Annotated in this window: 52 protein-coding genes (2 of these 52 running past the window's edge); 14 read left to right on the top strand and 38 right to left on the bottom strand. The window is 57.5% G+C overall.

Annotation, left to right across the window (positions count from 1 at the left end; all coding sequences use genetic code 11):
• Positions 1–1,210, top strand: the 3' portion of a protein-coding gene (locus tag XX99_RS03015; RefSeq protein WP_050057866.1) for a hypothetical protein. 824 nt of this gene lie to the left of the window's left edge; 1,210 of the gene's 2,034 nt are visible here — the last part of the coding sequence; the start codon falls outside the window, past its left edge; the stop codon is at positions 1,208–1,210.
• 11 nt (positions 1,211–1,221) lie between these two features.
• On the opposite strand, the gene XX99_RS03010 is transcribed toward XX99_RS03015, so the two are convergent.
• The 3 genes from XX99_RS03010 to XX99_RS03000 form a co-directional block, all read right to left on the bottom strand.
• Complete coding sequence (locus XX99_RS03010) at positions 1,222–1,650, bottom strand: MGMT family protein (RefSeq protein ID WP_050057865.1); 429 nt, start codon at positions 1,648–1,650, stop codon at positions 1,222–1,224.
• Between the two features lie 39 nt (positions 1,651–1,689).
• The gene (locus tag XX99_RS03005; protein WP_231581122.1) at positions 1,690–2,634 is read right to left on the bottom strand and encodes an AraC family transcriptional regulator; all 945 of its coding nucleotides are present in this window, start codon (positions 2,632–2,634) and stop codon (positions 1,690–1,692) included.
• A gap of 74 nt (positions 2,635–2,708) precedes the next feature.
• A complete protein-coding gene (locus XX99_RS03000) occupies positions 2,709–3,767 on the bottom strand; it encodes an NAD(P)-dependent alcohol dehydrogenase (protein WP_050057863.1) in 1,059 nt (352 codons plus the stop codon).
• A 196-nt stretch (positions 3,768–3,963) separates the two neighbouring features.
• Between XX99_RS03000 and XX99_RS02995 the strand changes: the two genes are divergently transcribed.
• Both XX99_RS02995 and XX99_RS02990 read left to right on the top strand, forming a co-directional pair.
• A complete protein-coding gene (locus XX99_RS02995) occupies positions 3,964–4,563 on the top strand; it encodes an ECF-type sigma factor (protein ID WP_050057862.1) in 600 nt (199 codons plus the stop codon).
• A gap of 112 nt (positions 4,564–4,675) precedes the next feature.
• A complete protein-coding gene (locus XX99_RS02990; RefSeq protein WP_050057861.1) occupies positions 4,676–5,131 on the top strand; it encodes a hypothetical protein in 456 nt (151 codons plus the stop codon).
• A 230-nt stretch (positions 5,132–5,361) separates the two neighbouring features.
• Here the strand turns inward: XX99_RS02990 and XX99_RS27060 are convergent, their stop codons facing one another.
• From XX99_RS27060 to XX99_RS02965, 5 genes are all read right to left on the bottom strand, one after another.
• A complete protein-coding gene (locus XX99_RS27060; RefSeq protein WP_156185759.1) occupies positions 5,362–5,709 on the bottom strand; it encodes a hypothetical protein in 348 nt (115 codons plus the stop codon).
• A 171-nt stretch (positions 5,710–5,880) separates the two neighbouring features.
• Positions 5,881–8,724: a protein kinase domain-containing protein gene (locus tag XX99_RS02980; protein ID WP_050057859.1), complete on the bottom strand. Its 2,844-nt coding sequence runs from the start codon at positions 8,722–8,724 to the stop codon at positions 5,881–5,883.
• A 298-nt stretch (positions 8,725–9,022) separates the two neighbouring features.
• A complete protein-coding gene (locus tag XX99_RS02975; protein WP_050057858.1) occupies positions 9,023–9,439 on the bottom strand; it encodes a hypothetical protein in 417 nt (138 codons plus the stop codon).
• A gap of 355 nt (positions 9,440–9,794) precedes the next feature.
• Positions 9,795–10,586 (bottom strand): alpha/beta fold hydrolase, encoded by a 792-nt coding sequence (locus XX99_RS02970; protein WP_082125201.1) that lies wholly within the window; start codon positions 10,584–10,586, stop codon positions 9,795–9,797.
• Between the two features lie 330 nt (positions 10,587–10,916).
• Entirely contained in the window at positions 10,917–11,294 is a 378-nt protein-coding gene (locus XX99_RS02965; protein WP_197081817.1) for a darcynin family protein, read from the bottom strand.
• A gap of 147 nt (positions 11,295–11,441) precedes the next feature.
• Here XX99_RS02965 and XX99_RS02960 point away from each other — a divergent pair, with 147 nt between their 5' ends.
• The gene (locus tag XX99_RS02960; protein WP_197081816.1) at positions 11,442–12,002 is read left to right on the top strand and encodes a TetR/AcrR family transcriptional regulator; all 561 of its coding nucleotides are present in this window, start codon (positions 11,442–11,444) and stop codon (positions 12,000–12,002) included.
• A 412-nt stretch (positions 12,003–12,414) separates the two neighbouring features.
• On the opposite strand, the gene XX99_RS02955 is transcribed toward XX99_RS02960, so the two are convergent.
• Positions 12,415–12,699 (bottom strand): toxin-antitoxin system HicB family antitoxin, encoded by a 285-nt coding sequence (locus XX99_RS02955; RefSeq protein ID WP_050057856.1) that lies wholly within the window; start codon positions 12,697–12,699, stop codon positions 12,415–12,417.
• Positions 12,700–12,751: 52 nt separating this feature from the next.
• Positions 12,752–13,117 (bottom strand): hypothetical protein, encoded by a 366-nt coding sequence (locus tag XX99_RS02950; protein WP_050057855.1) that lies wholly within the window; start codon positions 13,115–13,117, stop codon positions 12,752–12,754.
• Positions 13,118–13,560: 443 nt separating this feature from the next.
• Here XX99_RS02950 and XX99_RS02940 point away from each other — a divergent pair, with 443 nt between their 5' ends.
• The gene (locus XX99_RS02940) at positions 13,561–13,788 is read left to right on the top strand and encodes a toxin-antitoxin system HicB family antitoxin (RefSeq protein ID WP_050057853.1); all 228 of its coding nucleotides are present in this window, start codon (positions 13,561–13,563) and stop codon (positions 13,786–13,788) included.
• Positions 13,789–13,834: 46 nt separating this feature from the next.
• Here XX99_RS02940 and XX99_RS02935 read toward each other — a convergent pair whose 3' ends face one another.
• The 12 genes from XX99_RS02935 to XX99_RS02880 all read right to left on the bottom strand — a co-directional run bounded on the left by XX99_RS02935 (position 13,835) and on the right by XX99_RS02880 (position 24,543).
• Positions 13,835–14,374 carry a TadE/TadG family type IV pilus assembly protein gene (locus tag XX99_RS02935; protein WP_050057852.1) on the bottom strand — a complete coding sequence of 180 codons (540 nt, stop codon included), beginning with the start codon at positions 14,372–14,374 and terminating at the stop codon, positions 13,835–13,837.
• A gap of 1 nt (position 14,375) precedes the next feature.
• The gene (locus XX99_RS02930; protein WP_184084518.1) at positions 14,376–14,828 is read right to left on the bottom strand and encodes a TadE/TadG family type IV pilus assembly protein; all 453 of its coding nucleotides are present in this window, start codon (positions 14,826–14,828) and stop codon (positions 14,376–14,378) included.
• A gap of 23 nt (positions 14,829–14,851) precedes the next feature.
• Positions 14,852–16,258 carry a pilus assembly protein TadG-related protein gene (locus XX99_RS02925; protein ID WP_050057850.1) on the bottom strand — a complete coding sequence of 469 codons (1,407 nt, stop codon included), beginning with the start codon at positions 16,256–16,258 and terminating at the stop codon, positions 14,852–14,854.
• Between the two features lie 9 nt (positions 16,259–16,267).
• Complete coding sequence (locus XX99_RS02920) at positions 16,268–16,627, bottom strand: DUF192 domain-containing protein (RefSeq protein WP_050057849.1); 360 nt, start codon at positions 16,625–16,627, stop codon at positions 16,268–16,270.
• Positions 16,628–16,816: 189 nt separating this feature from the next.
• Positions 16,817–17,725, bottom strand: coding sequence for a type II secretion system F family protein (locus XX99_RS02915; protein ID WP_050057848.1), 909 nt, complete (start codon positions 17,723–17,725; stop codon positions 16,817–16,819).
• A 3-nt stretch (positions 17,726–17,728) separates the two neighbouring features.
• Positions 17,729–18,715: a type II secretion system F family protein gene (locus XX99_RS02910; protein ID WP_050057847.1), complete on the bottom strand. Its 987-nt coding sequence runs from the start codon at positions 18,713–18,715 to the stop codon at positions 17,729–17,731.
• 1 nt (position 18,716) lies between these two features.
• Positions 18,717–20,063 carry a CpaF family protein gene (locus tag XX99_RS02905; RefSeq protein WP_082125199.1) on the bottom strand — a complete coding sequence of 449 codons (1,347 nt, stop codon included), beginning with the start codon at positions 20,061–20,063 and terminating at the stop codon, positions 18,717–18,719.
• A 54-nt stretch (positions 20,064–20,117) separates the two neighbouring features.
• Positions 20,118–21,344, bottom strand: coding sequence for an AAA family ATPase (locus XX99_RS02900; protein WP_221302299.1), 1,227 nt, complete (start codon positions 21,342–21,344; stop codon positions 20,118–20,120).
• Positions 21,345–21,377: 33 nt separating this feature from the next.
• Positions 21,378–22,817 (bottom strand): type II and III secretion system protein family protein, encoded by a 1,440-nt coding sequence (locus XX99_RS02895; protein ID WP_050057845.1) that lies wholly within the window; start codon positions 22,815–22,817, stop codon positions 21,378–21,380.
• Positions 22,817–23,632: a Flp pilus assembly protein CpaB gene (gene cpaB, locus XX99_RS02890; RefSeq protein ID WP_050057844.1), complete on the bottom strand. Its 816-nt coding sequence runs from the start codon at positions 23,630–23,632 to the stop codon at positions 22,817–22,819. The genes XX99_RS02895 and cpaB overlap by 1 nt, the downstream gene beginning before the upstream one ends.
• A 3-nt stretch (positions 23,633–23,635) precedes the next feature.
• A complete protein-coding gene (locus XX99_RS02885; protein WP_050057843.1) occupies positions 23,636–24,172 on the bottom strand; it encodes an A24 family peptidase in 537 nt (178 codons plus the stop codon).
• Positions 24,173–24,363: 191 nt separating this feature from the next.
• On the bottom strand, positions 24,364–24,543 hold the full coding sequence (locus tag XX99_RS02880; RefSeq protein ID WP_050057842.1) for a Flp family type IVb pilin: 180 nt from the start codon (positions 24,541–24,543) through the stop codon (positions 24,364–24,366).
• Between the two features lie 468 nt (positions 24,544–25,011).
• On the opposite strand from XX99_RS02880, the gene XX99_RS02875 reads away from it, so the two are divergent.
• Complete coding sequence (locus XX99_RS02875) at positions 25,012–26,766, top strand: putative bifunctional diguanylate cyclase/phosphodiesterase (RefSeq protein WP_156185758.1); 1,755 nt, start codon at positions 25,012–25,014, stop codon at positions 26,764–26,766.
• Positions 26,767–27,016: 250 nt separating this feature from the next.
• On the opposite strand, the gene XX99_RS02870 is transcribed toward XX99_RS02875, so the two are convergent.
• Together XX99_RS02870 and XX99_RS02865 are read right to left on the bottom strand one after the other, a co-directional pair.
• A complete protein-coding gene (locus tag XX99_RS02870; protein ID WP_050057840.1) occupies positions 27,017–28,345 on the bottom strand; it encodes an OmpA family protein in 1,329 nt (442 codons plus the stop codon).
• A 51-nt stretch (positions 28,346–28,396) separates the two neighbouring features.
• Positions 28,397–32,614: a beta strand repeat-containing protein gene (locus XX99_RS02865; RefSeq protein WP_050057839.1), complete on the bottom strand. Its 4,218-nt coding sequence runs from the start codon at positions 32,612–32,614 to the stop codon at positions 28,397–28,399.
• Between the two features lie 636 nt (positions 32,615–33,250).
• On the opposite strand from XX99_RS02865, the gene XX99_RS28515 reads away from it, so the two are divergent.
• Both XX99_RS28515 and XX99_RS02850 read left to right on the top strand, forming a co-directional pair.
• The gene (locus XX99_RS28515; RefSeq protein WP_156185757.1) at positions 33,251–33,601 is read left to right on the top strand and encodes a toxin-antitoxin system HicB family antitoxin; all 351 of its coding nucleotides are present in this window, start codon (positions 33,251–33,253) and stop codon (positions 33,599–33,601) included.
• Between the two features lie 333 nt (positions 33,602–33,934).
• Complete coding sequence (locus tag XX99_RS02850) at positions 33,935–35,554, top strand: methyl-accepting chemotaxis protein (RefSeq protein ID WP_050057836.1); 1,620 nt, start codon at positions 33,935–33,937, stop codon at positions 35,552–35,554.
• A 108-nt stretch (positions 35,555–35,662) separates the two neighbouring features.
• Here XX99_RS02850 and XX99_RS02845 read toward each other — a convergent pair whose 3' ends face one another.
• Both XX99_RS02845 and XX99_RS02840 read right to left on the bottom strand, forming a co-directional pair.
• On the bottom strand, positions 35,663–36,103 hold the full coding sequence (locus XX99_RS02845; protein ID WP_050057835.1) for a VOC family protein: 441 nt from the start codon (positions 36,101–36,103) through the stop codon (positions 35,663–35,665).
• Positions 36,096–36,440: a VOC family protein gene (locus XX99_RS02840; RefSeq protein WP_050058090.1), complete on the bottom strand. Its 345-nt coding sequence runs from the start codon at positions 36,438–36,440 to the stop codon at positions 36,096–36,098. The genes XX99_RS02845 and XX99_RS02840 overlap by 8 nt, the downstream gene beginning before the upstream one ends.
• Before the next feature lie 243 nt (positions 36,441–36,683).
• Between XX99_RS02840 and XX99_RS02835 the strand changes: the two genes are divergently transcribed.
• Positions 36,684–36,953 carry a hypothetical protein gene (locus tag XX99_RS02835; protein ID WP_050057834.1) on the top strand — a complete coding sequence of 90 codons (270 nt, stop codon included), beginning with the start codon at positions 36,684–36,686 and terminating at the stop codon, positions 36,951–36,953.
• Between the two features lie 58 nt (positions 36,954–37,011).
• Here the strand turns inward: XX99_RS02835 and XX99_RS02830 are convergent, their stop codons facing one another.
• Positions 37,012–37,767, bottom strand: a complete 756-nt coding sequence (locus tag XX99_RS02830) for a class I SAM-dependent methyltransferase (RefSeq protein ID WP_050057833.1) — start codon at positions 37,765–37,767, stop codon at positions 37,012–37,014.
• A 96-nt stretch (positions 37,768–37,863) separates the two neighbouring features.
• Between XX99_RS02830 and XX99_RS02825 the strand changes: the two genes are divergently transcribed.
• Positions 37,864–38,637 (top strand): helix-turn-helix transcriptional regulator, encoded by a 774-nt coding sequence (locus XX99_RS02825; RefSeq protein ID WP_050057832.1) that lies wholly within the window; start codon positions 37,864–37,866, stop codon positions 38,635–38,637.
• A gap of 83 nt (positions 38,638–38,720) precedes the next feature.
• Here the strand turns inward: XX99_RS02825 and chrA are convergent, their stop codons facing one another.
• The gene (gene chrA / locus XX99_RS02820) at positions 38,721–40,037 is read right to left on the bottom strand and encodes a chromate efflux transporter (RefSeq protein ID WP_050057831.1); all 1,317 of its coding nucleotides are present in this window, start codon (positions 40,035–40,037) and stop codon (positions 38,721–38,723) included.
• Positions 40,038–40,118: 81 nt separating this feature from the next.
• Here chrA and XX99_RS02815 point away from each other — a divergent pair, with 81 nt between their 5' ends.
• Complete coding sequence (locus XX99_RS02815; RefSeq protein ID WP_184084514.1) at positions 40,119–40,613, top strand: DoxX family protein; 495 nt, start codon at positions 40,119–40,121, stop codon at positions 40,611–40,613.
• On the opposite strand, the gene XX99_RS02810 is transcribed toward XX99_RS02815, so the two are convergent.
• The 10 genes from XX99_RS02810 to XX99_RS02765 form a co-directional block, all read right to left on the bottom strand.
• A complete protein-coding gene (locus tag XX99_RS02810) occupies positions 40,571–41,344 on the bottom strand; it encodes a GntR family transcriptional regulator (protein WP_050057830.1) in 774 nt (257 codons plus the stop codon). The genes XX99_RS02815 and XX99_RS02810 overlap by 43 nt on opposite strands.
• 127 nt (positions 41,345–41,471) lie before the next feature.
• A complete protein-coding gene (locus XX99_RS02805) occupies positions 41,472–42,290 on the bottom strand; it encodes a response regulator transcription factor (protein WP_231581120.1) in 819 nt (272 codons plus the stop codon).
• A 49-nt stretch (positions 42,291–42,339) separates the two neighbouring features.
• The gene (locus XX99_RS02800; RefSeq protein ID WP_050057828.1) at positions 42,340–44,178 is read right to left on the bottom strand and encodes a S8 family peptidase; all 1,839 of its coding nucleotides are present in this window, start codon (positions 44,176–44,178) and stop codon (positions 42,340–42,342) included.
• A gap of 188 nt (positions 44,179–44,366) precedes the next feature.
• Complete coding sequence (locus XX99_RS02795) at positions 44,367–45,212, bottom strand: ATP-binding cassette domain-containing protein (RefSeq protein WP_050057827.1); 846 nt, start codon at positions 45,210–45,212, stop codon at positions 44,367–44,369.
• Positions 45,209–46,795, bottom strand: coding sequence for an ABC transporter substrate-binding protein (locus tag XX99_RS02790; protein ID WP_050057826.1), 1,587 nt, complete (start codon positions 46,793–46,795; stop codon positions 45,209–45,211). Before XX99_RS02790 ends, XX99_RS02795 begins: the two co-directional genes overlap by 4 nt.
• A gap of 51 nt (positions 46,796–46,846) precedes the next feature.
• The gene (locus XX99_RS02785) at positions 46,847–47,635 is read right to left on the bottom strand and encodes an ABC transporter permease subunit (protein WP_050057825.1); all 789 of its coding nucleotides are present in this window, start codon (positions 47,633–47,635) and stop codon (positions 46,847–46,849) included.
• Positions 47,632–48,489, bottom strand: coding sequence for an ABC transporter permease subunit (locus XX99_RS02780; RefSeq protein ID WP_050057824.1), 858 nt, complete (start codon positions 48,487–48,489; stop codon positions 47,632–47,634). Before XX99_RS02780 ends, XX99_RS02785 begins: the two co-directional genes overlap by 4 nt.
• Complete coding sequence (locus XX99_RS02775) at positions 48,486–50,801, bottom strand: HD domain-containing phosphohydrolase (RefSeq protein ID WP_050057823.1); 2,316 nt, start codon at positions 50,799–50,801, stop codon at positions 48,486–48,488. Before XX99_RS02775 ends, XX99_RS02780 begins: the two co-directional genes overlap by 4 nt.
• A gap of 437 nt (positions 50,802–51,238) precedes the next feature.
• Complete coding sequence (locus tag XX99_RS02770) at positions 51,239–52,144, bottom strand: SCO family protein (RefSeq protein ID WP_050057822.1); 906 nt, start codon at positions 52,142–52,144, stop codon at positions 51,239–51,241.
• On the bottom strand, positions 52,141–54,717 hold the full coding sequence (locus XX99_RS02765) for an FG-GAP-like repeat-containing protein (RefSeq protein WP_050057821.1): 2,577 nt from the start codon (positions 54,715–54,717) through the stop codon (positions 52,141–52,143). The genes XX99_RS02770 and XX99_RS02765 overlap by 4 nt, the downstream gene beginning before the upstream one ends.
• A 436-nt stretch (positions 54,718–55,153) precedes the next feature.
• On the opposite strand from XX99_RS02765, the gene XX99_RS02755 reads away from it, so the two are divergent.
• The 3 genes from XX99_RS02755 to XX99_RS02745 form a co-directional block, all read left to right on the top strand.
• Entirely contained in the window at positions 55,154–55,699 is a 546-nt protein-coding gene (locus tag XX99_RS02755) for a hypothetical protein (protein ID WP_050057819.1), read from the top strand.
• Positions 55,696–56,670, top strand: coding sequence for an HTTM domain-containing protein (locus XX99_RS02750; RefSeq protein WP_082125192.1), 975 nt, complete (start codon positions 55,696–55,698; stop codon positions 56,668–56,670). The genes XX99_RS02755 and XX99_RS02750 overlap by 4 nt, the downstream gene beginning before the upstream one ends.
• Positions 56,671–56,867: 197 nt before the next feature.
• On the top strand, positions 56,868–57,671 hold the 5' portion of the coding sequence (locus tag XX99_RS02745; RefSeq protein ID WP_446444259.1) for a methyltransferase. Its footprint extends 204 nt past the window's final position; 804 of the gene's 1,008 nt are visible here — the first part of the coding sequence; it begins with the start codon at positions 56,868–56,870; its stop codon lies off the right edge, out of view.

The raw sequence follows: 57,671 nt of genomic DNA, 5'->3' as shown, positions 1-57,671 counted from the left end.
CGCATCCTCGGCTGGTCCTCAGCTCGGAACAACACCGTCTTCTCACATGCGGGCGGATCCCGCCATGACTGCGGCTCTCTCCAACTTTGCCTTTCGCACCTCGCAGATAATGCAGACCGCCGCCGCAACTTTCGGCGGCTTCGCCAACTCCCTGAACGATCTTGCCCGCCAGATTCACCGCGACCTTGATGGGAGCTACGCACTCGACTTCGACATGACGCCCGAAGATCAGGATCACGGCTCTCCCGAAGTCGTAGTGCATCTGACTCGCCCGGACCTACGCGTCACCATCCTCGACGTCATCCCGGTGGGTGTTTCAACCGACATCGAGCGTGAGATGGATCAGAAGCAGATCTCCGCGCTATTGAAGAAAGCTGCAGCCACACTGATTCCGTCACCCGAATACCGCGTCACCCAGCGCGTCGATTTTTTTCCCCTCCACGGCGGTCTCAGGCCGGTGCTTCCCATGAGCGCGGCGATTCAGTGGATCGGCCACGGCCGCGGACCGGTATCGCTATCTGTGGCCGAGCGGGTTGAGGAGCAGAGTCTGTCCAGTATCGTCCTCGAACGCGAGATCCGTGTTCACTGGGATGGTCGGAGCCTCTCCTGGGAGCGCGATGGCCAACTCCATCCCGGCCATTACCTCTGGAGCATCGCGGTCCACGACGGCCGCGGAATCATCTATTCCTACAGCCAACGAAAGATTGACATTGAATTTCCGCGCCCCGGCGTAGCCATCAGCAGCCTCGTCGTCGGCAAAGCCTGCCGTACTGACGACATCTATACCAACGGACTTCAGCATCGGCCGCCGCTCACTGCTCAGGAGCAGCCGCACCTCCTGATCGATCCCATGCGTGCCGGCAACTGCCGCGTCGAGCCCGATGCTCTCGGCAGCTTCTCCCCGGCCGACACCGTGCATGCCTTCGTGCGAATCTATCCGCCGGAAAAGCTCGACAAAAGCAAGCCCGAACGCTGGACAGCAAAGTTCGTCCTGCGCTCTCAGGCTGGCGTCGTTGAAGCCGTGCGGCAAGCTCCTTTTACTATTGATTCCGGTTCGGGCTATCTGGCGTCCGTCCAGTTGCCGCTGAACATTTCGGATGTCATTCCGGGATCTCACACTCTCGACGTCGAACTACGCGGTCCGGGCATCCATAAAGATCTCAAGGAATCTCGCGCTATCTCGATCGCTGTTGCACCCGCAACTCCCTGATAGCTGCGCAATTATCGATATAACTCCCAGGGCTTGAGCGAGTGCTCAAACTTGCCCATATCGACTCGTTTCCCGCTGAATTGCACACCCTCCAACTTCAGGCGTGCCCGCTGTTCGCGCGCCGCAGCGCCACGCAGCTTGATCTCGCCGCCTGCGCCCAAGACACGATGCCACGGCAGCTGATCGACAGGATCCGTGCGTAAGAGTCGAGCAACGGCTCGATGATAGCGGGGATAACCTGCGGCTGCAGCAACGCCGCCGTAAGTGCTCACCTTGCCCGCCGGAATCGAAAGTATCATGCGGCGAAAGGCAAGATCGCGCTGCTCGTTCGGCCGTGACGCATCCCGCAGCAGGCTCCGTTTGGCTCGTTCAACCGAAAGCTGATCGAACGCGAGGTTTTTCCGGGAAGGTCTCTGTTTCGACTTGGGTTCAGGGCTCATCTGTTTCTCTTGTTATTTCGCTCCTACAAGCATCCGAGACTACACCATGACCTTCTCTCGCTGAGCTTCGCGCCAGTGCGCGGGAGGCACGCCCTCCCAGCTCCGGAAAGCTCGGACGAAGGAGTTCGCGTCTTCGTAACCGAGGAGATAAGCTGTCTCGTTCAACTCGAGCAATGAATTGTTGAGATAGTGCCGCGCAAGCTGGTGGCGAGCCTGCTCCAACACCTGCTGAAAGCTATAGCCTTCATCCTGCAAATGGCGCTGCAGTGTCCGCGAACTGATGTGAAGTTCGCGCGCGATGTCCTGCATCCTGGGGCGCTGTCCTGCAAGCTTTCTCTGAATGATGGCGCGAACTCGCTCGGGAAAAGTCTCTTGGCCTTTGTGATGCTTCAGTTCTTCATCGAGCTGCGGCGCGAGCATGGATAAGAGTTCCGCGTTGCGAGTGACAAAGGGCAAGTCCACATCGGAGCTGCGGAAAACGATGGCGTTCCGTGCGGCTCCAAAAGCGATGGGACAACCGAAATGGCGCTCCAGTGTCTTGGCATACGCACGTGGCCGCACAAGTTCAACCCGCAGCGGAGAGATACGGGTGCCGGTTCCATGCCGTGCGATACAGAGCACCCAGGCGAAGCAAAGATCGGTGAGAACTTCCGGTTCGGCATCATTGGCGAGAAGCCATCGAAAATGAATGCTCCATTCGTCGCCATCGGTCTGATGGATGATCTCTTCGGGGCAGGAGAGCTGTTTGTAGCTGGCCATTTGGCGCATCGCTTCGCCGAAGCTGGCCGTCGAAAGAGCGGCGAGAGCAATCGGGTCGAAGTGCTCCCGCTTGGTCTCTGTGCCTAGCTCAAGCCCAATTGCAGGATTGGTGCTGGCCTGTCCAATTCCCCGCCACAGGCCAAATAACTCTTCCGTGGTTACCAGGATTCGAGTTTGATCGAGAAGTCCGGGCGGTAGTCCTGCGTTCTGAAGCAGCGCAGACACACGGATTCCCGACTCTTGCAACCGTATCGGAAGCCGGCCGGGAATCCGGAAGTGTTTGCTCATGATTTATGCGGTTATGCGGATTTGAGTGACGCCATATCGATGGAGAAGCGATATTTCACATCGGATTTAAGAAGACGCTCGTACGCTTCGTTCACTTTCTGAATCGGGATAACTTCTACGTCGGCGGTGATGTTGTGTTTGCCGCAGAAGTCGAGCATCTCCTGGGTTTCGGCGATGCCGCCAATCGGAGATCCAGAAAGGCTGCGGCGTCCGAAGAGCAGCCCAAAGGCCGCGATGGAGAGTGGCTTTTCGGGCGCACCGACGAGGCAGAGGTTGCCGTCGCGACGCAGCAGGCCCAGAAGCGCATTCATGTCGTGTTCGGCGGAGACGCAGTCGAGGATGAAGTCGAAGCTGCCCGCGTGCTTGGCCATCTCATCGGCGTTCTTCGAGATGACGACTTCATCAGCGCCAAGACGAAGAGCATCTTCCTTCTTGTTCGGCGAAGTCGTGAAGAGGACAACGTGAGCTCCCAGGGCGTGGGCAAACTTTACCCCCATGTGACCGAGACCTCCAAGTCCGACGATGCCGACCTTCTTGCCCTTGGTGACTCCCCAGTGATGGAGGGGTGAAAAGGTAGTGATGCCGGCGCAAAGCAGCGGTGCAACTCCGGCGAGATCGAGATTTGTAGGGACCCTCAGAACAAAGCGCTCGTCGACGACGACTGAGTCGGAATAGCCGCCATAGGTGACGCCTCCGGTGTGCTTGTCGGGGAAATTATAGGTGAGGGTGAGATTCGGGCAAAACTGTTCGAGGCCATCTTTGCACTCGGGGCAGGTGCCATCGGAGTCGACCATGCAGCCAACGGCAGCGAGGTCTCCGGTTTTGAATTTCGTTACGGCTGAACCGATCTTGGTGACACGGCCCACGATTTCGTGGCCTGGAACGCAGGGGTAAACGGTGGGCATGGCACCGCTCCATTCGTTGCGTGCCTGATGGAGGTCGGAGTGACAGATGCCGCAGAAGAGGATCTCCATCTGCACATCGGTGTCGGTTGGATCGCGCCGCACGATCGTGGTGGAGGCGAGCGGCGATGTCGCACTGGCAGCAGAGAATGCTTTCGCGTTGTACATAGGACAACTCTAAACCGGCGGAAGAATTCACGGCATGCAAAATACGCCAATCTATATGCGAAGTACGCCACGCATCGGACGAGCCGAATTGCTCACCGCTAAAACTCCAAAGCTTTTCCGGCAGACGGCAGCAATAGTTTCTGCGGCTCCTGAGGGTAATTTTCGAAGTAGTATGGAGACACCAGGAGGACAAGTAATGGCTTCCGGCTCCGGCGACGTAACCCAGCTCCTGAAGGCGATGCACGCAGGCGATACGGCCGCTGCTGACAATCTGCTGCCTCTCATCTACTCCGAGTTGCACACCCTCGCCAAAGCCTATATGAGGCGCGAACGCCCGGAACACACGCTTCAAGCCACAGCCCTTATCAATGAGGCCTACCTCCGTCTGGCCGGGGAGGACATCGACTGGAATAGCCGCGCCCACTTCATTGGACTCGCGGCACACTTGATGCGCCAGATCCTCGTCGATCACGCACGCGCTCACGCCGCCCAGCGGAGAGCCGGCGGCTTCCACCGAGTGGAGATGAAAGACGACCTGGCCATCTCGCCGGAGCGGCTCGAGGAAGTCGCGTTCGTCGATGAAGCGCTCACTCGGCTGGCGGCCATCAACCCTCGTCACGCTCAGGTCGTTGAGATGCGCTACTTCGGCGGTCTCTCCGTGGAGCAGATCGCCCACGTACTCGGAATCGCTCCGCGTTCCGTCAAGCGCGACTGGTCGCTTGCCCGCATCTGGCTCTTCCGTGAACTCAAGCCGGTCCACGGATCCGGCGTTGCCGCTCCGAAGGTCGATGGCTGAAAGATCGGCAGCTGAACAGAAATTTTTCTTCAAATTGTTGCCCGGTTTTTCCAGCGGCTCCGCATTCCTCAGTGAAGGCAGTCTTTAAGATTCCTTCCCGTGAGGAACCGCCATGAAAACGAGCATCCGCATCCTCGCCCTAGCCGCCCTCGTCACCTTAGCGTCGCTGCCCCAGACATTGCATGCGCAGACCAAGGCTCTCACCGCGCAAATCAACGTACCGTTTGCCTTCGACTATGGAGTAAAGCACCTCAGCCCCGGCATGTATCGCATCGACATGCAGCACCAGAATCTTCTGATCCTCCGCGGCCCGGCGGGCCCGGTGATGGCCATGACCCGGCCTGAAGTAAACGGCGGAAGACTGGACACCGGCCGCGCAGTCTTCACAAAGTATGGCGACCGCTTCGTTCTGGATGAGCTATGGATCGCCGGCAATGCCACCCACCTGGACATCTACAATCCCAAGGCAAAACAGCGTACTGCGCGTCTATATTCCTTCGAGTCCAAAGCCCCCGCGCAGATCGAGTTAGCGCTTCTTTCCCCAACGAATACAGCAGCCGGAAACTGAGTGCTCTCAATCGGCGCACTATGACCATAAGCAGCAGGCACCTCTCCGGCGCGGAGACTCCTGCTTTCCTCTATCAGGAAACGGACACCCTAAAAACAAATGGCTATCCGCGCCGTGTCTTCAAGCGTAGGCGGGGAGACCCCGTCCATCACAGCTATCACCCGCCGGAGATGGAGCCGGAGTTATCCATCCGGCTGCAAAGAATGTACGAATCATATCTGCGAGGAACCTCAAAAACGGCAGCCTGTGCAAGGGTGAATATTACAAGGGAAAGGGCCGAAGATCACAGGAGGTTTGCCGCCCTTGCTCGAGTACAAAATGCTATAGACGTAATTCCCTATTTTGTTCAGTGGAATGATCACCGGCGCATCCATCGACCCATTGAATGTCTCGTTTATTGCTTCGTTGCTCGGGTTGCCACCGTTAAATTCCACCTTGAATTCCGGATGATTCGGCGTTTCGCATCTTACTTCCAAGACGCCTCCAATCTCGCCATGACTGCGTACCTGCAGTGCATCCGGATCGGGCGCTGTGTGAATAATGCTGACGGGCCTATGGGTTGGTTTTAAACTCTCCATTTTGATCCTCGCTCTCCTGGGAAATTAGCCTGAATGTCAGGCGATTGGAATCTGCGGGGGATATATCGCGGTAGATGCTCGAACGATGATCGAGCATAGAGGCCAAGCAGCTTACGAGCTATTCATTTGTCCTCCTATCGAACGAACAAGAACACGGCAAGCAATCGCCTCTCAGAGATCTCTGATGCCAGATGGCCGGTCGACTTCCGCATTTGTCGACTTCGCCCGGATCATCTGCTGGTAACGTAGATCCTTACGCAGAGATTCCATATCGGATAAAGGAGCGAGCTGAGCAGCGCTGGCGCCCCTCCGAAAAGATGAAGCCAGCGTGGCCAGTGCTTGATCGCGTTTCCCCAATATCTCTAGGATTCTAGCTTTATAGAGCTGCGAGTCCATGTCGTTGGCTCCCAGGGAGTCAGCCTTTTGCATAAGCACAAAGGCTTCTTGCGAACAACCCAACTTTGCTCGGTAAAAGGCCAGAAGCATCCAGCCGGGGCCGTTGGTTTTGTCTGTTTCCAGATGAAGCTCCGCCGCCTTCGCCGCGCGCAGAAATGCGGACTGCGCCTGGCTTCGGCTATTCGGCAGCGCAGAGTAACACTCTCCCAGCTCCAGCCAGTTGATATCGTCGGCCGGGTTAAGCTCAGTCGCTTTGAGCGCAAAGGGAAGAGCCTCTTTATACTTTCCCTGATAACGCAGAGCCAGCGACATATTCTGCGCTGCTTCATCAAACATAGGATCTACGGTAAGACTTTTCTTCAAGCTCTCGATGGCAGCGGCAAAATTCCCCGTTTGGACATACTCCACGCCCAGATTGCTCCAAACCAGCGAATTTCCTGGAGCGGCTACGGTTGCGTCGCGCAGATACTCGATCGCCTTCTGAAATTTTCCTTGAGCGTGTAAGACAAACCCTAGCTCGTTGTAGGCAAGCCAGTAATTGGGTCGCTCCTTTAAGACTCTTTCGAACGTCTGTTCAGCGTCAGTCCATCGTTCCAATCGACCGTAAAGTTGAGCCTGCCACACAAGTGTTTTTGGGTTAGAGGGGTCTAGGGCAAGCGCTTTGCCGAACTCGCTTAGTGCTCCACGCTCGTCGCCGGTTAACTCCGATACCAATGCCAGAGCAAGATGGGCATCCACCAGGTGCGGTTCGAGTGACAGAGCAACCTGACAGTTCCCGCGTGCAAGGTCCAGCGCGCCCGGATCACGTCGTATTCCGTAGAGACGGCCGTAGGCGATGGCCAGCTCTGCGTGAGGCTGCGCATAGTGCGGATCTAGTTCAATCGCTTCTTTGTACTTTTCGATAGCCGCATCGAGACCGCTGTCATTGGGCAGCTTCATCAGCGCTTCGGCGGATTGAAAGGCGATATAAGCGGAAGCAGATTGCGTGCCCTGGTCGATTCGCGCCCGGCCCTGCAAATAGCCGTTGACATCGAGAAGCCGTGCTGCAGCCTGGACCGCTTTGTCAGAGAGAGACGTGATATCCGCGAATGCGCATGTAACATCTCTTTCGCGGATCGATTTATTCGAATAGGGATTCAGCAAGCGCAGTATCAGCTGAAGATGACTTACTCCCGGAACTGCAGATGCGGCCAAAATCAGATTCGCTCCAAGGGGATCGCTGATCTCCCTTAAATGAGCATCGGAGGGAACTTCCTGGTGTGCGTCCTCCGGAGAAATCACGAAAAGGTTTTTGTCGAAGGCCTCCAGTCGCTCAAGTTCTCTCTGAATTGCACTGAGAGCGCCAGATAGCATAGGAGCTAATTTGTTATCGGAAGTCCTTGGCCAATTGAGCAGCGCGACGAAGCGCTTAGCCGGCAGCGGATGTAAGAAATCTTCGACGGAATCTTTCTTCCACCAGGCGACGCCGGCCGCACTACAGGCACCCGCAGCCGCGACTCCGATAAATTTGCGCCGGGTCCACGATCTGCCTGGTTTGAGGCTTAGCGACTCCAACGTTTCCTGAAACGCTCGGCATCTACGCTGTGGATCTTGATCGAGGCATGCCCTGATCAATTGCGCGCAAGAAGCAGGTACGCCAGATAAGCTAAGTGACGGGCTGACCACGGGAGATGTTGAGTCTGTCGCCTTAATGGGCTTTTTACCTGTGAAGATTTCATGCAATACAACGCCTAAGGCATAAAGGTCGCTAGCCTGCGATGGGGGATGGCCCATCAATACCTCGGGCGCGATATATGCTGGAGTTCCTGCGATGATGGCCGGGCCGGGGAATGTGGGTTCTGCTTCGAACGCGCGAGCCAATCCAAAATCGGTGATCCACACCCGGATATCTGCTCCTGCCCCGTCGAGCATGAGGTTGCTCGGCTTAATGTCCCGATGAACGATACCGGCCGCATGGATCGCGGCGATTCCTGCGGCAATTCCCTTAAGGATCGCCTGTCCCTCCTCAGTCGAAATCGGAGTCGATTCCCGAAGCTTGGCGGCCAGAGTCTTGCCCGGCAACAGCTTCATGGTGAGGAACAGGAAGCCCGGCGGCGGTTCCTCACAATGAAAGATGTCATAGATCGGACATAGGTTGGGATGGCTCACCTCGCGTGCCAGCAAAACCTCCCTGGTAAATCTCTGCTGAAGGCCGGGATCGGCAGCTATCTGCGGGAGGATGGTTTTGAGCGCCACGTGTACGCCGCACAGAAAACTGTCTTCCACCTCATAGACCTCTCCCATCCCTCCTTTCGCAACGAAGCGGACAATAGTAAATCTGTCGATCAGTATCTGGCCGGTTCGCAGCCGGCCGGCACGAGCGCCATTTCCGATCCAATCATCGAATCGATTCGCGTCTCCCGGCGAAGCCGTATCGGTCGATGCTTCATGCATGAAGTCCAGAGGCCCATGCTGAAGAAAGCTACCGGCCACGGCATCTTCAGCGAGAAGCTCTTCGACCAATCTTCGCAGGGCAGGATCGCTCGGGGATATCTTATCGAGGAAGGCAGTCCTCTCTTCCGCATCGAGAGCCAGCGCGGCTTCGAACAGTTGCTCTGCGGATTCTCGTCGATTCGACATAATCCTCGGCCCATCCAAGAGCCTGATTTACGGATATTGTTGCAAGCGACTGACACATGACCGCCAACAATTTGTAGATCGAATAACCTGCTTTGCGTGCGGTTACAGTTTGGAGCTATAAACCGTCTTCTTCAATCCGGACTCTGCGAACCTGGGCGAGTCGTAGCACGGAGTGATAGAGAGCTTATATCAATTCAAGCGGGAGGTCAGCCTGTTATTGGATACTCATGAATGAAACTCACAACGAGAGGCCCCGGAGACACTGTCTCCGAGGCCCCAATAGCTGTCTAACCCTTTGTCATTTCATGGCTACCAGTACATGTGTGCTGCTGGAAACCATCGCCTCCTGGACACGGACCCTCGCCTCTTGCTTGGACATGGGAAGCGCGACATTCACAGAAGCGGCGGGACAGAGAACTTCGCTGAGGAAGTACTGGTCGCCATACTTAGTGAAGATGAGTTTAGAGTCGTAGTCCGAGGCATGAGCATCGGGGCGGGTCGTGGTGAATACGGAATGACGCTTGTCGAGGCTTTGAATCAAGATCACCCCGTAGTCCGCAGGAACAATCGTATACGTGCCTGGAGGAAGCAACTTGTTGCCCACAGTGAAATCGAAAGGCACGTTTGCCTGAACCCCGGGATCCTGAGCCAACGCGCTACCCGCGGCAACAAAGCTTGCCAACGTAATGACCAACATTGCTGTAATTCGTTTCATGGCAATATCTCCATTTTCTGAAGTGTCTTGATCGACCAGCTTCATTCCTTAATGCGGAATCAAATGGAAAAAGGGGCAACGCCATGGAATCGATTTGAGAAATAAAGATTGCGTGAGGGTTTGGTCTGCAAAGAGGCGCGCTTTGCGAAGGAGGACTAAGCAGCCCATCACTTGCATCTTTGGCAAAGCCGGAGATAAACAGGGACATCTCCAGCAAAAGATCTTCCAGAGAATCTGGAGGCCACTCTTGACGCCGTTCTTATATCGGGAGAAAAAATCTGACGTACCTTTTTTATAGGTACGTCAGATCCCGCTCATTTATTTGTCGAGCTGAAGAGGAGTAACTGCACATTTCCTACTTCGAAGCGGCTTTCGATGCTGCATCGAGAATCACATTGGCAACCTGCGCCGGCTGAGCGAGCATAATGACATGGCTGGAGGCGACGGTGGTGGTTGTCGCGCCGATCTTCTTCGCCTGCGTTTTTTCGAGCTCGGGTGAAATGGCCCGGTCGTTGGCTGCGACGATGTACCACGAAGCCTTCGACTTCCAAGCTGGATTGGTGACTTCGCCCTTCATGGCACCAACGCTCGTCGGCACCTGGGTCGCGGTGAGAATCGCAATCTCTTTGGCAGAAAGGTCTTGAGCGAAGTCCTCAGCAATGCCCTTAGGAGTGAGTTTGAGAAATCCACTCTTGTCAGGACGCAGCTCTGATCCGATAGGTGTTTGAACGCTGGTGATGAGACCAAAGGCAGATTCGCCCTGGTCCGGAGCCACGGCCGATATATAGACGAGTCCGGCGACCTTAGGATCGTTCCCGGCTTCGGTGATGACAGCTCCACCGTAGGAGTGACCAACCAGCAATACTGGCCCATCCTCGAGAGCGATTGCCCGCTGCGTTGCCGCAATGTCGTCCGCAAAGGACGTCAGCGGAATCTGGACGGCAACAACATGCAGGCCCTTCGCTTCCAGCAATGGAATGACCTTCGACCAGCACGAACCATCCGCCCACGCCCCATGAACGAGGAGTACGGTTTTTGCCCCTGAGGCGGAAGATGTTTGCGCTGTCGCCTTGGCGGCAGAAAGAATGATCGTGAGTAATGCGGCACACGCCACTGCCACATTTCCAAAAGACTTGATTGCTTTCAATGTGTTTCTCCTTATATATGTGAAATATCTGCCCAAAAAATCGAAGTTATTCTTGAGAACTCATACGGACGGAGCTAATGCGAAGAAACACACATTCTTATGGCATTTTCACATTCGCTATCCTGTTACATCCGAGCTTAGTTTTGGATAAGGAAAAGCATCTAGGTGAAAACGATTAGAACTTGGTGATTCCTGCTGCATATGTTGAGAACAATTGAAAAAACAATGTGTAAAGCCCTGAATCATCGGGCGTACAAGCACCGTGCGCCCATAAGAGGGGCATTCAAAATGTCGAAGACTTGAAGCAACAGAAAATCGAGTCTGCCGATCTTACGCAGCCGCGGAACTGCGCTTGGAATTATTGGGGTAGGCGTTCTCTACGCCGGGTAGAATCTCCACAATCTGAAAGTAGCGATCCCAGAAGGGCGTTTCCCGCAGAGCTTCCACGAGAAATTCGTATGCGAGATGATCCGTCGCCTCCCATATCCAGACATCGGTGACCCGGGCTGAATAAAACTCCACATCATAGAGACGTAGGATTACTTCGGGAGAATGCTTCTTCAGAATTGGCTCAACGTGTGTAGCCAGGAGCCGAGACCGCTCCTCTTTGCTGAATCCATGCCACTCTGGCATCGATTTCACCAGCATGAACGCGGTGAGCACGATCTTTCTCTGCTCCGTCGCACGCCCCTGTTTGTCCTCAATCATTTTCTGTCCTTCTTTCCATGCGATCTTGGACATAGAATATGAGCGAAAGCTCATGTGCGCTACTCGCATTCCGCCCAAGGCAAAACCAGGCCGCCGCAAGCTCTAGACCCTCGTAAACAGCCGACGCAATCGCGTGCCACCGAGACAGTGAACGCCGTACTCGAAGCGGCAGCTCGCATATTGGAAAAGCATGGCTTCGAAGGCTACACCACCAATGCCATCGCCGAACGCGCCGGCGTTAGCATTGGTTCTCTCTACCAATATTTTCCCGGCAAGGATGCCGTGACGGTTGCGCTGATCGAGCGCGAGTTGACTTTATTGTCAGCGGATGTGACCGAAGCCGACTCCATTGCGGACTATCGCGACGCGATGCATCACTTGATCAAGGCCGCGGTGACTCACCAGATGAGACGACCCAAACTCGCACGCTTGTTGGATTTTGAACAGAGCCGGCTGCCCATCGCTCCGCGCATTCGGCATGTAACCGACGCGATACATCGGACACTCCTACGGACATTCAGCCGGCCCGGCGCTCCTTATATCAGGAACATGCAGGAAGCCGCCTTCGATCTAATCGCCATCGCGAAGGGTATTGTCGATGCGGCTGGAGAACGCGGCGAGACGGATGCGCATCGACTTGAGGAACGAGTGCGCCGCGCCGTATATGGCTATCTTGGTATATCTTCACCGTCGCGACGTGGCCTTTAGTGAGCAAGCGACAAGACCGCCGCTCAGATATTTTTCCGGAATGCACCGGCAGAACAGATGACTGCCACGTACACCATCCTCTGAGAAGTAAGCCCTCATCATGCGCAAAGCTCAATAACAGTGCCGCACCAATAGATGTAAAGAGTTCGAAATGCGGGTCGCCAAATCCCGTCAGGGGTGATCATTGCTACTAACAGCGGAGATTCGAGAGGCGCGGCACAAACCCAATTTCACCTGCCAACTCAATGTACGAAATCATTCCAATTGCGCGCTATTGTCCGCAGATGAGATCAGGTTCGGCAGCTGGGATCTCCCGCGCTCAAATCGACAAAGCGATTTACGAGAAGGAACTCATGCTTCGGCGGGGGCGCATTCCAACATTCGAAGCAGGGATAGGACGAGCCTCCGGACATCACGAGGCTTCTGTACCCGTAGAGAGTGTTTTGTCCAGTTCTTTGAGCCGGGTAATTTTTTCGACGATTGCAAGGTTAATGAAGTGATTGAGAGAGATCCCTTCAGTCTCGGCAAGAACTTTCGCTCTGGCGAGCGATGACTGCGGCAACCGTAATGCAAAACTGCGAGCGATGTTCTCCGTTTGGCCCATACTGAGTGTCTCCGTCGAAAAACCAACGATACATTCTAATACCGTAAGTGGATCGGCATTCCCTTTGTTGTCCTGCGGTATCTTTTGCTGCATTTGCCTGAAGCGACTATTTCAAATAGCAATCGTTAGCGAGGACTGGAGGCTTTCACATCGAATGCTTCGCCTCATGCAACGAACATTTCCACATGAACCGCATCATCCCGTCGGCATTCTCATCTATCTGCTTTTCGATTTCATTCTTAACCTGCTCGATGGCGCCCCTGCCGGCTTCAGAAAGATTGTCCTGCTTTAGGACATGGCTAAGCAGAAGTAAGGCCTCGAGGTCGCAGGCACGCTGCTGTGAATCCGTGCTTCCGGCAGTCAACAAGTCGTGTGCTCTGGTCAACAATACTTTTAGGTCCTCTCGCGAAGGCGCCGGAAAGCCGCAGCCTCGGCGTACGATGGCGCGGGTGGCAAGCCACGTGATCGCGGCCAAGAGTGACAGGAACAATAGGACAGTAAAGGTGAACACCGTAGGATGTATCGTCCGGCATCCCAACCTAGAAAGCCATGTGACTTATGTGGCACAGGCAACCACCATCGCATCAATCAACATCTATGTGAGGCCGCCTTGCCCCATATCTAACCAGCCTAGCTTGACATCACCGGCAACATCATTGAAGCTGCTGCAGATGGCCGGAGAGAAAATATTCCTGGCCCCTAACCTAGCGACCTCCTCCACCTAATCTATTGGTCGAGACTTAATCGATTTACATCCTTGAGTCTGCCTCCGCCTATAGTTCGGAGATACAGCCTGCAAGTGTTCTTGTCGATAGGTGGACTGTCAACCTCACCGAAGTAATCCCCGATGTTGACGATGATTGGAACCTGCCATGATTTCCGCCGAAAGTAGAGAGAGAATAATTTCAACATCTTCACACAAAGCATCTGATCGGATGGAAAAAGGAGCTTCTCATGTCCGACGAACGCAGGCAGCGCCTTTACTTTCCACTCCGCCTATCGGAAGCGGTGCGGCGTGAGGCCCACGAAATGGCTCACGATGACTGCCTCTCTCTCAACCAATTCATCAGCGTCGCGGTGGTAGAAAAGATCTGCCGGATGGAAGAAGCGAATCGGCGAAATCAAGAGGTCAAAGGGCATACGATCAGGCCGTGGGATAAATCCAATGTGGCGCGGCACTAGATTCCGCCGGTCGACGTGACTGGCAAAGCTGGTAGAGAGCTTTGACTCACTGGAAAATTGTAGACGTAGAAGTGCTCGAAAAATTGATCGCGCTCTGAGGAAGAAATGGCAGCGAGAAGGCGAAGGCATACGTTACTTGAACGCTGACGACGCATGTGGGGCTATCGGTGCCGTTCACGGTATCGCAAGCCGCTCCGGTCGAAGTCGTTCCTGGCCAGGTTGTGACCACGCCCACCTTACTGCTCATAATGCCAGGCGGGATATTGCTATTCACGAAGCTCGTGACTTGAGCGCTGGTAGCGGTGCAACTGAACGTAGCGGGCGTCGTACACGCTGTGCCATTCCACGACGAGCCTCGTACCATCGCATAGCGGGTCGCCTCCCTCGCCGCGTTCACCACATAGTGTTCGGCGAAGACGGCACGCGATCCATCGATAATCCCAAAGACGCACGCCAACACCACACTGAGCGCCAGAGCGAACTCGACTAGTTCGCTTCCCGATTCATTCCGTTTGAGGCTCATGAAGCGCGAGGTTGCAGGAAAGGCTGCGACCGCGCCCGCGTTGTCCTCAAGCGTCACGCCCATTTCAATCTCCTCCGGATCGCATCTCGGCGCTGCCCTGCAGGACGATGGGATTGGGAATTCCGGGATAGATGAGGAGGGGAGTGTAGGAAAAAGAGGTGGTGACTTTCACATAATTTACGTAGTTTTCGGCGCAAGTCGGGGGTGTGAGGCAGCCGGAGACGGCCGAGCTTCCATCGTGGCACTCGCATCCATAGGTGGCATTCGCGCTCGAGAGCGCAAGACCCGGCACGTCGAGCCTTGCAGCGGCGACCATTCCTGCAGTATTGCTGGGATTCTGAGCTCCATAAAGCGCACCCGCGTGGGCGGCAGAGGACACTTCAATAGCCAAGGAATAAGCCCGTCCGAAATCGATGGTGGCCACCATCATGAGGACGAGTATCGGCAGGATGAGGGCAGCCTCGACGAGGCTCGATCCGTCGGATTCTGCGCGAAATCTGCGATAGCTGATGGGCAAGACGCCCCTCCCTTGCGCGAACATCATTGCACCAGCTCGACATTGTCGCCGTTCAGAGGCGATCCGCTTTGCAGTGTGGCATAGTTATTACCGAAGCCACTTAAAATGGCTCCGGTGAAGGTAATATCTTTGGCTACGAGGATGTTATAGGACGCAGAGACAGCGTTAAGGTCATAGTCTAACGGCGCATCGGGAAGATAAATAGCGCCTGTGAATAGGCTGCTGCTCAGTATATTGGAGAAGTTTCCGAGAGCGGTCACACCGTGCGCCTGAAAGAACAAGACCCCGCCATATTCGCCGCTGGTTGCCGCGGATAAAGAGACGGTACTAAGCCCGAGGAGTGAGGCGGCGCCGATGGAAAAGCTGCCTATGGTCCCCTGGTTATAGAACATCACGCCATTTCCGGTGATTGTGGAGATCGCGGAGATGTTGATGCTGAGGCCCCCGGTCGTCCCTAGCAGACCGGGCCCCTGGCGAAGAATATAAACGCCGGGCGTGAAGGTGATATTGGTGAGCAGGCCCGCGATAATCGAGATTCCTCCACAATAAACTCCTGGGTGGAAGACGATATTGCTGCCCAGTCCCAGTGTGATGAGGACCTGCGACGACGATCCGGTATAAGGCGAGCCGGTGCTGGTGCCACACGTGCCGCTGGCTGCTGCGGGGGCGGGCAGGTATGCGAGAGGATCGGCCGGCTGCGGAACCGGAACACCGGTATGCGGCGGAGGGCTGGTAGTGCACAGCAGACCAGAGGCGCCGCCGGTGATATTGATGCTGGGTACGTTGATCGCTAGGCCTACGGCGCACGAAAATGCATTCGCGGCACTGGATTCATCTACGATGCCGCAGGGGATATTCATGCCGAGAGCGGCAGTCATCTGGATAGCCGGTGCGCCGGCGGGATCGAGCGCATAGATGCAAGGACCACCGACTCCACGTGCCGCTTCCGCCCGCGCGCTTATCGGAACTGTACTTATCCCGAGAATGCGCGCGAAATAAGTAGGCACATTTTCGGTGACGATAGCTTCCGCATAGTTATAGTGGGGCGCGCCGGCGTTAGGATCTGTGCTTAAAGAGCAGGGCGGATTGTTGACGGTCAGCGTGAACCCGGGGCCGGCGGTGCCCGCACAGTTGGTCAACGTTGTAGTGACGGTGTACCCATTTTCCGCCACCGCCTGTTGCGCCGCTGCTTTCATGGCTGGGCAATTCGAAGTCGTCCCGCAGATGCGCACTTCGATAGCTGCCGCGAGGGCCGCAGCATCGGCGACCGTCTGCAGGGCTCGCTTCTGGTAGCGAAGATTACCAATATCAATGGCCAGGCCCATGAATCCCAGAAGGACGACCATGCACAGCGCAGCCACCACCAGCGTTTGGCCGCGGTCGTCCGCCAGGCGGGCAAAGACGCTCGGAATGGGAAGGCGCTCGCGCATATTCGTCCGCTACTCGTGGCCCTCCATCCGGATTACGTCGCCGATCTGAATCCCGGCTTCCTGGATCTTTCCCGCCGAGAGCTCGAGGACGCTGCGCACCGTGAAGCTCACAGAGGTGATGCGCAGCGGCGCAAGGCGTCTCCACAGCTTGGCGACGCGATGATCCCGGTCGAGACCGACGACATCGATGGAAAAGGCCATGCCTACGGTGTGCACTCCGTTGCATGGCCAAATCCATATGCCCTCGCCGCTCTCCAGGCCGCTTCTACCCAGTAGTCCACGCATGCGGCTGAAAGTCGTGTGAGCCAAACCAACCTTCGCCGCGATGACATTGTCCCGCGTGGCGTTCCAGACTGTTATCGTGCGCACGTTCGCTGCTTCCTGAGGGTTATGCCGAGTGTTTGCTGCGGCGGTAGATGATGACGGTGAGCACGAGGCCGGCTAAGATTCCCGCGACAAGTCGAATGACGGTGGTTGAGTCCATGGTGCTTCTCTCCTTCGGTATGGTGAGGGTCCGGTTAAGATGATTGCCTTCCGGGTGGACGAGGCAACCATGCGTTATTTCGAAATGGTTTGAAGTCCGCTGCTGATCTCCAAAACAGCGGGCCCCAGGAGAACGATAAAAAGGCATGGGAAAATGCAAAAAACCAGCGGGAAGAGGATCTTTACCTTGGTCTTCGCCGCAATCTCTTCAACCTGCTGCCGCCGCTTCAACCGGAGATCTTCTGCGAACGTGCTGAGGCTCTTGGCAATCGGAGTTCCGAAGCGATCCGACTGGGTGAGCATGCTGGCAAACGCCGTCAGCTCTGTCAGCTTGACCCGCTCGGTCAGATTTTGCCAGGTCTCGAGACGCGGCCGTCCCGCTCGTTGCTCAAGATGCACGCGAGTCAATTCGTTGTACATGTCGGGATGCCCCACCGCGATCTCCTGGCTTACGCGCAGCAGAGCTTGGTCAAGCCCCAGGCCGGCATCCACGCAGATGACCAGCAGATCGATGGTGTCCGGAAGGCTGCGCCGGATGCGATCTTTCCTGCGCCTCGTCTTTTCGGTAAGCCAGATGCCCGGAGCCAGATAGCCGACGCCTGCGCAGATCATCACCCAGAGAAGGGTGTTGTCAGTGATGAAGCTGGCCCCGAAGGCGCAGGCCAAAGGAGTAAGAAACTGGGCGGCGAAGAAGATGTCCGGAGCGGCAGCGGCGCGGTAGCCGGCCGCGGCCAGCCGGTTCGCCGATTTGATACTCCCCCCCATGCCGAAGCGTGTTCGGACCTCGCGCAGGAGTCGCAGCAGCCGCCCTTCCAGCTGCTGCCGCCGGCTCAGGGCTTGCTGATCCGGCCGCGCTATCACCATGATGTCCAAAGCCCGTTTGGTCATCTTGCGCGAGCGCTCCATCATCGGCATTACGATCAATGCGAGGAGACAGAAGGACGCGATCCCGAGCGTTAACGCGAAGAGTATCTGCGACGTCATTGGCTAAACCTCGATCCCGTTCACGATATTGCGAATGATGAAGCCGCCGACCACGAGCAGCCCGCCCCCGACATAAAGCATCTTTCGTCCAGTCGCGTCGTTGAGCAGAGTCTTGGAGTATCCCGGATTGACGAAATTGATGACCACGAGCAGTCCGACGGGGAGAAGACAGAGAATCCATCCGGTGAGACGTCCCTGCGCCGTATGCGTCCTGATGTCGCGCTGAATCCGCATCCGCTCCCGGACGACGAAGACCAGCCGGTCGAGCACCTCGACCAGATTGCCGCCCGTGTCCCTCTGGACCAGAAAGGCTGTCACCATCACTTGCAGATCCTTCGACGGGACCCGGTCCAGCATCTGCCGGAAGGCTTCGCTGATCGGCAGGCCATAATTCTGCTTCTTGATGACCTCTTGAAACTCGACTCCAGCCGGCTCGGGCGCGTGCTCGGCGACAATGGCCAACGCAGCGACCAGCGAATGGCCCGCCCGGATGGAGCGAGCGCAGGTCTCTACGCATTCGGGCAGTGCGGCGTCGAATGCAGCCAGGCGCTTGCTGCGCCGGAAGCGCAAGTACGCCAGCGGCAGGTAGCCCGCACCAAGAGCGGCGGCAGCGGCAAGGAGCAGAAGAGATGTCGTCAACCATGTCGCGAAGAACACCCCTGCTGCCGCTGAGAGCATGATGATCAAAATGGTAGAAGCCGAGGATTGAACATGGCTCTGCAGAATCATTCGCTGCAGATAGCGTCCGATGCTGGTGCCGGCGAGGATCATCTTGAGAGATCCGAGACTTTCGTCTTGCGCGACGACCAGACGGCCATCTGCCCCATAATGATCGGCGTCCAACTCGGACGGCATACCCAGGACTTCGGCAAACCTGCTGTGGACCGCCTTTTGCCGCTTGCCCGGGCGCATGCCTACGGAGACAACCGCAAAGACAAAGATCAAGAGGAACAGGAAGACGAGAATGATGGGGAGCATGAGATGGCCCACGTTACACTTCCACCGAGTGGTTGATGAGACCTTGAGGTAAAGGAAGACCGGCGGCAGTGAGCTTCTCGTTGAACTTGGGCATGATGCCGGTCGAGTGAAAACGCCCTTTCGTCTTGCCGGTAGGCGTGACTCCTTTTCTTTCAAACAGAAACAGATCATTCATGCTGACCGTGTCGCTGAAGGCGCCGGTGAGCTCCGAAATGTGCGTGATGCGGCGGCTGCCATCGCTCATGCGCGCCACCTGAACGATGATTTGAATGGCTGATGCGATCTGGGCTTTGATGGCCCTCTCCGGCAGACGGATATCGCCCATCATGGCCATGGTCTCCAGACGCGACAGCGCATCGCGAGGCGTGTTGGCGTGGACAGTGGTCAGCGATCCGTCGTGGCCGGTATTCATAGCCTGCAGCATATCCAGAGCCTCTTCGCCGCGCACCTCGCCAAGCACAATCCGGTCGGGGCGCATGCGCAGAGCGTTGATCATCAACTCACGCTGGCGGACTGCTCCCCGTCCTTCCACATTCGGCGGACGCGTTTCGAGGCGAACCACATGATCCTGCCGCAAAAGCAGCTCGGCCGAGTCCTCGATCGTCACAATGCGCTCGTCTGCGGAGATGAACGACGAGAGGACATTCAAGAGCGTGGTCTTGCCCGTTCCCGTGCCGCCCGAGATCACGATGCTGACCCGCCCCTGCACCGCGCGCTGCAGAAGCTCAAGCATCGGGCGGGTGAGGGTGTGCGAGTGAATCAGATCTTCCGCGGTGAGCGGAGACTTGCCGAAGCGGCGGATGGAAAGGATAGGCCCATCGATAGCCAGCGGCGGAATGATTACGTTGACCCGCGAGCCATCGGCCAGGCGCGCATCGACCATGGGCGAAGACTCGTCCACGCGGCGGCCCACCGCCGAGACGATCTTCTCGATGATGTGCATGAGGTGGCGATCGTCCTTGAAGACGATGGTGGTCTTCTCAAGCCGGCCGTGGCGCTCTACATAGATGGAGTCGTAGGTGTTGACGAGAATGTCGCTGACCGTCGGATCATGAAGAAGAGGCTCGATCGGGCCCAGGCCAAAGACCTCGTCAACAATCTCCTGAGCCAGCTTCTCGCGTTCGGGAGTGCTCAGCGGAACTCCATGCTCGGTGAGCAGTCGCTGAATGAAGGCAAAGAGCTGCTGCTGACCGGCGCGGGTCTGGTTGAATTCGTTCAAGCGATCCAGATCGAGACGTTTGATGAGCTCCTTATGAACCGCCGACTTGATCTGCTGTTGCTGGGCCTCCGGCACACTCTTCGCCGGAGCCGCCGCGGGCTGGTTCTTCTCAGGAACACTTTCGATGCTGGTCAGATTCACGCTTTATCCCTCCTTTCTGCGATCCCTGCGCGTCTGCGATCACGATGAGACCGCTCATTTCCACAGCGATAGAAGCTGCTTACTCTTTCTCGGAACATCGATACTTTGCGGCGATCCCACCACCGCTTCCGCCCAGCGGGCGAACTTGTTAGTGAGCGTCGATTTACTACCCGGCGAAAGCGGCTCGCCCAGATTGGCGGCACGGACAAAATCCCCATTGCCGGTCGGGATGCGGACGGAGATAGGCAGCTTCATCGCCTTCTCGATCTGGTCGACCTGGACGGCATCGAGGTCGGAGGCGCGATTGAGAACGATGCGCAGCTTCTCCAGCGGCGAGTGCAGTGAAATGAAGTGATCGATGCGGCGCGAGAGATCGCGGAGCGCAGAAAGCTCCTGCGTCGAAATCATGTACACATGATCGGAGGCTTCGATGACCGGATAGTTATGCTCCGCGAAGGCGTAGCCGCAGTCGGCGAGGACGAAGTCGTACTCGCTGCGCAGAAACTCGAGGGTCCGGGACACGCTCTCGCGCTCCAGCTCCGTAGCCCGGCCGCAGCCGTCCGGAGAAGAGAGCGCGTGCAGTCCGCTGCTATGCCGGCAGACCATACCCTGCAGCAGCTCGCTATCCAGGCGGCTCACGTTGCGCACCACTTCCTGAAACTGGCACTGGCTGCCATCCATGCCGAGATAGATACAAACATGTCCAAGCTCGGGCTGATGGTCAATCAACAGAACTCGCTTGCGGCACTCCCGCGCCAGGAAAACTCCGAGATTGACAGCCAGAGTTGTCGTCCCCACGCCGCCCTTCACGCCGAGAAAGGAGAGCAGCGTTCCCGCCTTGGCGGGGCGATGATTGGTCGCCGCCCAACTGCGCTCCAGCCGGTCGAAAAGCTCGCTCAAGGCAGGCTCCTGTAACGAGGTATCCAGAAACTCACTGCAACCGGCGCGCATCGCCATAAGAATTTTGCCGGAGTTCGCGTTCTTCGAGAGTGCGACCACGGTGATCTTTCCCGCGAAGGCATGAGTGAGGTACTCCGAAGTTTCGACCGCCCGCTTGGCCGACTCGTCGAAGTCGACAAAGGCGATGCAGGCTCCGGAGGCTTGAATGAGTGGCAGGAAATACGGCCGCCGCTCCTCGGAGAAATACGATCCATAGCTCTCGATGGTGGTGCGCCAGGATCGGCGTCTGACAGCCCCATCCAGACGATCGACGATCTCTGCTGGCAGGTACACAGCAATGACCATTGGATCCGGCATCTCCGGTCCGCTCGCGAATGGCATGAATCGCTCTTTGGTCATCGGATCACTTCCCTCTTAGTTCTCCGGCTTCTGTTTCGGCAGCGCGTTATCGAAGGTCTTTGAATCCAGAGCCGGCACCGGAACCTTTGGCTCGTGGATCGGCTGATCCTCGGTGAGCGGGTCGACGACATCGGGGGTCACGATGACCACGAGTTCGGTGGTCGAGTGATTGAGCGACTTCGATTTGAATAATTGCCCGAGGATAGGCACGCTCGCAATGCCCGGCGTCTTGCTATAGGCATCGGTGATGCGCCGGTCGAGCAGACCGGAGATGGCGAAGCTCTGGCCGCTCTTCAGCACCACCTGGGTGGACGCGCGGCGCGTGGAGAGAGCTGGAATCTCATAGCCGTCGATGCTAACCGCATTGGTGTAATCGAGCGCGCTGACTTCGGGCGCGACCTTCAGTTGAATCGTGCCGTCGATATTGACCTCCGGAGTGAAATCAATCTTCACGCCGTAGGGACGAAACTGGATGCTGATCGAGGTAAGACCGCCGGCACTGCCCTGCACCACCGGAAAAGGAAACTCGCCGCCCGACAGGAAACTTGCCTCCTTGCCGCTGATGGTCGTTATGTTGGGCTCGGCAAGGATCTGCAGAATCTGCTTCGTCTGAAGATCCTGCAGTGTAGCTCCGATATTCAAGGCCGAATTGAAGATAAGGAAGTTGAGTGGATCACCTACCGTGACGGACTTACCTCCCACGCTCGAAGAAGAGCTGCTGCTGCCACCCGAACCGCCGCCCGCCGTTACGGTGAGCGAAGAGGGAAATTGAGTCGTAGAAGTTTGCGCAAGGTTGTTGCCGCCGGCGCTGAAGAAGTTGAAACCGAACTGCTGGAGCTTGGACCGGTCCACTTCTACGATCCTCACCTTCAGCCGCACCTGCTTCACATGCGAAGAGTTCACGACCAGCGCATTGAAGACATCTTTCGAATACATGCCGGCCAGCTTAACCGCCGCATCCGATACTGTCGGATCACTTGCAATCCCGGAGAGCACGATGCGGCCTCCATCTCCTTCGACGTGAATATCCTCATCCGGCATCGATTCCTGAAACGAGGCGCGAAGCCTGTTGATGTCCAGATCGGAGGAGAAAAAGTAGGGCTGATTGGCGCCTGTCTCGTCCCAAACGACCAGTGAGCTGACTCCAGCATCCTTCGAAGTGACCAAAATCTGATTGGGACTGGCGATGTAAGCCGAGAGCACCGCAGGATTGGTCACATAAACGCGAGCGAGCCGATGGATGGAATTGATGAAGAGCGAACGGCCCACCAGCAGATGGATGGTCTTCTCTTCCGGAGCTACCTGAGTGATACCCGCGGCCTCGTGTCCCGGGGCGACCACCGCTGCGGAAAAGGAGCGTTGCTGCGCGCCGGCCAGCAAGGAAACGCCGCCCAGGATGCAGCACCACGCGCATCGCGCAAGACGGCGCATCGAAGTGGCTTCACGCAAGGCCACTAAAAGCTCTCCGTGGATGACTTATCGCCGTTGACCAGTTGCACGCTGTACTTTGCCGGAGCTGCAGCGGCCTTTGGTTTGCGTGGCGCGTCTTTGACTGCGGGTTTGACGACTGCAGCCTGGCCGAGCGCCGCGAGCTCTACCGGAGCTGCGTTGACTTTGACGCTATCCCCGCCGTTGCGCATGACAAAATGCACCCGCCCCTGGGCACTGGCCAGCACCGCCTTCTCGGCATCCTGCGGCGAAACGAGGATCGTAACCACATCCACGGTGGTGGGCTTCCCTTGCGGATCGGGCTCCATCTTCTGGCCTGCCGTAAGGATCTGCGCATCCTGCAACACCATGGAGGTCACAGGCATCGAAGAGGAAGGCAGCGTATAAGTAACCAGCACATCGACGTGCGTCCCCGGCATCAGGAAGCCGGCAACGCCGACCACCTGGTCGGATTTCAGCGAGAGCGCGCGCATGCCGTCGGGAATTTTGGTCGACAGCCCAAGACCCGAGCCTGCGGCCGCCAACTGCCGCTCCTGCAGCGGCTCACCTGCACCGAGTGGATACAGCGCGGTGCGGCCAACCACATCCTGCGCGCGCGTGAAGGCGCCGGCGATAGGAACAGAGTCCGGCCAATGGATCGGCTTCACGTCCTCCGCATGCAAAATCTCCCCGGCGTCGATCGGCCGCGCGGTTGCAAGATATTCCGAACGCTGCGGTGCGCTGCCCCGCGCCCTCATCATCCGGCTGCCAAACCACAGCGTGCACAGCCCAGATACGGCGAGCGCGATGAGAAAGGCTACGGTCAGTCGTCGTGAATTCATCGGTCAGCCCTGAACTTTCTGGAGATAGAAAGTCAAAAAGCTGCCCGCAGCAATGGCCATGGCATAGGGGAGCCGAAGAGTCGCTCTGTTCTCGACGTTCAGCTCCGGATGCGGAGTAAGTCCCAGGGCGAGATGATGACGCAGCAGAGAAAACATATTAGCCAGGGTGCGGAAAAGAGATCCGCGGGCCACAGCCAGGACGAGCGCCATCGCTCCGCCTACCAGCGAGGTAAAGATCAACAGATACCCGGTCCATTGCAGGCCGGTGATGCAGGCGATGGCCGCGATCAGCTTCACATCGCCGCCGCCCATCCCTCCGGCAATGAAAAACAGCAGGAAGATCGCACCCGCGATGACCGCCGCGATCAGTGATGCAAGCATTCCCTTCCAGCCATCGCAGAGGAGGTGAAGCATGAGACCCGTAACCAGCGCAGCGGCGGTAAGAAGATTCGGTATCCTACGTATCTTGATGTCCCAACCCGCCGCCACAGCTGCAAAAAGCAGGCTCGCCGCACCATAGATCATCCTGCTGTTCGTCATCACCGTTGCTTTCCTCTATGGCTCGATCTTTATCGCGCAATATGGATAGGCGCACCGGTCGCGACACGCTTCTCCCGCACAAGCTTGAGGGCAAACTTGTTTGCCTCATCTCCCAATTCCCTGCCGTGATACACCGCTCCCGTCAGATCGTTTCCGAGCTGCCGGGTTCCCGGGCATTCCCAAGCCGGTTTCTACGCGGCGCCGAGAGCAGTGGTGATGGTCCCGAATAAGGTCTTGATCGCGGTGGCCAGGGCTGTCAATGCGGCGACTGCGGCGAGTCCCACCAGGGCGGCCACCAGAGCGTATTCGATCATGTCCTGTCCGGACTCGTCCGCGATAAGGTTGTGAAACAGTTTTGCGATGTTCGTCATATCCATCTCCCGATAATGCGAATTTGTCTTACGCCAACTGAAGCGATGCATTGCGTGAAGCAAATGGAGCGCTTCGCCGGTATCGCCGAACAGATGCCTTCGCGACAACCAGATCGGTGGAGAAGAAACGCCTCGATGCGGCGAATATAGATAGATCTGCCAAAACTATCGTCCATCTATGTTCATTGCTTGAGTGCTTGCACAATGTATCGGAACTGTTAGTGCCATATTGACTAAGTAAGGTTACCGATGGCAAGTACCTCGGTGATAATTCAACGCGATACGATATCACCAGCAATATTAGGTAACACGAAATAGTTACATAGGAGGCGCATTGCTTTGTAACATCATGGATTAAGAAAGCAATCCCGCGAGCATCCCGATTTCAGAACGGCCGCATCGGAGTTTCGATTGCATTTTTTGGCTTTGGCCACCAGAGCATTTCTTTCCCTGGGAGCGTGACCGTTGTTGAGTCCGAGCATCCGGCAACATCCAAAACATTCAATTTCCTGGATAACAGGATGCACCTCCCTACTCGCGCTCTCGATCGGAGCGGCCCTGCGCCATCCCCTCTCGCTGTGGCTCCAACAGGATCGCTGGGAGATCCCGGGACAACTCCGGGAACGGATTCAGGAATGGGGTCAAACGAACATCCCCGAGCCGCTCCGCCAATGGCTCCCGCCATTCACCTGGCGCGCTGCCGCCATTGGAGTTGCTGGCGTGCTCGGCTGGCTCTTGTTGTTTCTACTGGTGGAGCGGCTCTCGATTGAGTTACGGGCGCTTGGATTCCGCCGGGATCGTTTCAAGGTTAACCGCCTGCTTGAGGAGCAGCATGTGGCGCGAGCTCAGGACGAGGCTCTGTCGCGGGAGATTCGCGAGCGGAAGTGGATGGAGGCCAAACTGCTTCACCTTGCATTTCACGACACGCTCACAGGTCTCGGCAATCGTGGCTTCCTACTGGACCTGCTGAAAGCCCGGCTGGAGACGAAGCACAAGTTTGCTCGCTCGAAGGGCTTTTTGATCTACATCGATCTTGATCGATTCCGTACCGTGAACGACATGTTCGGCCATCGCCTGGGAGATGAGCTTCTGAGGCAGATCGCCGACCGGCTCAAGAACTGCATCTCCGACGAGGACTTCCTGGTGCGCATTGGCCAGGACGAATTCGCCATCCTACTGGGCGCGCTGCGCGATACGGAACAGGTTGCTCGCACGGCCGCGCATATCCTGCAGGTGATGGAACGGCCGGTCACGTTGTGCGAGATGAGCTTCCCGCTGACAGCGAGTATCGGTGTAAGCGCAATCCACGCGCATCATGCCGCCGGCGAGGAGGTTCTGCACGCCGCAGATACGGCCATGTCCCGAGCCAAACGCAGGGGTGGAAACTGCTACGTGTTTTACGACACGGCAATGCACGACGATGCATTGTCCAAGATACAGACCACCCTGCAGCTACAGACTGCGCTCGAACGCGAGGAGATGGAGCTCTACTACCAGCCAATCATCAATCTGCGCGATGGATCCATCGCCGGCGTCGAGGCGCTGCTGCGGTGGAATCACCCCACACGCGGGCTGCTCACCCCCGGGACATTTATCTGCCTGGCTGAGGAGACGAGCTCCATCGTTCCCATCGGAAGCTGGGCGATGCGGCGCTCATGCCAGGACATACGCCGCATGCGCGAGGTTTTGGGAAGAGACTTACTGCTCAGCGTCAACATCTCCGCAAAGCAGCTGAATGAGCCATCGTTTCTGCCGACTTTGATTGGGCTGGTCGACGATTGGGAGGGCGATCCGCGCTTCCTGCAACTGGAAATAACGGAGAGCATTTTCGTGAACGATGCAGATCGCGTGGGCGATCTGCTGCACACAATTCGTTCCCGTGGCGTACGCATAGCGTTAGACGACTTCGGTACCGGATACTCGTCTCTCGGCTATCTTCGAAACTACCCGATCGACACACTCAAGATCGACCAGTCGTTTGTGCGCGACATGGGAAGCGGATCTATCAACTCCGACATCATCCGTTTTATCGTCGACCTGGCCCATGGTGCAGGCATGAAAGTGGTCGCGGAAGGGATCGAGGCCGAATCCCAGGCCGAGATGCTGATGGAATACGGATGCCGCTTCGCACAGGGCTACTTCTACAGCAGACCATTGCCGCTGCCTGCGCTCTTGCGCCGGATGGAACATGAAGCACCGATACCTTTCTTCGAGGAGCCCTAGGCGGCACGGCGGCGTAACCGCGGGTTCACGATGGATGAGAGGCTCAAGCTCTCTTGTTTGCAACCAGTGCATGATTGGCCATCGAGCGGTCTGCGCATTCTCCTGCAGGCAGACGAGAGGGATAGTTCGATAGATGGCAAGCTCGACAGCTGGTCGAGGCCGCTCCGAAAGCTCAAAGGAATAGCGGGCGCAAACATGCGCCCGCCATTCCTGCCGCTTAACGTGTCTCGAGGTCGAGTCAGATACAGCGCTACCTCGCGCCGGGCAGAAGCTGGGCCCGGCGATTGCGCTGCTGGCAGCTGTCCGTCTCTTCCGTGCAGAAGGGTTTGCTCTTTCCGTAGCTAAGCACATGTATCCGGGATCGATCGATTCCCGCCGCTGCGAGGGCTTCCATGGTCGAGGCCGCGCGTCTCGTTCCTAGCTCCTGGTTGTACTCGTCGGAGCCGCGCTCGTCGGCGTAGCCCGCGATGGTGATGGCGAGTTGAGGATGCGTCTGCAAAAACGCAGCATCTTCCGCAATCACCGCCTGCTCCTCCGGGCGAAGACGCGCGCTGTCATAGCTGAAGAAGAGATCCCGGACGTGCTGCCGGAAATCGTCGCCTTCGGGGCCGGGTGGAATGATGATCTGAGCGCCCGCAACCTCGGACGAAGACGAGGGAGGGCGGTTAACTCGAAACGATACCTGGCAACGCGAGGCCACCGAGGGATCGGAGGCGAGCGCGACCCGCCCATCGACGCGGTAATTTCCCGGAGCCAGACCTTTGGTATCGATGGTGACCATGCGTCCCTGTCCTTGAACGGCGCCGGCATTCGATGTCCACGCGTAGTCGAGGTCATGCTGCTCAGGAACGGTTAAAGCCTCTCCGACGATCTGAACCGCATCGCCGGCCGCAACTTCCTGGCTGCTCACGCTGCATCCAAACTGCACCTGCGCGTTCAGCTTGGGCGCGATCATGGGCGGAGCGCCGGCATTCTCAGTCGAACCGCTCGCCCCTCCGAAGTGAAAGACGACGCCGGTGCTTACCTGCAGCTGATTCTCTGCATCGCTATCCCCGTTGGGCAAATCCGTACGAAGGAACTGAAAGTCGAAAGCCCGAATCCCAAATCTTTCGGTGAGCCGCACATCAACGCCGCCGCCCGTCGAGTAAGAAAAGCCGGAGGCGCTGCTGGAGCTTGAAGTTGAGGTGGGGAAATAGGAGCCGGTTCCACGCGCGCCGCCCAGGAGAAACTCACCGAACGGGGTGAAACGGCCGCGATGCCAGGAAACCCTCGGCCCGGCGAGGAAAGTCATGAGCGTGAGGTTCTGGCCCAGCGAGCTGATGTTGGTGGCATGGCCAGCGGTGATCTCGCCCGCCACACCGAGCCACGAGTTGAGGTTGAGGTCCGCGGAAACGAATCCTCCGTTCATGGTGAAGCATTGGCACGAGCCCGGAGGCGCATTGGCATCGATGAAGTTATAGCCTCCCGCCACATTAAAGCGTGAAGGATATTGGAATGAGTCCGGAGCGCTCTGCTGCGCGATCGCAGCAGAGCCTCCAGACAGAACAGCGAGGAAGAGAATCGGTAACAGTGGTCGCATCGTATGTCTCTCTCCTAAAGATTTCGTAACTCGTCCGGGGTCTCTCGCCGCCTAGTACAGCAGAGAGACCGTGGGAGAAGTCGTCAGCGGATTCGTATCGATCACCACGAACCTCTGAGGAGTGATGGCATAGACAACCGTGGTTCCATCGCCCAGGACAAAGCGCCCCGCCGTGGCGGCACTCACGTTCGTATTCGGATCGGTCAAGGTATACGAAGTTGTCGAAGAGACGCCGAGCTGTAAGACGTTCAGCGTGCCTACCCCGACATTTTCATCGAGCGTGTATGTCGCCTGACCGGCCCCATTCGCTGTGAAGCTGCCCGAAGTGTCGACGCTGGCCAGGGAACTGGCCGGGATCGTGGATTCGACAAAGGTTCCGTCCACAGTCGCGAGACTGAAGGGGGATCCGGTCTGCGCTTCGAACTGTCCGAGTCCCGCATAGCTCGTTTCCAGGAAGTAACCCTGATTCGGAGCGATGAGGTAGAAGACACGCGGCGGAGGCGGCCCGGAGGAAAGACCGAGCAGACCGAGCAGTGTCGAGACCAGCGATGCAGGTTGCGGGTAGTTCAGTACACCGCGCCCGTTGCTGTTGACCTCACAGGTCGAGGTTCCCGTCGCAGTGGCAGAGCCGAGCAACGCCTCCAGAAGGGTGTTGCCGTTGGCAAGCCCGGTCAGGCTATCGACCAGGCTGGTGAGACCGCCGCTGTCTACGTTGGTGGTGTCGCAGGTACCCGCGCCGTCGCCGCTGGTGCGGAAGACGGTAGCAGTCGAGAAGTTCAGTACGTTTTGCAGAGTCGCGCCCACCAGGCCGGGATCGGACTGAGCACTCTCATAGCCGATGACCGGACCATTCACGGACGCATTGCTGAAGGTGCTTTGCGTCTGCAGTTGCGCTGTTCCCGCCAGCAGAGTGTAGGCCGAGTGCTTATCGGTCGACATAAGGAACGCCTCGTTCGCGTTCACGATGTAGACCGCGTAATTGGTCGGGTAGAGTCCGTCAGAGATAGCGGTGTTGGACATCTCCAGTTGCAGGCGTCCGTTCTGATCGGCGCTCTGGTAGGAGCCGTTCAGCGGTGCGCTGGCATAGTTGACACTGGCGATATTGGCATCCGCCTCTCCGGAGCTGACATTGCCTGCTCCGTCGGTAGTGAACTGACCTACGGTCGCGACTGGTCCCGAGGCGACGCCGACCGTGCATGAGACGAGGCACGGCGTGTCACCTTCAAACCCGAAGGCATAGCTGCCATTCAATCCGGCAGCGTAAGCCGAGGTGGTTTGAGCCAGCAGTGTTCCCGAGCCCTTGGTTCCGACCAGCTGGTTATCGTCGTATTCGATGAGGCTGCCTTCGGTCGCGACCGTCGCCGGACCAACGGGAGCCTTCAGCGCAATGGCGTAGGTGAAGCTCTGATCCGTCGTGCCGTCGGCATTCAGCGTGGTGATGGTTACCATGCCTTGGCTATTCGCACCTACGGTGTAAGTTCCGAGGAAGTTTTGCGTCGGCACCGTTGTTCCGGTGGGAGTCGACGATTGGTGGTTGGCGTCGACCTCGCCGGCGGCAACGCCTCCCGCGCCGTCGGCGGTAAAGCTGCCTACAGACGCCGTGTGGTAAGCAAGCACTCCTGCTACCACATCGTCATAACCCTGGAAGAGATAGGCATAGGGCCCGCTCAACTCAGAGTCGAAGGGCGAGGATGGGTAGACCACGAGCAGGACCACGGACAACGATGCGGTCGCCGGTGTCGCTGCACTGTCCGTTGCCGTGACGGTGAAGCTGCTGGCTCCGGCTGCGGTGGGGGTACCGCTGATCACGCCATCGGCGGCGAGGGTGAGTCCGGCCGGAAGAGCTCCGGCAGTGATCGAGTAGCTGTACGGAGACGTTCCTCCGGTCGCCTGCAGCGTATAGCTGTAGGCGACGCCAAGGATGGGGTTGGGCAGCGTTCCGGTCAGGCTCAGCGTGCCCAGCGGAGCAATGGTGATGACCTCCAGCCCGGTGACGCTGCGCGCCGGGCTATTGGCGTCCGTCACCCTGACCGTGAAGGCCGCGGTCTGCGGGGTTGTCGGAGTACCGCCGATCGTGCAACCGCTGAGACTCAGGCCTGCGGGCAGTATTCCGCTGATGATGGCGCAGCTATACGGCGAGGTGCCGCCGGTAGCGCTGATGTTTGCGGAGTAGGATACGCCGACCGTCCCATTCGGAAGGGCTGTCGTAACCAAGGTCAGATTTGCCGGATCGATGGTGATGGTTTCCGTCCCGGTTGCCGTCCCCGGCGGATTGCCGGAATCAGTCACCCTGATCGTAACCGTCGCGCTGCCCGGAGTAGTGGGCGTACCGCTTACCGTGCAGCCGCTGAGACTCAGCCCTGCGGGCAGAGCTCCGTTGGTGATGGCGCAGCTATAAGGAGCGGTGCCACCCGACGCGCCTATGATCGCGCTGTAGGGGATGCCCACTATGCCATCCGGCAGACTGGTTGCGGTGAGCGCGAGCGTAGCGGGCGCAATCACGATGGTTTCGGGACCGCTGGACATCTGGGACGGACTTCCCGAATCCGTTACCTTCACGGTGACTGTCGAGCTGCCCGCCGTAGTGGGCAGACCGGCGACGGTGCAACCGGCGAGAACCAATCCCACCGGCAGAGTGCCGCTGGTGATCGTGCAGCTATAAGGAGCGGTTCCTCCGCTCGCTCCGATCGTTGCGCTGTAGGGAGTATTGACCGTGCCGTTGGGCAAAGTCGTTGCAGTGAGAACCAAGGCAGCTGGTGCGATAACAATCGTCTCCGGACCGGTGATGCTGACGCTCGGAGAGCTGGAGTCGGTGACCTTCACCGCGAGCGTCGCGATGCCGGCCGTAGTCGGTGTGCCGCTGACCGTGCAGCCGCTGAGGCTGAGACCGGCAGGCAGCGTACCGGTGGTAATGGCGCAGGTATAGGGCGAGGTGCCGCCCGTTAATCCGATGGGGGAGCTGTAGGCGACGCCAACCGTGCCGTTCGGTAGCGCGGTCCCCGCCAGAGCGAGAGCCGCCGGTACGACGACGATCGTCTCCGGACCGGTTACGCTGACGCTCGGAGAGCTCGAGTCAGTAACCTTCACGGTGACAGTTGCAGTGCCGGCCGTAGTCGGTGTGCCGCCGACCGTGCAACCGCTGAGGCTGAGACCGGCAGGCAGCGTACCGGTAGTAATGGAGCAGGTATAGGGCGAGGTGCCGCCGGTCAACCCGATGGGAGAGCTGTAGGCGACGCCAACCGTGCCGTTCGGCAGAGCAGCGCTCGTCAGCGTAAGCGTTGTAGCTGCGGCGCTAACGACAATCGATGCCTGGGCCGTTGCTGTGGCACCCGTCGAATCGGCCACTTGGACGGTGAAGGCTGCGGTGCCCGGTACGGTTGGAACTCCCGCGATGATGCCGGTTGCCGGCGCGATGCTCAATCCTGCAGGCAATGTTCCCGCGCTGATGCTCCAGGCATAGGGCGCAACGCCGCCGCTCGCTACCAGGGACGTGGTGTAGGCGGCACCTACGATTCCTCCTGGCTGCGGACCGCCCGTCAGGGCCAGAGGCGTTGCCGCCGGTGAGCCAGAGTTCGTAATAACAATCGTTTCCTGGGCGGTCACGGTGAACGGAGTCACACTGGAATCCGTAAGCGACGCGGAGAAGGCAAAGCTGCCGGCCGTGGTCGGGGTGCCGGTGATCGTATTCGTGGACGCGTTGAAGCTCAAGCCAGCCGGGAGCGAGCCGCTTGCGATGCTGAGCGCCAATGCGGGAGTGCCGCCTGAGGGGGTGATCGTCCCCGAGTAGGCCGTGCCCACAACGCCGGCGGGCAGAGTAGCGCTTAACGCCGGGTCGGGGTTGACCGTGATAGTGACGCTCTGCGCGCTCTTGGTGCCGCCGAGCAATGCCGAGAGAGTCAACTGCATCTGTGCCGTAAGGCCCGCGGGCGCCGTGTAGGTCACCGACGACTGCGTATTGCCGGAAAGAGTTCCGCATTGACTGCCGCTGCAGCTCTGTCCCAGGAGCGCCCAGCTGATCGCCTCGGCGCCGGACATGGTCGCAGTAACGGTGACCGTCTGGCCAGCATCGAGAACGATCGAGGACGCCGACAGGCTTGCGATTCCGCCGCCGGGATAGCCGCCGACACCGCAGCCCGAAATCGCCATGAACAGAGCGAAGGCAAAGGCGGCGATTCCCACGCGACCCGCGATGGCGGTGTGTAGAAGGTGAGACCAATCCCTGACTTTCGGACGGCTTGGCTCAGAATTCCGGCGATAGAACGTAGACATATGGACTGGCTCCCTCAAAATGTGTGTCCGATCATCCCTGCTGCAAGCATTGCGTCGATCCGCGCATTGCCTTGCAAATGCCTCTCCATCAGGAGTGGTGGATGAGCGGCGCCTTCGCCCAGCCTCGCGGCGTGTGACCAAAGGCATGCTCCCGTGCTAGCCTAAGTAACCCAAACACGGTTACCCAGACACATAGATATAACGGAAGCACTATGACTATGGAGATAGGGAAAAGGAGATAACTTCACGGTACGATATCGCCCGCGATATCTAGTTATTCTGGCGGCCTATTTTGAACCTATGATCTCAAAAATGGGAGTGTTACCAGCGTCATGTTAGTTGATATATCTGCCCGCTCACTCGTCCAATACACTGCTCGCGCTTCGGCAAGATAAGCGGTAGTATCCAGCCCGAGAGATGGCTGATGGTTAGATATTTCTCATTAGCTTTGACAAAGGAGCCTCGGAAGTTCCATCTACCTCGGAAGTTCCATCTACCTCGGAAGTTCCATCTACCTCGGAAGTTCCATCACCAGGAGTCAAGCATAGAGATGTTCTCCACGCTGGCCCAGATAATCCGGGCAAACCTCCAGGAAAGCTTTCGGCATCCTGTTCATGCAGTCATCTTCTTGCATCCATGGAAGGATGGACTGGATACCTGGGTGTTGCATCTATCTTGGTTGAGTTTTTTGCGCGAATGAAATCGCGGCCTCCGGAACGATCGGACAAGAATCTGCTTTTGTTCAGGAATGTGGGAGCGTCAATGCCCGAGTCAGAGAAACGCAGACAATCCTTTCCCCTTCGATTGGCGCCGTCCATTCGGCGACAGGCAAACGAGCTCGCCGAACGCGAGGGGATTTCCATCAACCACTTCATCAGCCTCGCGGTCGCAGAAAAGATCACGCGGATGGAAGAGAGTTATCTCCAGAAGTCCGTGAAATCGCGAGAACGCAACCCCTCGGCGCCGATTACAACTATCCGCCACTAACAAGCTTCGACTACCCGTCTACCAGAGCTGGCAAAGGCTCCCTTTGCACCCCTATCTTCCGGCTGAATGATCTATTTGTCCGCGATAGGCCTGGCTATCCCTGGGCTAAGCAAAGCTTTCTATGTCCGCCTCGCACTTCCTTCCTAATTTTTCTCTGAAGTGATATCACGTTCGATACGAGGCGTCCTCACGCGTACCGATAGAAGCGGTGTACAGTTCTGGCTCGACCGCGCAATGAAGCAAGAGGGAATATCTTGCCCCATTCTTTGTTTTACTAAGTACGGCCTGACGGAATCCCCCAGACGCAGCCCCGGCTCGACATAAGGAGAAACCGTGACCATCAACAAAAAGCTCTATGCCTCGTTTGGAGCCGCCCTCAGCTTCACTCTCATCCTCGGCATAACCGCGTGGCTGTCTTTAGCCCATATCCAGACCCAGACGAGAGTCAGCTCGGCAAGCACGCACAAGCTCGCGCTCAGTGGCCAACTGGAGTTTCATACCGCGAATATGCTGTCGCTCGAGCGGGGCATGGTGATTCGCGCCTTCACGAAAGATGCGGACGTCGTAGAAAAATACGACTCTGCCTTCCGCGAGAACCTGACGAAGAGCCAGGAGCTGATCAAGGAATATCAATCCATCACGACCAGTGAACAGGCGAGGCAAATCCTTCAAGACCTCGCGGCAAGTAACGACGCCAGGCTGCAGGCGCACGATGATCTCTATCGCCTGAGCCGTACCGGAGATGGCGTGGCGTCAGCCGCCTTCCAAAAGGGAAAGCTTTCGCCGATGGCAGAAAAATCCGACGCGCAGATCAAGGCGCTGGCTCAGATCTCCACCTCGCAAGTGACCGAAATCGCGGCCGGCAATGAGTCTTTGATCCATTCCAGCATCTGGGTTGTGGTCGTTATGATCCTGCTCTCCGCTGCGGCAGGTGCGGTGGTGATCTATATCGTCCGGCAAATCGATTGCGCTCTCACCCAGGTGGTGGCCGAACTCACGGAGGGCTCGCAGCAGACCGCATCGGCAGCGGCCCAGGTATCGTCGTCCAGCCAGCTGCTGGCGCAGGGTTCGTCAGAGCAGGCAGCATCCCTCGAAGAGACCTCGGCTTCGGCTGAGGAGATCAACTCCATGGCCCGCAAGAATACTGAAAACGCGGCGAACATGGCGCAGATGGTCGGGAAATCGAAGAAGGAGTTTCAAGATACCGACCGCCAATTGTCAGACATGATGGTAGCCATGGACGATATCAATAATTCCAGCTCGAAAATCGCGAAGATCATTAAGATCATTGACGAGATTGCCTTCCAGACCAACATTCTCGCGCTCAACGCCGCCGTCGAGGCCGCAAGGGCCGGGGAAGCGGGCATGGGCTTCGCAGTAGTCGCGGACGAAGTGCGCAGCCTGGCGCAGCGCAGCGCGCAGGCGGCCAAGGATACGGCATCGCTGATCGAAGATTCCGTAGCCAAGTCTGTAGCCGGCAAAGCAGTGCTTGGCGGGGTCGTAACCTCTGTCCAGCAGATCTCGAATGAGTTCACCGATCTGGCCACGCTGGTGGATGACGTGAGCTACGGCAGCCGCGAGCAGTCTGTCGGCATCGATCAGATTCGCACGGCTCTGGGGCAGATGGAACAGGTTATCCAGACCACAGCCGCCAATGCCGAAGAGAGCGCCGCGGCTGCGGAAGAGCTGAACGGGCAATCGGAAGCGATGAAAGAAATCACCGGCCGCCTCAACGGCATGGTTGGAGGAAAGCTCTCCTACAATCTCCCGTCCGCGACCCGAAGGGAAAACAGACCGCAGGCGCTCTATTCAACTCCGGCCATGAACATGCGAACTGCGCCGGTCAGGATGAGCTCAACACCTGGCTCCTTCCCCGCAGTATTTACGCCAAAAACATTGTCGAGAAGCACCTCGGAACGCTTTTCGCGCGAGCAGAGCTTCGAAGCATTCTGACGCTACTTTCAGGCGCTTTGGCAGAGATCGATGCGATGAAGCAGAAACGTACGTCAATCGAATCACGTCCTCGCCAATCTAGTCTTGCGGGTCTACCGCCATCGCAGCTCAGTCTGCGGCCGGGCCGGCAAAGAGAATGAGGTTCTCGTCTGGATCGCGGACGATAAAGGTTCTCGCGCCCCAAGGCTCCTGCCTCTGCTCCTGATGGAAGGAAACCCCTGCAGCCTGATAGCTCGCAAACAGCTGTTTGATTTCATTCGCGGTGGCAACCGTGATCGAGGCGGAGAGCAGATGTTCTCGCTTGCGAATGTCACCGGCGAACACCGCTTCGCGAACCAGCTTCAAGTTGAGCCGCGCATTGTCGCGGAAGACCTGCGCGTAGTGCGGCGGGTCGCCGTAGATGAATTCAACCGCGAAGCCAAGCTTACTTGTATAGAAATCGCAGGAACGCTTGACATCCGCAACGAAGAGCTGCGCCTCAATGGAATTGAGAACGGGACGCGGCGTCGCCGCTCTTGGTTCATCGATATGCGGCGTTTGGTTAGTCATGATGAAAATAGAAGATGTTCCCGTCCAGATCCTTTACGGTGAACTGCCGTAGTCCCCAGGGCTTTTTTTCCAGAGGCTCCACGATGTTCGCCCCTGACGATTGCAACTCCTGGTACGACACGTCGATATCTTCGGCAAACACCCAGTGAACAGCCGGCTCGAACGGTGAATCCCTCTTCCGAAAGAAGATCGTCACCTTGTCGCGCGATACGGCCCCAATTCCTTTATCGGGGTAAAGCCATCCGATCTCGAAGCCGAGCGCGTCTCTGTAATGCTGTTGTGCGCGTTCCACGTCTGCGACCGGCAACTCCGGCACTGGCTGGCCAATGAAACTCATTTTCTCTTTAGCATCCACAGAGATCTCCTTTATGCAGCAAAACAGCTCACGCGTCAAATTGGGACCCGGTGGGGTAGTGTCCAGTTTGGAGTCTGATTACGCTGCACTTTTCTTCTATTACAACTCGGGCAGATTTACATATTATGCGCTTCACCTCCGCTACGGAATCAGGGCTTAGCTATCAGGCCTAGAATTTCGATAAATCGCGGCGTTAGCTGCATAAATGCTGTTACGATCCACTGCATGGCAAAATCTAAGTATAAGAAGACCAATGTCTATCTGCCTGACCGGGAACTCGCGCTCTATGTAGGAGCGAAGATTCACGCAGCCCTAGCCGAAATCACGATGGATATGGACCTCTACAAGGGTGTCCGACTAGGCCAGGTTCTTGAGGCTGTGTACGAACAGGGTATGAAAGATGGTCGACGCGAGATCATCGAAAGCCTAGAGGTTATCAAGAGTAAAGCCAATTACCTTCCCCCCGGTAGGCCGAAAAAGAAAAAGAAGTCTTGATTTTAGGATGAAATACTTCCTGTCGCCTCCCGATGAATCACAACCACCGACAGCATACTCATCGAGCTTCGATGAGCACGCTATCTGGAGCGAACGAACCGTCCTCCGCAACTCGAAAATAACTCCGCACCTCTTTAGGAGCGCTCCGCATGAGTGCCTGTATCGCTTCCACAAACACGGATGGCGTGTTCATCCGATCGACCCAGGCTTTGAAATCGAGCGGCAGCTTCCAGGGGGAATAGTTCTCGATTTCGAATCCGGCCTCAGCGAGCATTGCACTCCAATTCGATAAAGAATAGTCCCGGACATGAGACCCATCCCGCAAAAGTTCTACCGTTTGCAGGTGCGTGTCCAACAAAGGATCTTCAGGCGCACAGATATCGATGAGGATCAGTCCTCCGTCAGATCGGAGCACCCGGCGTGCTTCGCGAAGTGCGCGCAGGACATCGTTCCAATGATGTGCACTGTACCGAGTGAGAACCCAGTCAAAGCTTCGGTCTTCGAAAGGGAGCTCTTCGACCTGACCTGTCCGAACAGAAAGGTTGTTGTGCCCGCGCTGTCGAGCTTCGCGGCTCACAATCTCGATCATCTCCGGAGACAGGTCATACGCAACCACGGCTTCAGCAAATGGAGCGGCCGCGAAGCTGAGATGCCCTGCCCCACAGCCCAGATCTAGAACGCGGCCCAACGGCTTTTGCTTCAGCTTCTCGGCGACAGCCTCCAGATCCGCGCCCTGGCTGTGCACGCGGCTTGATAGATAGGCTTCGGCCACAGCTCCGAACTGTTGCCCAACTTTGGTCGTGTGGTTTTGCATGCGAATCACCTCTCCAGCAAAACATAGCGGCCCGCGCATGCTGGTACAAGATGGGTGAATATAGTGGTATAAGCACTACCCACGCTGAGGAGTGAAATGACAACGGCGAAGACTTCGCTCGGAAGCTTTATCCGCACAAGACGCGAACGGCTGCGACCGGAAGAAGTCGGATTGAACAGCGGAACCCGGCGCAGAGCAAAGGGCCTGCGGCGAGAGGAACTCGCCGGACTGTGCGGCATCAGTCCCACCTGGCTCACTTGGATTGAGCAGGGACGGACAGAGTCTACATCTGCGGCCACGCTGTCGCGCATCGCACGCGCGCTTCTCTTATCCCGGGCGGAGCGCAAATATCTTTTCGAACTCGCGGGCATTCATGATCCCGAAAAGGGTGAGGTCGCTGCGGAATCGAACATCGAAGAGTCGCTACGGGATGCAGTGCGGGTGATTCAAACGCCAGCCTATGTTCTCGATCACGCGTGGAACGCAATCGCCTGGAATAAGCCTGCGAGCGACTTGTTCCAGGAGTGGCTCGCTCCCGGCGAAGTGCGGCCTAATCTGCTGAACTACATGTTTCTGAACCCGAGCGCCCGCCAATTCATTGTGGACTGGCCCGTCCGGGCACAAAGGCTCGTCGCGGAGTTTCGCGGCGATTGCCGCAGCCTTATGGACGACGCAACGATCACCAGCCAGATAGAGGTGCTGCGCCAGAGCAGCCCGGAGTTCGACACATTCTGGAGTACGCAGAATGTATTGGAGCGAGAAGGCGGCGAACGTGCATTCGTTCATCCCCAGGACGGTCACCTGGTGCTTCGACAACTCACGCTGCGAATCGCACACTCCCCGAATATGAAGCTCATCATCCTGTTCTGAATGCGAGCCTGAGATCTGAAGTAGATCTTCCTTCAACTCCGCTTGAATACATGGTGGTCACATCTCGTGATCTCCCCCCAGAACTAATGTATCCACCACAGGCGAATCAGCCAGCGTGCGATTCCAAGTCCCAGGCTCAATCCGATCACTGCACCCACTTTCGTCTTGAGCGCTCCAAGCAGAAAGAGCGAAAGGCCGACCACGGCAATTGCAGTCCAATCGAGTTCTGCGAAGCCAAGTGTCCCGGAAGGAAACAGAACGCCGCGAGCAAGAAATAAGGCGAGATCAGCCATGGCAGCGAACACGACTGCGACGACCAGACTCAGCACGGCTTTGATACTCCGGTTATTTTGCGTCCAGCTAACGAAAGGTGCGCCGGCAAAGACGAACAGAAAACATGGCAGAAAGGTGTAGAGAGTAGTCAAAAGCAAGGCCGAGGAGCCCATCAGGATCGAACCATGGAAGCGATGAAAGCCTGCCATGAACCCAACGAATGCCACGACGATGATGAGCGGTCCAGGTGTCGTCTCCGCGAGAGCGAAGCCATCGAGCATCTGAGGCTGACTCAGCCAGTGATAGTGGAATACCGCCGTGTGAGCCACATAAGGAATAACCGTGTAGGAGCCTCCAAATGTAACGAAGGCGGTGCGCGTAAAAAAGAGGCCAAGCTGACTCCAAAAGTGAAAGTCTCGGCCGAACAAGTAAAGAGCGAGAAATGGAGCAAGCCATATCCCCAACCCCGCCGCGGTGATCTTCGCAAACGACAAGAGAGCCTGCTTCCGTATGTCTCGGTTCACATTGGAAGCTTCGCGACCCGTCATCGATGGTCGCTCTGATAGAGGATCGCGACGGAATTTCTCTATGAGAAAGCCAAGAGCAATCGCTGCAGCCATCACAACTGGAATCGAAGCATGAAGCAGGATCACCGCTGCAAATGCCCCGGATGCGACAGCCCACTGCACCGGCTCAATCAGCGAACGCCTCGCCAGTCGAGTCAACGCGAGCAGTACTAGAGCCAGCACCGCTGGCCTCAGCCCGCTGAACATGGCGGCGATCCAGGGCAGGCTCCCAAACTTGGCGTATACGATGCTCAGAGCCAGCAGCACAAACATGGATGGAAGAACAAAGAGCGTGCCGGCGACGATGCCCCCTCTGATTCCGTTCAACTTCCAACCGAGATAAATGGCGAGCTGCTGGGCTTCCGGGCCGGGGAGAATCATGCAATGACTCAGCGCGTGAAAGAAGTCCTCGTTGTCGATCCACCTTCTGCGCTCCACCAGATCGTCATGCATGATCGCGATGTGGGCAGCCGTCCCGCCGAAACTGATCAAACCCAGCCGAAACCAGAACCGCGCCGCGGCAGATAATTCTATTGGGGGGAGCGCTTTCTCTGTAACCACTATGACATTATAACGTCATAGTGTCATAGAACGTTTTAATGCTTGAGAAGGCAGGCGCTTGCCGCGAGGAGGAAAAGAATTATGAACCGAAATCTGATGCCGTGGCGTAAAACTCCGGATATCTTCAGAAAATATGCCGTTATACCCCTTCGAATGATCGTGGGGTATGGGTTTCTTGTGCATGGAATAGCCAAATGGAATAAGGGACCGGATACCTTCGCCGCGATCCTCAATGCGGCTCATGTCCCCGCGGCTCAGATCATGGTCTGGCTTACGATCCTTACGGAAGTCTTCGGTGGGCTAGCGATCCTGTGTGGCGCATTCGTGTTCTGGGTAAGTCTCCCGGCAATCGCGTTGCTTGTCGTCGCGATTATGACCGTCCATCTGCCCTACGGCTTCAGTTCCATCAAGTTGATGAAGATTGTCGATGGACGCGCGCAGTTCGGCCCGCCAGGATACGAATGCGATCTGCTCTATATCGCCTGCATCGTAACTCTTGTCCTATCGGGTCCGAGTCCGTGGTCCGTCGATGCTTACCGCTTCCGTTTGCGCAAGGGGGATGGCGCTTTAGGTTGAGACGCGTCCAGCTTCGAATGCCGAGCCAGGCGCGTGACGAAGCGGATGAGATCTCCACGGTAGGAGAGCACTTCGTAGTCGATCGGCTTGCCTGCGGTTGTGTACGAGGTCCGCTCGATACGAAAGATCGGAGTTCCTTCGGAAATGTTGAGGGCATTCGCCACATGGGCCGAGGCTGCTGCGGCTTCCAGACTGTATTCGGCCTCGGTGAGAGGAATTCCGTACTTTTCTTCAAGCAGTGTGAAGATCGGCTTCACTCGAAGGTCGTTGCGAACAACCTCTCTGCCGATTTCTAGGGGCAGGTAGGTCTCGTCGAAGGACATCGGAACAGAATCGGCCAGACGCACACGCTCAATTCGCATCACGCGTGTTCCCTTGCTGATACCAAGATGCTGCGCCACCCTTACACTTGCGGCAACCACGCCTTGACTGACCACACGCGCCGACGCCTTGCGTCCATGGGTGTCCGTGTCTTCGACGAATCCCGTCAGCTTGGTTAAATCCTGCGAGACCTTCGGCGCCAGCACAAAGGTGCCAAGCCCCCTCCGAATCTCAAGGACGCCACGTTGGATAAGGTTCTGAACGGCGCGCCGGACGGTAATCCGGCTTACGTCGAAGCGTGCCAACAATTCGTCTTCCGACGGAAGGCGATCGCCGGGCTGATAATCTCCCCGCGCGATCTCGGACGCCAGAACCTCTTCGACCCTCCCATAGAGCGGCGCTTCAGCCATAGAGACAATATAACGTCATGCGCTCTGGGAGAAGAACCGCCTTATGCTGCGGCGGTCCCGGAAACGCAGTATCATCCACTCAATCGCCTCTCACGTGCAGTCGCGCCCTTGCCTCTGCGAATTCCCTTCAAGCGGCTTGCGGAATCCGTTCGGCCGCAGCGGTTGCGGCGGTCGCCAGGGTTCTGTGATGGATCGTAAACAAAGCGAGTTCGAGCCGGTCAGAGACACCTGTCTTATCGAATATGCCACGCAGGTAGTTCTTGATGACTTGTTCGGTGGTGTGAAGGCGCACGGCGATTTCTTTGTTTCTGTTGCCTTGCACCAGCAATGCAACGATCTGCATTTCTTTCGGCGTCAGCCGGTCACGTACGCGCGCACCAACCTGATCTTCCTCCTGAGGCTCGGAGAAGACCTCGGGATCCTCTTGGAAGCGCTCCCCGAGCGCCACCCGCCGCACACCATCGATCAGCTTAGGCCCCGACGAATTACGGTACACGCATCCGTAGATAGCCGGTATTTGAAACGGCTCGGGTTGCTGGCCGTTTTCCAGGATAACGATGGCCCGGCTTTTCGCGGATTCCAATCGAGCAGCCAACTGCGGCAAGTCCGGCTTCAATGCTGCCGCAAACAGCACCTGAGCTCCCGGAAATCTAAGGATCAGCTCGTAGAGTTGCGCCTTCTCCGAGCATTGTGCAATGACACGGCAGTCGTCTTCAGTTGCGAGCATTTTGGCCACACCAGCGCGAAAGATTGCTTGATTGTCTCCAAGAATTATCTTGTTCATGGCTGCTTCCCACCTTCCCATTTGTAATAGCACCGCCAAGGGCGGCACTTTCGTTCGCGTTGGTCGAGCAAGACGTAATCGAAAAGCCATTGATTCAAGCCGTACAAATCCTTCGGCCCAGTCAATCGCCAGCGACAGCCGGGCGATCTGAAGTGAGTCCAAATCCGTATCTTTGACGACCGCTTCTTACGCGTGCTGCGGTCTTCGATTGTTAGTATTCGAGTGGCACGGAAGATCCCGCGGTGCCGGACTTGCCCCAGAGAGCGGTTTGGGCTTCAGGTGTGCTCTTTCCCCATAGAGCAGTCGATCCCCATAGGGCGGAGTATCCATCGGGATCGCTCTTTCCCCACAAGGCTGTTTGACCCCACAGAGCAGATGCGTCAGCAGAGGAGCCGATGAATGCGTTGTTGCCGTAAACACTGGACGGTCCAAACAATGTGGTCTTGCCCCAGAGCGCACTGGGATCGACCACGGCCGTCGTATTGCCGGTTGACGGATCATAGCTGGCGATTGGCGACATCGCCGTTCCAGCCGGAACCGAGCCATTGTTTACCCGAGCAGCTTTGACCGTCGCGCTGATATCCAAATAGCCGGCGCCAATGGTGAAAACATCGTAGTTGGCGTTGTAGACTACCCCGCCGTCAGTCACGCTGCTGGTCTTTGGAAAGTACTCTCGATTCGCGCTGACCATCACCAGGGCCTTTACTTCATCGGGGGTCAGCCCGGGAACGGCTTGGAGCAAGTCCGCAACCGCTCCGCTGGTGACGCCGGTAGCCATGCTGGTGCCGCTGAGAGGAAAGTAGGTGGTGGAAGGCTGATCGTCACCGTTTTTAAGATAGAACGAGTGCGGTGTGACGAACGAAGGATTATCTTCCGCCAACGGATCTCCGCTGAATTCGAGACTGGTTACAAGATTCCCCGGCGCAACGATATCCGGCTTGATGACGTCGTCGACAAAAGACGGCCCCTTCGAGCTATAGCTTGCAATCAGGTCGTCGTTGATGGCCGGCGTTTCCACTGTGCGCATCGCGCCGACGGTGAGGGCATAAGGATCGTTGCCCGGAGCATTGATGGTCCCATACCCCTCTGGGTTGAGATTGAGGTCGCGACCATCATTGCCCGCTGCCACCACAACAACAATGCCTGCCTTCCATGCCTGTTCGACCGCCTGGCAAAGAGGGTCCAGCTTGTAGCTCTCGTAGATAGGACGGCCGAGCGAGAGATTAATGATGCGAATGTTGAACGTATTTTTAAGAGAGATCGCTTGTTGAATGGCGGCGATCACCGACGAATCCGTGCCCGCACCATTCTGATCGAGAACACGCAGGTTGATGAGATTGGCATTCGGAGCCGAACCGTAAAAGGTCCGGAAAGCCGTTGGCCCGGTCGATTGCGCGCCGTTTCCGGCGATGAGACCGGCGACGTGCGTGCCGTGCCCGTAGTGATCCAGCGCGTCGTTCTGGCCGGAAACAAAGTTCTGGCTGTAGACAATGCGGCCGTCACTCCAGGGAGCTACTTCATTTGGCAGCGATAAGAGCTCCGGTATCAATTGCAGATCCTGTGACAGAGTCGAGGCGTTGATGCTGAGGTCGGGGGTCGGCGTGATGCCGCTGTCGATCACCGCCACTCCAATGTTCGTCCCGAGGTAGCCGCTCTGCCAGACCGCCGGCGCGTTGATGGGCTGAGTCGTGTAGTCAGGCGCCGTGATCGTCACCGCCTCCCGCGAGGCGACCGGGCGATCGAGCGAGATGTACACGACGTTCGGATCTGCAGCAATTTGACTCAGGGCGCTCTGAGGAACGGTCGCTACCAGCGCGTGAATGGTCTGCAAAACCGAGGTCACCAGCCCACCCAGCAAAGAGATTAGCGAAGTCTCCAGCGAAGAGGGGGGATTGCGGTACTGAACGATGATCGGCAAATTTGTGGAGGACGAAGCCGCAGCATCCGGCGAAATTTTGCTATTCGCCGAGGAAGTCTGCGCAAAAACTGGGCCGGAGCAGGTGGCGAGCAGGCCGAGGACGAATAACATGCGAAAGGGCTTTTGAGACATAAAGGCTCCGGATCCCGCGTTCACTTCACAACATCGCTCCCCATCATCCTGGGTTCAACTTTTCAAGCGTCTTCAAGAAAAAATGGCCCGATTGAAAACTTTAGTCATTTCGTCTGATTCATAAACTAAACCTTCTGGTTGCACCTCGAACGAACTTTAGTAATCAGCCCATTGGAACTTCGGAGTCTCTATTGTCTTTTGGCTAACCCTGCAAGTGGAAGCTTCCCCTCTTTATCGTCACGGAAGCTCAGCAAGACATCAGGAGGCACCACCAGAGCGCTGATCAGGGATCTTGCAGCGGGATGGCGCGCCTGTCCGAACTCCGCCACGGGCAGGCTCTCGACAATCCTCCCCTCATCCAGCACTGCGATCCTGTCGCTCAGCTGCAGCACCGAGACAAGATCATGCGAAATATAAAGGAGGGTGGCTCCATACCGGTGATTGAGCCCCTTCAGCAGTTCGATAATCTGGCTCTGGGTCACCGCGTCGAGTGCGCTGGTGGGTTCATCGGCGATGATGAGCGTGGGGCGATGCAGAAGCGCGAGGGCGATCAGTATCCGTTGAGCCTGACCGACACTGATCTGCGAAGGACGCCTGCTCAGGAATGGGACATCGGACGGCAGCTGAACTTCGGCAAGTAACACCTGCAGCCTATTCATGAGTGCAGGCCGCCCGCTCTTGTCGTGCGCTCTCCAAGCCTCTTCGAAGTGACGCTGTAAGCTGATCGCCGAATTCAGCGCCGTCATGGGACTCTGCGGGATCAGGGCAACATGGCGGCCGCGCAGCTTGCGCATCTCCCGCTCCGGTAGCGTCAGCAGGTTTTGCCCCTCGAAAATCACTTCGCCGGTCACGCGTCCGTTGCGCCAGGGCAGCAAGCCCAGCAGCGAAAGAACCAGAGTGCTCTTCCCTGCCCCACTGGTCCCGACAAGACCGAGCACCTCGCCTCGCTGTAGTTCGAAACGAATATCGTGAAGCACCGGCTTGTTGGAATACCGAGCCTGCAAGTTCACTCGCAGAAGAGCTTCGCGGTTCATCGTGCCTCCTGCAATCGGAGTCTTTCGATATTCCATACCAGTCCAGGCTCCAGCACCGTTGGCTGCGCGCCCCGCAGCCGCGGAGACACCGCGTAGAGCGCATTTGGATATACGAGGTAGATAAACGGCTGCTGATCAGCGACGATCTGCTGCACGCGATCAACAGCCAGCTTTCGCTGCGCCTCGTTCGAGGTGCCGGCCTGCTGGTTCATGGCGCGATCGATTTCAGCTTCCCACGGCGTCGCCGGAGTTTTCTCCGATGGGCTCCATTGATGATTGGGCGAGGAGCTGAGCCAGATGTTGATCATTGCGTTAGGATCTGGATCGACATTTTCCAGACCCAGCAGGCAGGCCTGATAATCCTGGGTGTGCATGAGCCGTTCGATGAGCGCAGGAAAATCCAGCGCCACGACGGTCACCTGCATTCCCAGGGCGGCAAGGTCCTGCTGAATGAGCGTCGCCATTTTAAGCCGCGCAGCGTTGCCCGCGTTCGTGAGGATGGAAAACCGCACTGCGCGCCCCGATGCATCTTCCAGAATTGAACCGCGCAGGTGGAAGCCCACACTCGCCAGTTTGGCCTCCGCGGCAGCTACATCTTCGTGCGGCGCCGAAATCCCTGAGTCATACCAGGCGCGGTTGGCCGGAGAGATGAAGCTGTAAGCCGGCGTAGCATGTCCTTCATAGGCGATGCGCGCCAGGTCGGCGCGATGAATCGCCTGCGAAACGGCAACCCGAAAATCGCGATTCTGGAACCAGGTTTTTTCCCACGCTGGAAGTGGAGACGACGACGCCTGATTGAACCACATCTGTTCCGTGTTGAGCGATGGCCCCAGATCCCGTACCGACGACGGCAGCCTTCGTTTCAAAAGCTCGAAGTAATCCGGCGGGAGACCGTTGATGATGTCGTATTCTCCGCGTTGAAAGAGCCTGGCTTCCTGTTCCGGATTATCCAGAATATCCAGGCGCACGCCCGCAGCATACGGCAGCGCTGTGCCAGCGGCATCACGTTCCTGGTAATGAGCATTCCGGCGCAGACGTACATACTGCGAGCGGCGATAATCGGCCACCACGAACGGGCCGGCCGTAATGCGCCCCTCACTGGGATGCCCCGCCGGCTCAATGGCTATCTCGTCGAAGACCTTGCCGATACCGATCACGCGCTGTGGGAGACGAACGACCACAGTTTGATCGTCCGGCGTCTCGACCGTAACACCGCCCGGTGAGAGAAACTCCTGAGCTACCGGCGCGCCGGTGGCCGGCAGCAGCACGCGCCGGATCGACCAGGCTGCATCTCGAGACGTCAACGCGCTGCCATCGGAAAACTGCAAGCCCGAACGCAGCTGGAAGGTAAGTGTCCTGCCATCGGAGGAGAGATTCCAACTCTCCGCGAGCTTCGGCTCTATTTTTTGTGTAGACCGGTTGAAGCGAAGAAGCACACCGGCCGTGAGATATCGCACCAGCTCCGACTCCTGATCGTCCACCTTCGCCGGGTCGAATGTCTTGGGGTCATAGCCAATGGTCCAGGCAAGCTCGCCAGCCGCTCTGGGAGCTGCTTGCCCCGCACACGGCTGCGCCAGAATCACCGCAAGAATGGCGGCCGCGTAAACGCGAAGAGCACGAGAAAGACGAATGATTCAGACCTCCGCAACGAGAGCTTCCAACAAAAGGAGCATGAGAATCAGCAGAGCCACAGGGAGATAAACCCACCGTGTCTGCACCAACAGCGCGGAGTTATCCAGTTCGAGCAACATCCCGCCCCAGGACGGAAGCGGTTCTCCGATGCCCAGACCAAGCGCACCGAGGTTCGCCTCCGCGATCACGAAAGCGGGGATAGAGATGAGAAACTGCGGCAGCAACAAGGAAAGCAGATTCGGCAGCGCATATCGGAAAGTCTGTCCGCTGCGCAATCCTCCCGCACGCGCCTGCAACGCCCATTCGGCTTTGCGAAGACCGAGCGCGCCTCGATACACGGCCCGGGCGCAAGCTGGCCAACCTAACGCAGCCAGGACCAGGAAGGTGATCGCCGCAGAGTTTGCCGGCGAGGTCGTCAATGGAAGCGCCGAGCGCACCATCATGAGCAGGAACAGCCACGGCAGCGCGAGAAAAACATCGCATACCAGCATGGCGAGCCATCCTACGGAAGCAGGACCGAATGCTGCAAGGGTACCCACGCCGGCAGCCGCAGCGGTCGTCACAGCGGAGGCTGTAACTGCGCCGCCCGTACTCAGCAACAGAGCAAAGGCCGCCCGCACCAGGCGGTCGCGGCCCAGAGCATCCGTGCCTGCTGGATGAAGGACAGAGGCACCGGCAAGCGGCGATTCACGATCCTGATTCGAGTAGCTATTCCTCGACACCAGCAGGACTACGAAAGCAAACAGCACCAGACCGGTCAGCAGCCAACGGGCTAGGTGCGCAAAGGTCATGCATTCTTCCACTCGGCTGGACGATCCGAAATCACGCCAGCGAAGGTTACAGCAAGCGCCATCAACATCGTCACGGTCAACAACACGGGAAGATCCCGGTTGAGCGCTGCACTCCATGCCAACTGGCCCACGCCCGGAACGTTGAAGATCACCTCTACCGGCGCCAGCGCACCCAGCGCGGTAACAATCGAAAGCGTGGCAAGCGCAGACAACTGCGAAGCTATGCTCGGCAGAATATGCGCCCGAATAAGCCGGGTCACCCCGATGCCCTGGGTGCGGGCGTACAGCAGATGAGGATCGAGCCACGTTTTGCGCAGGATGCGGTCAAGAAACTTGAAGTCGCGCGCCGCGAGCAACAAGGACATCACCAGCACCGGACCTCCGCTGCCTGCAAGCAGGCACATGGTTGCCATCGCCGCCGTCGGTATGGCCAACAGCAGCGTCGCCGGCATCTGCCATAGCAACGATGGATGCGGACCGGCGCTGGAAAGAAGCGAGGCGCACAGTGCCAGCGTCCAGGCCAGTGCGATCGAGCGCAGCATCAGGCTTCCTGTCACCGCCAGCCGCGGCAGAATCAGATCGAGCACCGGGACGTCATATTGCCGTGAGATTCCCGCATTGCCTCGTAACCATCCGCCAACCTCAGCAGAGAGCAAAGGAATGATAGCGTTGCTCCGCGCGGACTCCACAGACAATTCGGCACGCGCACTCCGGGCATAACGCGGATCCATCTCGCGAACATCGCTGAAGTAGCCAGGAGCGAAACGCACAAGAACCGTCGAGCCAATAACCACCAGGAGAACGATTGCCAGCATTCGGGTGAACCGCTTCAGCAGATCTCCCACCAGCTTCATGACGCTTGCAGACCTTCCAGGAAAGATCGGGTTTCGCCGTTGGGTGGAAGATCGTAGAAGTTTCGTTTATGGATGTACATTCTGCCGTCTGCCGCCCCCAGGAGCTCTTCCGTACTTTCGCCGTCGTCCGGAAAGATGGCGACGCCGATGCTCGCGGTCACATTGACTTCCATCTGAAGCTTGGCGCCCGCCCGTCGCACTGCCTCTTCCACCATCTTCAACGGCCGATGTGCGGAGTGAGCATCCATGCCCGGGAACAGGAAAACGAATTCATCTCCTCCCATGCGCGCGACCGTGTCTCCAGGACGGCAGCATTCGCGAAATGCCTCTGCGATCGTTCTCAGCAGCTGATCGCCAATCAAGTGGCCGTGACGATCGTTCACCGCTTTGAATGAGTTGAGATCACAGACGACGACCGCAAAATGCAACTCTTGCGCGCGAGCCTTCTGGACCGATGCATCGATTTGCAGGAAGAAGCTGCGCATGTTGGGGAGCTGCGTCAGATAGTCGAACTTGGCATCGTTCTCCGCTGTCCGGAAACGCAAAGCATTCTGCAGAGAGAGTGAAAATTTCGGTTGGATCGCCTGCAGGATTCGCAGGTGATCTCTCGAGAATGCGGCGTGCTGGCAGGAGTAGATCGTGAGTACTCCAAAAACATCTCCGCTCAGGTCGAAGAGAGTGATTGAGAGCGCTGAGCTGTTCGAATCCATCAAGCCGCTCTCGGTCAGGAAAGTCGGCTCAACAGTCGGATTGCCGTTCACGATCGGCCGCCCGCTCTGCGCAACCCAGCCAGACAGCCCCGCTCCGATAGGAATCGGTTGCGTTGAAAACGCGCGGGTGCAGGGACCATCGATATATTGCGGCAGAAGAACCGCTTTCGATTTGACGTACACCGCGAAACAATCGAAGGGAATGAGAGGCTGCAGCCGCTGCGACATCATCGCGCTGGTTTCGTGGGCGCTGAGCGAGCTCCCCAGCATCTGGCTTAGCTCGAAGAGCGCATTCGCCTCCTGGCTTGCCGCTGCGATGAGGTTCAGCGAATCGTAGTGTCGTTTCGTCGCCGCCGCTGTGGAGTTGTCGTCAGCCCCCTGTTGCTGCTCGGTCTGGTTGGCAGCGTGCTCCGGCTCAAAGCCTGCGCCGGGTGCAGCGCCGCGCTCGATGCGGAGATCAGTTACCAGAGGCTCCATCTCCTCGATCTGCTTCCGTGCCTGCTGCTCCAGCTCGCAATAACGCTCCTGCAGAAGCTGGACGATTTTGGGATCGAACTGGATGCCGGCTCTGCTTTTCACAAAGGCCATCGCCTCATCGATCGGCATAGCCTTGCGATAAGGCCGCTCCGACGCCAACGCATCGAAGCAATCCACTACGGTCAGGATGCGCGCACCAATAGGAATCTCCTCACCCTTCAATCCATCGGGATATCCGCTGCCATCCCACGCCTCATGATGCGATCGCACGATCGGCACCACGGGATAGGGAAAGCGGACCCGCTCCAGGATGTGCGAGCCCACGACCGGGTGAATCTTCATCTTCTCGAACTCTTCGTGAGTAAGCTTTCCCGGCTTGTTGATGATATGTTCCGGAACCGCCAGCTTTCCGATGTCGTGCAGCAAGGCTGCGGTGAGCAGGGCCTGCATCTGCGACGGGTCCAGGCCGGCAATCTTGCCCAGCTCCGACACATAGATTCGGACCCGCATCAGGTGGCGATGCGTCTTCTGGTCCTTGGCCTCGATCGCCATCGCGAGTCCTTCGATCGCGCGAAGGTGGAGAGCCTCCATCTCGACGATATGCTGCTCACGGTCGCGGGCCATCGTCATCTGCGCACGGTAAGCGCGATAAACGGTGTAGACCATGGGGATCAACAGCAGCGAGGTCATCCAGCCGAACACCACGCCGATCAAATCGGCGAGAGCCGCGAGCACCGCCCCCACCACATAGAACGGCAGGTACCAGGGGAAGTCCTGAAGCCACTGCGAGAAGGGCGCCGCGTGTGATTCCCAGGCAACGACTAAAGCGACGGGAATGGTGTTCGCGAAAAAGTAGACGACTGCCGCAAATGAAAGCGCCGGCGCGATCTCCATATGCAGCCGCAGAAGCTCGGCATAGGTGTGCCACGCGAGCACCGTGGCGGTAGTTACGTTTGCCACATTGAAAATGATCTGTATCGGCGTGAAGGTTTTGACGACCTTGAAGTTACATTGCGCAAACACGCTGCAGATGGCAAGGCAGACGGCCTGAAGCGGCGACAGCTGCAAGATGCCCAACAGGATGAAGGGAAAGTTGACAGACATGGTCGCTTCACTCTTCGGCATAGCAACCTTCATCCCCGAACTAAGGAGGACGGCCGCGAGGTAAACGAAAAAGTAAAGCCAATGCTGGGCAGGATGACCGAAGGTCGAGAACAAACTAACAACAGCCCCGGCAACCATCACACATACAAGAGCCCTGACACGAAGCGCCATAATGCCACTCCCAGGATGTTTTCGAGGCGGAGGCCGTTCCAACCTCCGCTTCAGCTGCTACCTAACGATGAGAGGATTCCTCAGTCAGACGCGGCGTACTCGTACGCGTATTGGATTCCAATCTATGTGCCTTTAGTTTCTCCGTCAACACAATATTGATCACTATAGTACCCGATCGAACAGAGGCAACCATCCGCAAAGGTACTCCATCTAATTTCAGCTCTTAAAAATATGTAGTTCGGATAAGACGAGAGAGTAGTTCACACAGGCGCCGAAGTCCGAGCGAACTATCGGCTGGCGCGGCCGCTATCCATGACGTTCTGGATCAGGTCGCCAAGCTGTTCGGCAGTGAATTCGTTACCGTCCAGATTCGCGATCAGCTTCCCGTCGTGCCCGATCACGGCAGTGTGCAGGGAGTGCGCTAGCATCCCTTCATCGCTCCAGACGCTCATGCCGAACATATGGCAGACGCGGCGTATCTCCGGAACAGGTCCGGTCAGGAAATACCATCCCCCAGTGTTTTCCTTCCAGGTCGCCGCGTACTTCTTGAGTACAGCAGGCGAATCCGTTTGCGGATCGAAGGTGACGCTGAGCAGAACCAGATCTTTGCCCATACGATCGGCGAAACGGCGCTCGATGCGCCCGAAGTTATTCGACAAGCGGAAACAGTAGTTCGCGAAAGGACAGCGCGTATAGAGAAAAGTAATCGCCACCGTCTTCCCGGCGAAGTCCGACAACTTGACCGGCTGCCCGTATTGATCAGTCAGGGCAAAGTCAGGAACAGCCTGGCCGGCGGCCAACAAGTCTTTACTGTCGTTCGGCGCCAGAACTTTGCCCAGCATCTCCATGCGCTGAACGGCAAGCGGCTCCGCATTCGGATCGACGTAACGGTGAACACGGATGTGTTCTGCAACCGGTGCGCCGGCATCCGCCACTAGAGTGAAGTCGATCAGCATCCCCTGCCGCAGCGCTGCGATCTCGCCTGGATCGGCAACGGCGAAGGTCATCTCCATCGCATCCATAAAATGCGGGATCTCTGCGCAGGAAACCACGATGGTCCGCGGCGACGGAATCTTCAACACGACGCCAAAAGCTGGATAGCGCTGCGCGGCAAATGCTGACGAGCTCATCAGCAGAGTGAAAACCAGCAGCCGTAGATATATCCAGCTATCGACTCTCTGCGACCTGCTCACTGGCTTGCCCGCAAAGTGGGCAACGCCGTCTTTGCGCCGAGCCGGTATGTCGGTAGCTCGCGCTTGGTAAATTGCGCCTTCGATTCTTCTATATCGATGAACTCATCCATCGGCACGTTCTTGAATGCTTGAATTGTTTTACTGGCTGGCCAGTAGATTTCGATGGACTTGATCGCCACAGCCTTGCCGAGCCCGATCTCCTGCGCCAGAGGAGATGCGCCCCACGAGCCTCCACTATCGACCTGGCGGTAGAAAGCCTGGACCGTATGGTCGCGGTTCTCGGCCACAACCTTGATCTTCGCGCCGAACGCGGAGCGATTGCTCTTCACTCCCCGAAGTCTCACGTTGATCCAGTGGTTCGCATTGCCCGGATTGCGGAAGACGCGGACGGGATGCGCATCGGAGGGAACGGCGCCGCCCATCTCGACAACGATGTCCTGGTGTCCGCGATTTTCCAGGTCCGCGAAGGAGATGCCGTGCGTCTTATGCAATTCTCCGGTGCCCGAGGAGGCGGTGATATCGACCCACGTCTTACCCGCCTTGTTGCGCAGCAATACATTGGGCACAAGCGACGCGTACTCAGCGCTGCCGGTCCCCAGGTAGATATCGAGAAATCCATCGTTATCCACGTCGCCGTAGTTCGCACCCATCGGCATGTACACCTTATCGAGACCCACCTTCGCGGTTACGTCCTGAAACGTGCCGTTGCGCATGTTTTTATAGAGCCGGAGCGGACGGCCGTTGTGCGGCAGCTTCAAATAGGTGCGCATTGTTTCGTCGATCGAGCTGTAATCGCTCGTCACAAAAAGATCGGGCCATCCGTCGTTGTCGTAGTCGAAGAACCATGCCGCAAAGCCGGCCCACGAGGCCTCAACCCCTGCCTTGGCCGCGACCTCGGTGAAGGTGTTGTTCCCGTTGTTGTGATAAAGGAAGTTGCCCCCGGACATATTCGAGACGAAGAAGTCCGGATAGCCGTCGCCGTCGTAGTCGGCTGAAACCACCGCCTTGGTGAAGGCGCTGCGGTCGACTCCCGCGCTGCTCGAGATGTTCTCAAAGGTGCCGTCACCCTTGTTGCGATAAAGCTGACTCGGACCCTTTTCATTGCCGACAAACAGGTCCACCCATCCATCGTTGTCGATATCCGCCCAGACCGCCGTCTGCGTGGCAAAGAGGTCGCCCAGGCCGGCCTGCTTGGCGACATCGGTAAACGTGCCGTCACAGTTATTTCTGAGCAGGCTCAGGGGAAACGGGTTCTGCCAGCCGCCGCGCAGGATAAGTATGTCGATGCAACCGTCGTTGTTGAAGTCCGCCTGGATGAAATTCTCGCCTGCGGGAATTTGGGACAAACCCGAGCGATCACTCCAGTCCGAGAACGTGCCGTCGCCGTTGTTATGAAAGTAGTGCAGATGATCGCAGGAATCGTAGCCGCTGGTGAGCACATCGAGCAGCCCATTGTTCTCGAGATCCTCGACCAGCATGCCGCCGGCGATCTGCTTCAAAGCCAACCCGGCCGCCGGGGCGACATCTTCGAAGCGCCCGATGCTCTCGGCCGGATCGGACTGCGCAGGTGCGGTGATGCGATATTGAGCCGGTACGCCGGACGGGTACTGTCCCAGCGTGAGATAAGCCACGTTCAGCAGCCACTTGACCTCGAGGTCATCGGGCTTGTTCTTGAGGTACTGGAGAAAGTACTCAATCGCCATTTTTGAATCGCTGCTGTCGGCAAAATGTTCGTGCGGGTTTTTCGGCGGCAGGATGCACCGGTCTCCCGGCTCGTCGTAGATGCCGTTCTTCATCTCTGCCCGATGAAGGTAGGCGCTCCCCAGCACTTCTTGAATCATCGGCACGGCGTCAGGCAGACCACTCTGAATGATGGAATTACAATTCGTCCACTCCTCAATGGCCAAATCCATGTTGCCTTTGTAAGAGGCAAGAACCGCGGCGGCATAGTGGTATTGCATCTTCTCCATCGCGCTGAGATTTTCCGCGTCAGGCGAATGGAGAAGCTTCTGAACATTGTCCTCGAGTATGGGGATCAGCGGCCCATCATGGATGCGGCATACCGTTGCCATGTCGCGGTTCCAGCCTTCGGGCTTGGTGACGGTTTGAAATGCTCCCTCAACGTCGATAAGACCTGAGGTATCCGGCGGAAGCTTCACAATGGCCTGCTCCGACAACGGCTGGCTGACGGCATCCATTCCAACCGGCCGATCATTGACGGATTTCTCCCGCAAAGCATCGGCATCTTCAGACGTCCGGCTATCGCTTTTTTCGATTTGCAGGATCGCGTAGCCGGAGGGGATGTGGGCGATTCCCGAAAACTGCCCCGGACGAAGTCCCTGTATCGCTTCGCGCAGTTCGCTTCTCAGACCATCCGGTGAAACATCGCCGAGAAGTCCGCCATCCGCAGCAGTCGGATCGACCGACTCGGCCTTGGCTACGGTCGCAAAGTCCGCACCCGCCTTGAGCTCACCGAGGACATGCTCAGCTTTTTGCTGAGTCTCGATCACGATGATGCGCACAGTGACTTTAGCTACCTGCGGATGAACCACGAGCCATGAAACGGAGAGCAATGCAACGGCTGACCAGCATCGGAGCGACTTTAGCCACATATTTCGAAACCAGCTTTCGCCTCAGCACCGGTCGGCAACATCAAGCCACATATCTCGATGGGCGGACTCGGTTCTTTTGGCCGTTAATTGTAAAGCGCCGGCAAACGCCAAGCAATGGCCGGAAAGCCGTTGATTTCGCGGGGCCGGCAGCCACCGAATAGTATGGACTCAAGATTGAAATGGGAGAAATGAATTCGATATGAGCTGCCCCGGCTTCCTCGGTCAGGACCCGTCGATTTCCCTAAAGCACGAGCGGGAAGGGTGCACACGCCGTCGATAGGAAGGGTCACCGAAATATCCGGGAATATCCGGGCGCAACTTTAACTATGAAAACAAGAATGATGAAAATTGCTGTGAACCTTACTCGGAAATCTTTGCCCCAGAAAGGCGTTTTGTTATGAGCCCTAGATCGACCCCAAACAAGGTGAGGGCTTCAGCTGCGCTCAGCGCGTTTATCGCGTTCCACATCATCGTCATTTTTATCTGGAGCGTTCCCTCCGAGATCCGGCCTGTCGCGGGCTTCAGAAAGATAGTGCGTCCCTATGTGCTGTGGGTAGGTCTCAATCAGTCCTGGGATATGTTCGCCCCCAACCCCAAGTCAGTCGATCAATACATGAAGGCCGTCGTAATCACCGACGCCCCTAAAATGCGCGTGTATGCCTTTCCTCGCATGGAGGATCTCTCTGTCTGGCAGAAATATCGCCAGGAGCGTTATCGGAAGTTCACGGAAAGCATTTTGCCTGACAAATACTCAGGCCTTTGGCCGGACGTAGCAAAGCGGGTCGCCTATATTTACGCCAACCCGAACGACCCTCCGGACAAGGTGATGCTGGTCAAGTTTGAGTCTGCGATCGACCCAGGAAAGACAAAAACCGCCGATGATGCCAACGCCAAGCCCACGCTCTTCTTCGAGCAATACATCCAGCCAGGGGATCTGCAATGATTGTTCCAAAGCTGAAGGATGCCTGGACAGATTTCTTCTTCACGCCGATCTCGCCACTTCCCCTGGGGACCTTTCGCATCCTGTACGGTCTCTGCGTTTGCGGAACACTGGCACTCCTCCACGCCGATTGGCTCTCCTGGTTCGGCGTTCACAGCTGGATCAAAATGGAGACGATGCAGCTGATCGAACCGGAGATACGGCTGAATCTGTTTTCGGTAATCCCCCAAAATGACGGTTGGATTCTGGCGCTTTTCTGGCTCTTCTTCATTGCGGGAATCTTCCTCACGCTGGGGTTGTGGACCAGAGTGAGCAGCATCATCGTATTTCTTGGGCTCACGTCCATGAACGAGAGAATGCCCTTCATTATTCATGGCGGCGACACATTTTTACGTATCGCGGGATTCTTCCTGATCTTTGCACCAGCCGGGCAGGCGTTATCGATTGACCTGTTGCGCAGCAAACGCCGCCGCGGAAAGAACCCCGCACCTGAATCTATGTTCGCTCCCTGGGCACAGCGCCTGATTCAGTATCAGATAGCAGTGATTTACTTCATCTCCTTTTGGTGGAAGGCCAAAGGTCATTCGTGGTGGGATGGAACCGCTCTCTATTACGTCTTTCACCTGCGGGAGATTCAGAGATTTCCTATTCCCAACTGGGTCCAACATCCGACGGTGTATAAGTTGGGGAGCTGGGCCACGCTTGGATTCGAGCTGCTTTTTCCATTAGCCGTCTGGTTCAAGCGGTTCCGGTATCCGCTGCTCTTCGCCGGCCTGCTCTTCCACTTGTGCCTTGAATACACGCTGAACGTGCCGATGTTCGAGTGGGACATACTGTCGGCCTACGTGCTCTTTGTTGAACCCGAGGACTTGAAAACAGTTTTTGCGCGGCTCGCCCGGAGGTGGCAATCCATCGCACAACGCACCTCAACAGGCGAGGTCGCTGGCCACGCGTCTCAGAGCAGCCTGAACTAACCGCCGACGAGTTCGCATCAACATTAGATCTCCAGGCGGAAACCATCGTGCTGCCAGCAGCAATGCCGGTGGCACGTCGAATCATTCGATAGTAGATACGTCTCCTCTGATATCCTCACCCTGAATTTTGGGGTGTCTCATTGGCTCAATCCGGCGGCGGCATCGGCAATGTAACAGCGAATCCTGGGCTAGTAGAGATGGCAATGGCATACGCCCGCAGCCGGATGCTTTGCGCGGCTGCGCGCCTCGGCGTTGCCGATGCACTTGGAGACGAGGTACGCGGCGTTGATTTCCTGGCAGAGAGCTGTCAGGCAGATGCCGATGCGCTCTATCGTTTGCTGCGCGCCCTCGCCAGTATCGGCGTGACCGAGGAGACATCACCTGAACACTTTCGGCTGACTCCGTTCGGCAAACCGCTGCGAAGGGATGTGCCTGACTCCGTCTGGGCAGCCGTCATCTTCTGGGCAGATCTGCTGGCCGACGAGTGGTCTCTGCTTACCGACTGCGTCCGCACCGGGAAGCCGGCCGCGCAGATCCGCGATCCGAGGATACCTTCGCGCTGGTCGCAGGACCCCGGCGCCGACTCCATTTTTCACGCCGTGATGGGCACGGCTCCAGTAGAAGATTATGCTTCCATCGCCGAGGCGTGGGATTTTTCCCGCGCAAAGGTGGTCGCCGATCTCGGCGGAGGCGGCGGATCGCTCATTCTTGCCGTGCTGGGACTCAATCCGCATCTGCGAGGCTTGCTTGTAGATCTCGAACCGAGCGTCGATGCAGCCAGATCCGGCTTCGCGCAGGAAGATCCGGCCCTCCGGTGCGAACTGATTGCAGCCGATCTCATGCAAGCGGTCCCGCCGGGAGCCGACGTATACATCCTTAAGCATGTGCTGCACGGGCGTCGCGACGCAGAGGCAATCACCATCCTCAAAAACTGCCGCGCGGTGATTCCGCAGAACGGCAGTTTATTGATCGTTGAATTCATCCTTCCATCGCTCGTCTCG

The organism is Silvibacterium bohemicum (assembly GCF_001006305.1).
In the GTDB taxonomy this organism is placed as follows: Bacteria; Acidobacteriota; Terriglobia; order Terriglobales; family Acidobacteriaceae; genus Silvibacterium; species Silvibacterium bohemicum.
The sequence above is the reverse complement of the archived record's forward strand: the minus strand, read 5'-3'. Positions and strand labels throughout refer to the sequence as shown.

Coding starts and splice junctions, on each gene's coding strand:
- XX99_RS02880 (WP_050057842.1), bottom strand. CDS start 24,543: ATGACGAACATCGCAAAACTGTTTCACAACCTTATCGCGGACGAGTCC.
- XX99_RS02825 (WP_050057832.1), top strand. CDS start 37,864: ATGACAACGGCGAAGACTTCGCTCGGAAGCTTTATCCGCACAAGACGC.
- XX99_RS02935 (WP_050057852.1), bottom strand. CDS start 14,374: ATGGGCGTGACGCTTGAGGACAACGCGGGCGCGGTCGCAGCCTTTCCT.
- XX99_RS02780 (WP_050057824.1), bottom strand. CDS start 48,489: ATGAAGCTGGTGGGAGATCTGCTGAAGCGGTTCACCCGAATGCTGGCA.
- XX99_RS02900 (WP_221302299.1), bottom strand. CDS start 21,344: ATGCCATTCGCGAGCGGACCGGAGATGCCGGATCCAATGGTCATTGCT.
- XX99_RS28515 (WP_156185757.1), top strand. CDS start 33,251: ATGGAAGGATGGACTGGATACCTGGGTGTTGCATCTATCTTGGTTGAG.
- cpaB (WP_050057844.1), bottom strand. CDS start 23,632: ATGAATTCACGACGACTGACCGTAGCCTTTCTCATCGCGCTCGCCGTA.
- XX99_RS02980 (WP_050057859.1), bottom strand. CDS start 8,724: ATGTCGAATCGACGAGAATCCGCAGAGCAACTGTTCGAAGCCGCGCTG.
- XX99_RS02775 (WP_050057823.1), bottom strand. CDS start 50,801: ATGCCGAAGAGTGAAGCGACCATGTCTGTCAACTTTCCCTTCATCCTG.
- XX99_RS02830 (WP_050057833.1), bottom strand. CDS start 37,767: ATGCAAAACCACACGACCAAAGTTGGGCAACAGTTCGGAGCTGTGGCC.
- XX99_RS02940 (WP_050057853.1), top strand. CDS start 13,561: ATGTCCGACGAACGCAGGCAGCGCCTTTACTTTCCACTCCGCCTATCG.
- XX99_RS02925 (WP_050057850.1), bottom strand. CDS start 16,258: ATGCGCGAGCGCCTTCCCATTCCGAGCGTCTTTGCCCGCCTGGCGGAC.
- XX99_RS02865 (WP_050057839.1), bottom strand. CDS start 32,614: ATGTCTACGTTCTATCGCCGGAATTCTGAGCCAAGCCGTCCGAAAGTC.
- XX99_RS02990 (WP_050057861.1), top strand. CDS start 4,676: ATGAAAACGAGCATCCGCATCCTCGCCCTAGCCGCCCTCGTCACCTTA.
- XX99_RS02800 (WP_050057828.1), bottom strand. CDS start 44,178: ATGTCTCAAAAGCCCTTTCGCATGTTATTCGTCCTCGGCCTGCTCGCC.
- XX99_RS03010 (WP_050057865.1), bottom strand. CDS start 1,650: ATGAGCCCTGAACCCAAGTCGAAACAGAGACCTTCCCGGAAAAACCTC.
- XX99_RS02755 (WP_050057819.1), top strand. CDS start 55,154: ATGAGCCCTAGATCGACCCCAAACAAGGTGAGGGCTTCAGCTGCGCTC.
- XX99_RS02815 (WP_184084514.1), top strand. CDS start 40,119: ATGAACCGAAATCTGATGCCGTGGCGTAAAACTCCGGATATCTTCAGA.
- XX99_RS02835 (WP_050057834.1), top strand. CDS start 36,684: ATGGCAAAATCTAAGTATAAGAAGACCAATGTCTATCTGCCTGACCGG.
- XX99_RS02795 (WP_050057827.1), bottom strand. CDS start 45,212: ATGAACCGCGAAGCTCTTCTGCGAGTGAACTTGCAGGCTCGGTATTCC.
- XX99_RS03000 (WP_050057863.1), bottom strand. CDS start 3,767: ATGTACAACGCGAAAGCATTCTCTGCTGCCAGTGCGACATCGCCGCTC.
- XX99_RS02870 (WP_050057840.1), bottom strand. CDS start 28,345: ATGCGACCACTGTTACCGATTCTCTTCCTCGCTGTTCTGTCTGGAGGC.
- XX99_RS02750 (WP_082125192.1), top strand. CDS start 55,696: ATGATTGTTCCAAAGCTGAAGGATGCCTGGACAGATTTCTTCTTCACG.
- XX99_RS02840 (WP_050058090.1), bottom strand. CDS start 36,440: ATGAGTTTCATTGGCCAGCCAGTGCCGGAGTTGCCGGTCGCAGACGTG.
- XX99_RS02955 (WP_050057856.1), bottom strand. CDS start 12,699: ATGCAGCAAAAGATACCGCAGGACAACAAAGGGAATGCCGATCCACTT.
- XX99_RS02810 (WP_050057830.1), bottom strand. CDS start 41,344: ATGGCTGAAGCGCCGCTCTATGGGAGGGTCGAAGAGGTTCTGGCGTCC.
- XX99_RS02995 (WP_050057862.1), top strand. CDS start 3,964: ATGGCTTCCGGCTCCGGCGACGTAACCCAGCTCCTGAAGGCGATGCAC.
- XX99_RS02965 (WP_197081817.1), bottom strand. CDS start 11,294: ATGATTGAGGACAAACAGGGGCGTGCGACGGAGCAGAGAAAGATCGTG.
- XX99_RS02785 (WP_050057825.1), bottom strand. CDS start 47,635: ATGACCTTTGCGCACCTAGCCCGTTGGCTGCTGACCGGTCTGGTGCTG.
- XX99_RS02915 (WP_050057848.1), bottom strand. CDS start 17,725: ATGACGTCGCAGATACTCTTCGCGTTAACGCTCGGGATCGCGTCCTTC.
- XX99_RS27060 (WP_156185759.1), bottom strand. CDS start 5,709: ATGGAGAGTTTAAAACCAACCCATAGGCCCGTCAGCATTATTCACACA.
- XX99_RS02975 (WP_050057858.1), bottom strand. CDS start 9,439: ATGAAACGAATTACAGCAATGTTGGTCATTACGTTGGCAAGCTTTGTT.
- XX99_RS02885 (WP_050057843.1), bottom strand. CDS start 24,172: ATGACGAACAGCAGGATGATCTATGGTGCGGCGAGCCTGCTTTTTGCA.
- XX99_RS02845 (WP_050057835.1), bottom strand. CDS start 36,103: ATGACTAACCAAACGCCGCATATCGATGAACCAAGAGCGGCGACGCCG.